The sequence below is a fragment of the Sphaerisporangium sp. NPDC005288 genome (assembly GCF_040607475.1).
GTDB lineage: Bacteria > Actinomycetota > Actinomycetes > Streptosporangiales > Streptosporangiaceae > Sphaerisporangium > Sphaerisporangium rhizosphaerae.
Window position 1 is genome coordinate 115,343 of the sequence record NZ_JBEXGT010000018.1, and the last position, 55,725, is coordinate 171,067.

51 protein-coding genes, 4 tRNA genes and 2 pseudogenes (2 of these 57 only partly in view) are annotated in these 55,725 nt (G+C 73.4%); 28 read left to right on the plus strand and 29 right to left on the minus strand.

Annotated features, from left to right (window positions below; all coding sequences use genetic code 11):
- Positions 1–659 carry the 5' portion of a siderophore-interacting protein gene (locus ABZU32_RS18760; RefSeq protein WP_354923752.1) on the minus strand. 403 nt of this gene lie to the left of the window's left edge, so 659 of the gene's 1,062 nt are visible here — the first part of the coding sequence; its start codon is at positions 657–659; its stop codon lies off the left edge, out of view.
- Between the two features lie 243 nt (positions 660–902).
- Here ABZU32_RS18760 and ABZU32_RS18765 point away from each other — a divergent pair, with 243 nt between their 5' ends.
- Together ABZU32_RS18765 and ABZU32_RS18770 are read left to right on the plus strand one after the other, a co-directional pair.
- On the plus strand, positions 903–1,568 hold the full coding sequence (locus ABZU32_RS18765; RefSeq protein WP_354923754.1) for a helix-turn-helix domain-containing protein: 666 nt from the start codon (positions 903–905) through the stop codon (positions 1,566–1,568).
- 253 nt (positions 1,569–1,821) lie between these two features.
- Positions 1,822–3,468: an FAD-dependent monooxygenase gene (locus tag ABZU32_RS18770; protein WP_354923756.1), complete on the plus strand. Its 1,647-nt coding sequence runs from the start codon at positions 1,822–1,824 to the stop codon at positions 3,466–3,468.
- Between the two features lie 72 nt (positions 3,469–3,540).
- On the opposite strand, the gene ABZU32_RS18775 is transcribed toward ABZU32_RS18770, so the two are convergent.
- A complete protein-coding gene (locus tag ABZU32_RS18775; protein WP_354923757.1) occupies positions 3,541–4,497 on the minus strand; it encodes a helix-turn-helix transcriptional regulator in 957 nt (318 codons plus the stop codon).
- 295 nt (positions 4,498–4,792) lie between these two features.
- On the opposite strand from ABZU32_RS18775, the gene ABZU32_RS18780 reads away from it, so the two are divergent.
- Positions 4,793–5,101, plus strand: coding sequence for a hypothetical protein (locus ABZU32_RS18780; protein WP_354847677.1), 309 nt, complete (start codon positions 4,793–4,795; stop codon positions 5,099–5,101).
- A gap of 91 nt (positions 5,102–5,192) precedes the next feature.
- Here ABZU32_RS18780 and ABZU32_RS18785 read toward each other — a convergent pair whose 3' ends face one another.
- Positions 5,193–5,672, minus strand: coding sequence for a DoxX family protein (locus tag ABZU32_RS18785; protein ID WP_354923758.1), 480 nt, complete (start codon positions 5,670–5,672; stop codon positions 5,193–5,195).
- A gap of 528 nt (positions 5,673–6,200) precedes the next feature.
- Positions 6,201–7,046, minus strand: coding sequence for a cellulose binding domain-containing protein (locus tag ABZU32_RS18790; RefSeq protein ID WP_354923760.1), 846 nt, complete (start codon positions 7,044–7,046; stop codon positions 6,201–6,203).
- 303 nt (positions 7,047–7,349) lie between these two features.
- On the opposite strand from ABZU32_RS18790, the gene ABZU32_RS18795 reads away from it, so the two are divergent.
- Positions 7,350–8,609 carry a PHB depolymerase family esterase gene (locus ABZU32_RS18795; protein WP_354923762.1) on the plus strand — a complete coding sequence of 420 codons (1,260 nt, stop codon included), beginning with the start codon at positions 7,350–7,352 and terminating at the stop codon, positions 8,607–8,609.
- 45 nt (positions 8,610–8,654) lie between these two features.
- On the opposite strand, the gene ABZU32_RS18800 is transcribed toward ABZU32_RS18795, so the two are convergent.
- Positions 8,655–9,605 (minus strand): hypothetical protein, encoded by a 951-nt coding sequence (locus ABZU32_RS18800; protein ID WP_354923764.1) that lies wholly within the window; start codon positions 9,603–9,605, stop codon positions 8,655–8,657.
- A 261-nt stretch (positions 9,606–9,866) separates the two neighbouring features.
- Positions 9,867–9,941: transfer RNA gene (locus ABZU32_RS18805), tRNA-Val, on the minus strand.
- A 445-nt stretch (positions 9,942–10,386) separates the two neighbouring features.
- Here ABZU32_RS18805 and ABZU32_RS18810 point away from each other — a divergent pair.
- Entirely contained in the window at positions 10,387–10,800 is a 414-nt protein-coding gene (locus tag ABZU32_RS18810; RefSeq protein WP_248960202.1) for an SsgA family sporulation/cell division regulator, read from the plus strand.
- Between the two features lie 40 nt (positions 10,801–10,840).
- On the opposite strand, the gene ABZU32_RS18815 is transcribed toward ABZU32_RS18810, so the two are convergent.
- The gene (locus ABZU32_RS18815) at positions 10,841–11,473 is read right to left on the minus strand and encodes a DUF305 domain-containing protein (RefSeq protein WP_354847663.1); all 633 of its coding nucleotides are present in this window, start codon (positions 11,471–11,473) and stop codon (positions 10,841–10,843) included.
- Between the two features lie 116 nt (positions 11,474–11,589).
- Here ABZU32_RS18815 and ABZU32_RS18820 point away from each other — a divergent pair, with 116 nt between their 5' ends.
- Complete coding sequence (locus tag ABZU32_RS18820) at positions 11,590–13,008, plus strand: hypothetical protein (protein WP_354923766.1); 1,419 nt, start codon at positions 11,590–11,592, stop codon at positions 13,006–13,008.
- Positions 13,009–13,098: 90 nt separating this feature from the next.
- Here ABZU32_RS18820 and ABZU32_RS18825 read toward each other — a convergent pair whose 3' ends face one another.
- From ABZU32_RS18825 to ABZU32_RS18840, 4 genes are read right to left on the minus strand one after another with little or no spacing between them, the layout of a single operon-like run.
- Positions 13,099–13,929 (minus strand): aminotransferase class IV, encoded by an 831-nt coding sequence (locus ABZU32_RS18825; protein WP_354847658.1) that lies wholly within the window; start codon positions 13,927–13,929, stop codon positions 13,099–13,101.
- A 25-nt stretch (positions 13,930–13,954) separates the two neighbouring features.
- The gene (locus tag ABZU32_RS18830; protein WP_354847655.1) at positions 13,955–14,941 is read right to left on the minus strand and encodes a chorismate-binding protein; all 987 of its coding nucleotides are present in this window, start codon (positions 14,939–14,941) and stop codon (positions 13,955–13,957) included.
- Between the two features lie 43 nt (positions 14,942–14,984).
- Positions 14,985–16,532, minus strand: a complete 1,548-nt coding sequence (gene hutH, locus ABZU32_RS18835; protein ID WP_354923767.1) for a histidine ammonia-lyase — start codon at positions 16,530–16,532, stop codon at positions 14,985–14,987.
- Between the two features lie 16 nt (positions 16,533–16,548).
- Positions 16,549–17,271, minus strand: coding sequence for a winged helix-turn-helix domain-containing protein (locus ABZU32_RS18840; RefSeq protein WP_354847649.1), 723 nt, complete (start codon positions 17,269–17,271; stop codon positions 16,549–16,551).
- A gap of 42 nt (positions 17,272–17,313) precedes the next feature.
- On the opposite strand from ABZU32_RS18840, the gene ABZU32_RS18845 reads away from it, so the two are divergent.
- The 6 genes from ABZU32_RS18845 (at position 17,314) to ABZU32_RS18870 (ending at position 20,134) form a co-directional block, all read left to right on the plus strand.
- Entirely contained in the window at positions 17,314–17,889 is a 576-nt protein-coding gene (locus ABZU32_RS18845; protein WP_354923769.1) for a hypothetical protein, read from the plus strand.
- Positions 17,890–17,956: 67 nt separating this feature from the next.
- A tRNA-Gly gene (locus ABZU32_RS18850) sits at positions 17,957–18,029 on the plus strand.
- A 32-nt stretch (positions 18,030–18,061) separates the two neighbouring features.
- Positions 18,062–18,132 (plus strand) — tRNA-Cys (locus tag ABZU32_RS18855).
- Between the two features lie 22 nt (positions 18,133–18,154).
- Positions 18,155–18,229 (plus strand) — tRNA-Val (locus ABZU32_RS18860).
- Between the two features lie 55 nt (positions 18,230–18,284).
- Positions 18,285–19,262, plus strand: a complete 978-nt coding sequence (locus ABZU32_RS18865) for a threo-3-hydroxy-L-aspartate ammonia-lyase (RefSeq protein WP_354923771.1) — start codon at positions 18,285–18,287, stop codon at positions 19,260–19,262.
- A 176-nt stretch (positions 19,263–19,438) separates the two neighbouring features.
- Positions 19,439–20,134, plus strand: coding sequence for a neutral zinc metallopeptidase (locus tag ABZU32_RS18870; RefSeq protein ID WP_354923773.1), 696 nt, complete (start codon positions 19,439–19,441; stop codon positions 20,132–20,134).
- Positions 20,135–20,292: 158 nt separating this feature from the next.
- On the opposite strand, the gene ABZU32_RS18875 is transcribed toward ABZU32_RS18870, so the two are convergent.
- The 4 genes from ABZU32_RS18875 to ABZU32_RS18890 all read right to left on the minus strand — a co-directional run bounded on the left by ABZU32_RS18875 (position 20,293) and on the right by ABZU32_RS18890 (position 26,288).
- On the minus strand, positions 20,293–22,173 hold the full coding sequence (locus tag ABZU32_RS18875) for a PQQ-binding-like beta-propeller repeat protein (protein ID WP_354923775.1): 1,881 nt from the start codon (positions 22,171–22,173) through the stop codon (positions 20,293–20,295).
- Positions 22,167–22,988 (minus strand): hypothetical protein, encoded by an 822-nt coding sequence (locus ABZU32_RS18880; protein ID WP_354923776.1) that lies wholly within the window; start codon positions 22,986–22,988, stop codon positions 22,167–22,169. The genes ABZU32_RS18875 and ABZU32_RS18880 overlap by 7 nt, the downstream gene beginning before the upstream one ends.
- 187 nt (positions 22,989–23,175) lie before the next feature.
- Positions 23,176–24,633 (minus strand): ATP-binding protein, encoded by a 1,458-nt coding sequence (locus ABZU32_RS18885; protein ID WP_354923777.1) that lies wholly within the window; start codon positions 24,631–24,633, stop codon positions 23,176–23,178.
- Positions 24,630–26,288 carry an FAD-dependent oxidoreductase gene (locus tag ABZU32_RS18890; RefSeq protein WP_354847631.1) on the minus strand — a complete coding sequence of 553 codons (1,659 nt, stop codon included), beginning with the start codon at positions 26,286–26,288 and terminating at the stop codon, positions 24,630–24,632. The genes ABZU32_RS18885 and ABZU32_RS18890 overlap by 4 nt, the downstream gene beginning before the upstream one ends.
- Positions 26,289–26,457: 169 nt before the next feature.
- Here ABZU32_RS18890 and ABZU32_RS18895 point away from each other — a divergent pair, with 169 nt between their 5' ends.
- The gene (locus ABZU32_RS18895) at positions 26,458–27,018 is read left to right on the plus strand and encodes a hypothetical protein (protein ID WP_354923779.1); all 561 of its coding nucleotides are present in this window, start codon (positions 26,458–26,460) and stop codon (positions 27,016–27,018) included.
- Between the two features lie 147 nt (positions 27,019–27,165).
- Positions 27,166–28,011, plus strand: a complete 846-nt coding sequence (locus tag ABZU32_RS18900) for an SAM-dependent methyltransferase (protein WP_354923780.1) — start codon at positions 27,166–27,168, stop codon at positions 28,009–28,011.
- 75 nt (positions 28,012–28,086) lie between these two features.
- On the opposite strand, the gene ABZU32_RS18905 is transcribed toward ABZU32_RS18900, so the two are convergent.
- Positions 28,087–28,944 (minus strand): helix-turn-helix domain-containing protein, encoded by an 858-nt coding sequence (locus tag ABZU32_RS18905; protein WP_354923781.1) that lies wholly within the window; start codon positions 28,942–28,944, stop codon positions 28,087–28,089.
- Positions 28,945–29,021: 77 nt separating this feature from the next.
- Here ABZU32_RS18905 and ABZU32_RS18910 point away from each other — a divergent pair, with 77 nt between their 5' ends.
- The 6 genes from ABZU32_RS18910 to ABZU32_RS18935 all read left to right on the plus strand — a co-directional run bounded on the left by ABZU32_RS18910 (position 29,022) and on the right by ABZU32_RS18935 (position 33,506).
- Positions 29,022–29,900: an alpha/beta fold hydrolase gene (locus ABZU32_RS18910; RefSeq protein WP_354923783.1), complete on the plus strand. Its 879-nt coding sequence runs from the start codon at positions 29,022–29,024 to the stop codon at positions 29,898–29,900.
- 238 nt (positions 29,901–30,138) lie between these two features.
- Positions 30,139–30,549, plus strand: a complete 411-nt coding sequence (locus ABZU32_RS18915) for a helix-turn-helix transcriptional regulator (RefSeq protein ID WP_354847616.1) — start codon at positions 30,139–30,141, stop codon at positions 30,547–30,549.
- Between the two features lie 11 nt (positions 30,550–30,560).
- On the plus strand, positions 30,561–31,367 hold the full coding sequence (modA, locus tag ABZU32_RS18920; protein ID WP_354923785.1) for a molybdate ABC transporter substrate-binding protein: 807 nt from the start codon (positions 30,561–30,563) through the stop codon (positions 31,365–31,367).
- Between the two features lie 5 nt (positions 31,368–31,372).
- Positions 31,373–32,221: an ABC transporter permease gene (locus ABZU32_RS18925; RefSeq protein WP_354923787.1), complete on the plus strand. Its 849-nt coding sequence runs from the start codon at positions 31,373–31,375 to the stop codon at positions 32,219–32,221.
- A complete protein-coding gene (locus tag ABZU32_RS18930) occupies positions 32,218–33,249 on the plus strand; it encodes an ABC transporter ATP-binding protein (protein WP_354923789.1) in 1,032 nt (343 codons plus the stop codon). The genes ABZU32_RS18925 and ABZU32_RS18930 overlap by 4 nt, the downstream gene beginning before the upstream one ends.
- On the plus strand, positions 33,246–33,506 hold the full coding sequence (locus tag ABZU32_RS18935) for a hypothetical protein (protein WP_354923791.1): 261 nt from the start codon (positions 33,246–33,248) through the stop codon (positions 33,504–33,506). The genes ABZU32_RS18930 and ABZU32_RS18935 overlap by 4 nt, the downstream gene beginning before the upstream one ends.
- Before the next feature lie 82 nt (positions 33,507–33,588).
- Here ABZU32_RS18935 and ABZU32_RS18940 read toward each other — a convergent pair whose 3' ends face one another.
- Positions 33,589–34,209: a hypothetical protein gene (locus ABZU32_RS18940; RefSeq protein ID WP_354923793.1), complete on the minus strand. Its 621-nt coding sequence runs from the start codon at positions 34,207–34,209 to the stop codon at positions 33,589–33,591.
- Between the two features lie 288 nt (positions 34,210–34,497).
- Here ABZU32_RS18940 and ABZU32_RS18945 point away from each other — a divergent pair, with 288 nt between their 5' ends.
- Complete coding sequence (locus tag ABZU32_RS18945) at positions 34,498–35,751, plus strand: BadF/BadG/BcrA/BcrD ATPase family protein (RefSeq protein WP_354923795.1); 1,254 nt, start codon at positions 34,498–34,500, stop codon at positions 35,749–35,751.
- A gap of 119 nt (positions 35,752–35,870) precedes the next feature.
- On the opposite strand, the gene ABZU32_RS18950 is transcribed toward ABZU32_RS18945, so the two are convergent.
- Complete coding sequence (locus ABZU32_RS18950) at positions 35,871–37,604, minus strand: family 10 glycosylhydrolase (protein ID WP_354923797.1); 1,734 nt, start codon at positions 37,602–37,604, stop codon at positions 35,871–35,873.
- Between the two features lie 318 nt (positions 37,605–37,922).
- On the opposite strand from ABZU32_RS18950, the gene ABZU32_RS18955 reads away from it, so the two are divergent.
- Positions 37,923–39,434, plus strand: a complete 1,512-nt coding sequence (locus tag ABZU32_RS18955) for a glycoside hydrolase family 3 N-terminal domain-containing protein (protein ID WP_354923798.1) — start codon at positions 37,923–37,925, stop codon at positions 39,432–39,434.
- A gap of 138 nt (positions 39,435–39,572) precedes the next feature.
- On the plus strand, positions 39,573–40,478 hold the full coding sequence (locus tag ABZU32_RS18960; protein ID WP_354923800.1) for a MurR/RpiR family transcriptional regulator: 906 nt from the start codon (positions 39,573–39,575) through the stop codon (positions 40,476–40,478).
- 322 nt (positions 40,479–40,800) lie between these two features.
- Here ABZU32_RS18960 and ABZU32_RS18965 read toward each other — a convergent pair whose 3' ends face one another.
- The 6 genes from ABZU32_RS18965 to ABZU32_RS18990 all read right to left on the minus strand — a co-directional run bounded on the left by ABZU32_RS18965 (position 40,801) and on the right by ABZU32_RS18990 (position 46,906).
- Complete coding sequence (locus ABZU32_RS18965) at positions 40,801–40,968, minus strand: hypothetical protein (protein ID WP_354847591.1); 168 nt, start codon at positions 40,966–40,968, stop codon at positions 40,801–40,803.
- Positions 40,969–41,218: 250 nt separating this feature from the next.
- Positions 41,219–41,932: a hypothetical protein gene (locus ABZU32_RS18970; RefSeq protein WP_354847588.1), complete on the minus strand. Its 714-nt coding sequence runs from the start codon at positions 41,930–41,932 to the stop codon at positions 41,219–41,221.
- Between the two features lie 280 nt (positions 41,933–42,212).
- Positions 42,213–43,274, minus strand: a complete 1,062-nt coding sequence (locus ABZU32_RS18975) for a hypothetical protein (RefSeq protein WP_354923802.1) — start codon at positions 43,272–43,274, stop codon at positions 42,213–42,215.
- Between the two features lie 142 nt (positions 43,275–43,416).
- Positions 43,417–43,779, minus strand: coding sequence for a hypothetical protein (locus ABZU32_RS18980; protein ID WP_354923804.1), 363 nt, complete (start codon positions 43,777–43,779; stop codon positions 43,417–43,419).
- Positions 43,780–43,905: 126 nt separating this feature from the next.
- Positions 43,906–45,294 (minus strand): cellulose binding domain-containing protein, encoded by a 1,389-nt coding sequence (locus ABZU32_RS18985; protein WP_354923805.1) that lies wholly within the window; start codon positions 45,292–45,294, stop codon positions 43,906–43,908.
- Between the two features lie 82 nt (positions 45,295–45,376).
- Positions 45,377–46,906, minus strand: a complete 1,530-nt coding sequence (locus ABZU32_RS18990) for an SDR family oxidoreductase (protein WP_354923806.1) — start codon at positions 46,904–46,906, stop codon at positions 45,377–45,379.
- A gap of 163 nt (positions 46,907–47,069) precedes the next feature.
- Between ABZU32_RS18990 and ABZU32_RS18995 the strand changes: the two genes are divergently transcribed.
- Both ABZU32_RS18995 and ABZU32_RS19000 read left to right on the plus strand, forming a co-directional pair.
- Complete coding sequence (locus ABZU32_RS18995; protein ID WP_354847578.1) at positions 47,070–47,480, plus strand: nitroreductase family deazaflavin-dependent oxidoreductase; 411 nt, start codon at positions 47,070–47,072, stop codon at positions 47,478–47,480.
- A gap of 309 nt (positions 47,481–47,789) precedes the next feature.
- Positions 47,790–48,551, plus strand: a complete 762-nt coding sequence (locus tag ABZU32_RS19000; RefSeq protein ID WP_354923808.1) for a rhomboid family intramembrane serine protease — start codon at positions 47,790–47,792, stop codon at positions 48,549–48,551.
- A gap of 91 nt (positions 48,552–48,642) precedes the next feature.
- Here ABZU32_RS19000 and ABZU32_RS19005 read toward each other — a convergent pair whose 3' ends face one another.
- Positions 48,643–49,041, minus strand: coding sequence for a VOC family protein (locus tag ABZU32_RS19005; protein WP_354923810.1), 399 nt, complete (start codon positions 49,039–49,041; stop codon positions 48,643–48,645).
- A gap of 57 nt (positions 49,042–49,098) precedes the next feature.
- Between ABZU32_RS19005 and ABZU32_RS19010 the strand changes: the two genes are divergently transcribed.
- Complete coding sequence (locus ABZU32_RS19010) at positions 49,099–49,614, plus strand: MarR family winged helix-turn-helix transcriptional regulator (protein ID WP_354847570.1); 516 nt, start codon at positions 49,099–49,101, stop codon at positions 49,612–49,614.
- A complete protein-coding gene (locus tag ABZU32_RS19015) occupies positions 49,611–49,880 on the plus strand; it encodes a DUF4031 domain-containing protein (protein WP_354847567.1) in 270 nt (89 codons plus the stop codon). Before ABZU32_RS19010 ends, ABZU32_RS19015 begins: the two co-directional genes overlap by 4 nt.
- 191 nt (positions 49,881–50,071) lie before the next feature.
- Here ABZU32_RS19015 and ABZU32_RS19020 read toward each other — a convergent pair.
- From ABZU32_RS19020 to ABZU32_RS19030, 3 genes and pseudogenes are all read right to left on the minus strand, one after another.
- Positions 50,072–50,386, minus strand: a pseudogene (locus ABZU32_RS19020) (metal-dependent phosphohydrolase); the annotation flags it as partial.
- A 222-nt stretch (positions 50,387–50,608) separates the two neighbouring features.
- Positions 50,609–50,809, minus strand: a pseudogene (locus tag ABZU32_RS19025) (metal-dependent phosphohydrolase); the annotation flags it as partial.
- A 520-nt stretch (positions 50,810–51,329) separates the two neighbouring features.
- Entirely contained in the window at positions 51,330–52,079 is a 750-nt protein-coding gene (locus tag ABZU32_RS19030) for a hypothetical protein (RefSeq protein ID WP_354923812.1), read from the minus strand.
- 585 nt (positions 52,080–52,664) lie between these two features.
- Between ABZU32_RS19030 and ABZU32_RS19035 the strand changes: the two genes are divergently transcribed.
- On the plus strand, positions 52,665–55,157 hold the full coding sequence (locus ABZU32_RS19035; RefSeq protein WP_354923824.1) for a DUF3516 domain-containing protein: 2,493 nt from the start codon (positions 52,665–52,667) through the stop codon (positions 55,155–55,157).
- A 468-nt stretch (positions 55,158–55,625) separates the two neighbouring features.
- Here the strand turns inward: ABZU32_RS19035 and dusB are convergent, their stop codons facing one another.
- A protein-coding gene (gene dusB, locus ABZU32_RS19040; RefSeq protein ID WP_354923814.1) for a tRNA dihydrouridine synthase DusB crosses the window boundary here: on the minus strand, positions 55,626–55,725 show its end. The gene runs 1,013 nt beyond the window's last position; 100 of the gene's 1,113 nt are visible here — the last part of the coding sequence; its start codon lies beyond the right edge, outside the window — the gene reads right to left on this strand; it ends in the stop codon at positions 55,626–55,628.

Below are 55,725 nucleotides of genomic sequence, written 5' to 3' on the forward strand. Positions count from 1 at the left end.
CCCGCCTCCGCGCCGCCGCGGGGCAGCCAGGTGACGCGGACGCCGGGCGGCACGAACAGGACCCGGGTGTCCGCCGGGTCGGGCACCTCGAGGATGACCTCGGCGTGCACGTGGCCGGGCAGGGACTCGGCGATGGCGGCGATGGCCGGGACGGCGGTCTCGTCGCCCGCGATCAGCAGGCGTGTCGCGTCCGGCGGCGGAGCCCATTCGCGGCCGGTGGCCGGGCCGCGATGGCGCGCGTCCGGGCCGACCACCACCAGCGGGTCGCCGGGCCGGGCCGAACAGGCCCACCGGGAGGCCGGGCCGGCGGCCCCGTGCAGCACGAAGTCGATGTCGAGCTCGCGGGCGCCGGGGCGCACCGCGCCCGCGGTGTAGGTGCGGATGGGGTTGCGGTGCTCCGGCGGCAGCATCCGCCACCGCCGGTACCAGTCGCCGCCCTCCGGCAGGTGCGGGTAGCCGCGACCCGGGATCGGGAACAGCAGGTTGATCCGCTGGTCGAGCCCGTGTCCGGCGAACAGGTCCAGGTCGTCGCCGGTGAAGGTGACGCGCGTGAAGCTCGGCCCAAGCCCGGTCACGCGGGTCACCCGCACGCGGAACACCCGGTACGCGGAGACCTCCTCGGCCTCCGGACCCGCGGTCTCCTCGGTGCCGACGGCCATGGGCTGCCTCCTTCCAGGTCGCGACTTCCGCTTTAACTTAGCTTTGCCTAACCTAAGAACTCAACCCGGAGCCACCCCGGCTTCAGCGCACGGGTCTCCGCCGGCGCCGTCGCGGCCTCCGACCGGCGCCGGGACGCGCGATTCCGGGCTGGCCGACGCTGCCGCTCGACGACCCGGCGCCCATGCAAAAATTGCGGATCCCGCATCTTTTCTGATCACGCACTTATTGCTAGAGTCGATGGCGTGGACATCGGACAGGACGGCGCGGGGCTGAGAGAACGCAAGAAGCAGCAGACCCGCATCGCCCTGAGCTGGGCGGCCATCCGGCTCACCGTCGAGCGCGGCTGGGACAACGTCCGGGTGGAGGACATCGCCGCCGAAGTCGGGGTCTCTCCGCGCACGTTCAACAACTACTTCTCCAGCAAGGCCGAGGCGATCGCCTCACGGCACCTCGACCGCGCCCGACTGATCGCGGAGGAGCTCCGCGCCCGGCCGGCGTCCGAGCCCATCTGGGAGGCCGTCGTCAACGCGGTGACGGCCCGCTTCGACATGCGGGAGGACGGCGACAGGGCGAAGGACGACACCGGCGCCCTACCGAACGTGTCCCGCGACCAGTGGGCCGCCGGGCTTCGCGTCATGCTCGCCGAACCGGCGATGCACGGCGAGTTCCTCAAGGCCGGCGCGATCGCCGAGGCCGAGTTGGCCGCGGCGGTCGCCGAGCGCACCGGCACCGACGTCGTCCGCGATCTCTACCCGCGCCTGGTGGCGGCGGCGGTCGGTGCCGCGCTCGGCGTGGTCATGGACCACTGGGTACGCACCAACGGCTCGGCCCCGCTGATGTCGCTGCTGCACGACGCTCTGGGCAGGATCTCCGCGGGCCTGCCCGATCCGAGGACTCCACCCGCCTGATCCAACAGCTTCACCCGCCTGATCCAAGAGCTCCACCCGCCTGATCCGAGAACTCCACACCCGTCAGAGCTCCACACCGCTGTCCGGTGATCCGGCCGGTGCACCGGCCTCACACCGCCGGCCGCCCCGGGCCGGCCGTCCAACGGCTGTCGCCGACGCCCCCCTTCGGCCGCGACCGCTGCCCGCACGCCCATCGACAGGCCGGCGCCGCCGGCCCTGTTCGCCATGCCATCCGAACGCGAGGAGAACCCCCATGTCCGAATCCGAGTCCCGGTCCGCGGCCGTGTCCGCCGACGTCGTCATCGCCGGGGCCGGGCCCAACGGGCTCATGCTGGCCTGCGAGCTGAGCCTGGCCGGGGTGCGGCCGCTGGTGCTGGAGCGGCTGACCGAACGCGCCCAGGAGGGCAAGGCCAACGGCCTGGTCGGCCAGGTGGTGCGCATGCTCGACCGCCGCGGCCTGTACGAGCGGCTCGGCGGCTCTCCCCCGCCGAAGCCGCAGCCGGGCTTCGTGTTCGGCGCGATGCCACTGCACCTGCACCTGCTGGCCGAGCGCGACAACCCGCTGTACATCCTGCAGGTGCCGCAACGCGAGGCCGAGCGCGTCCTGGAGGAGCGCGCCACCGAACTCGGCGTCGAGATCCGCCGGGGCCACGAGCTGACCGGGGTGTCGCAGGACGACGACGGGGTCACCGTCGAGATCTCCGGACCGGACGGCGCCTACCGCCTCACCGCGCGGTACCTGGTGGGGGCGGACGGCGGGCGCAGCGCGGTGCGCAAGCTGTCGGGCATCGGCTTCCCCGGTGTCACCAAGGACGACACCACCTCCCGCACCGCGCACGTCAGCGTCCCGGAGACCATCATCGACCGGGCCACGGGCGGGCTGGACCTTCCCGGCTACGGGGCCGTCATCCCGCCGTTCATGCACCACCGCACCGAGCGCGGGATGTTCGCGTACGCCCCGTTCCCGACCGGGACGATAATGACGACCGCCGAGTGGGAGCCGGAGGCGCGGGAGGACGCCACCGCCCCGCTCACCCTGGAGGAGCTGCGCGCGAGCCTGCGGCGCGTGCTCGGCGTGGATGTGCCGTTCGGCCCGCCGCGAGGCGAGGGACCGCACATGCTGCGCCGGCTGACCGGCGGGAACACCCGCCTGGCCGACCGCTTCCGCGACCGCCGCGTGCTGCTGGCCGGGGACGCCGCCCACGTGCACAGCGCGATCGGCGGCCCCGGCCTCAACCTCGGCCTGCAGGACACGATCAACCTGGGATGGAAACTCGCCGCCGAGATCCAGGGCTGGGCGCCGCCTGGGCTGCTGGACAGCTACGAGGCCGAGCGGCGACCGGCGGCCGAGCGGGTGATCATGCACACCCGGGCGCAGTCCGCGCTGATCGCCCCGGGCGGCGATGTCACTTCGCTTCGCGAGCTGTTCGGCGAGCTGCTGCGCGACCCGGGCGCCGTCCGGCACATCGCCGCCACGATGGCGGGTGCGGACGTCCGGTACGACATGGGCGGGGAGGGTGAGGCCCATCCGCTGGTCGGAGGATGGGCTCCGGACCTGACGCTGGACACCGGGGCGGGCCCGGTCCGGCTCGCCGAGCTCACCGCGAGCGCCCGGCCGCTGCTGCTGGACCTGACCGAGGACGGCTCACTGGCGGCGGAGCTGTCCGGCTGGCGTGACCGGGTGGACGCCGTCGCCGGCCGCCCGGCCGGCCCACCCGAGGGGGACGCGGGCGCGACCGCGCCGGTCACCGCGTTGCTGCTGCGGCCGGACTGCTACGTGGCCTGGGCCACCGGCGCCGCCCGTCCGGGCGACCAGGACCGGCGGGCGCTCAGAGCGGCGCTGTCGCGCTGGTTCGGCGCACCGGTGAACTCCGTGCGGGACGCCCCGTCCCTGCGCTGATCAGCGCGGACCGGCCCAGCGCGTGCGTGACCACCCGCCCGGCCGCCGGCCGACGCCGGCCATACGGGGTCCTCACCAGCGGGTCCGCCAGGTCGCGGAGGGCACGCCGATGTGGCCTCCCGTGGCCGGCCCGCGGGGCAGGGCCAGGGCGGCCTCGGGTTCGGGGGCCGTGCGCGGCTCCACGGAAGCGCCGCTACGGGCGATATCGCGGGCGACCAGGCCGGCGAGCAGGCTGAGGGCGTGCTCGGAGGGGCTGCCCGGTTCGGCCTGCAGGATGACCAGCTGCTGCCCGGGCGCGCTGTTGACGGAGAACGACTCGTAGGCCAGCTGGAGCTCGCCGACCTCGCGGTGGTGGAAGTGCTTCCACTCCTGGCCGGTGCTGCGCACGTCGTGGCGCGCCCACAGGCGGCGGAACTCGTCGCTGTGGGCGGACAGCTCCTCCACCAGCTTGGGCAGGAACGGGTCGTCGGGATCGGTGCCCGCGGCGGCGCGCAGCATCGCGGCCTTGTTGTAGGCGGTCTGCTCCCAGTCGAAGAAGAACTCGCGCGCCGCGGGGTCCAGGAAGGTCATCCGCATGAGGTTGTCGCGGTGGCCGAGCCCCGCGTAGAGCGCGTCGGCCATCGGGTTGGCGGCGAGGATGTCCATGTAGCGTCCGTGGACGAACGCCGGGGTGGCCTGCCAGCTGTGCAGGAGGCGCACCAGGTGCGGGCTGGCCTCCTCGTGGCGGGCGGCGGCGGCCTGGCGGCGCCGCACCCTGGGGCGCGCGAGCTCGAACAGGTGCTCGGTGGCGTCGGCGTCCAGGTCCAGGACGCGGGCGAGGGCCTCGAGCACGTGCTCGGACGGGCGGCGCTCGCGTCCCTGCTCCAGCCGGATGTAGTAGTCGGTGCTGACCCCGGCCAGCATCGCCACCTCCTCGCGGCGCAGTCCCGGAGTCCGTCGGCGGCCTACTCGCCTGATCCCGACCTCCTCGACGGCCTTGGCTTCGCGCCGGGCCCGGAGGAAGTCACCAAGGAGACGCTCACTGTCCATTTCGTCACGTTACGACACATCTACGGCTTTAGGGTGGGAGTGTTACACCCAGCTTAAATTCTCCCGGGTAGAACGCGTCCTGGCAGGTCAAGCCAGAGTGAAGCACGATGGACGCATGCCTCTCACCGTCACGGAACACAGAGCCACGGCGTCCCCTGATCGCTTCGCACCGAAGCGACGGACGAGCGCCGAGGCGCCCGTGGCCTGACCTTGTCCCCATGGGCCGTGCGTCCCTCGCCACCGGCTCGCGCCACGGCCCACCGCGTCACAACGCGTGCCGAGAGAAGAGAAGATCATGCAGATGTACCTGTACGGTTTCGCACTGAGCAACTCCGAGATGCTGCTCGCCACCTTCAGCTTCGTCCTGCTCTGCGGAGCGGTGATCGGCGGGGTCAAGGTCATACTGCACGACCCGCTCGACGACCTGCTCCCCCGCGGGCGCTCCTGCGAGGAGGACATGCTGTTCCGCAGGTTCGCCGACGGCGAGATCGACGACGACGAGTACCGCCACCACCGCGAGGCCCTGCGCGGCTCGCCAGGGGCCAGGACGCCATGCGGCGCCGGCGCCGGGAAGGTGAAGCAGTCCGCCGGCCGTCGTCCATGAGGCCGCGCCGGCCGAGAACGGGCCGGCCGGATCCCCCGGTTCCACCGGCGGTACGCGATCGCGTACCGCCGGTGGCTCATGTGCGGACCGGTCACCTCGTCCGGGGCTGGACCGCCGCGGCGGCCCCGCGGGCGAAGCCCCACCTGGCGGGGACGCCACCCGGCTCGGTGGCGCGGGAGCGCTGCAGGACGGTGTCCAGCGCCCACACACCCGGGCCCAGCACCGCGATGAGCAGGAAGGCCCAGCAGAACATCGCCGCCGCCTCACCGCCGTTGTTCAGCGGCAGCAGGGCCTGCGGCTGGTGCACCGTGAAGTAGGCGTAGGCCATGGAACCCGACGCCAGCACGGCGCTGACGCGGGTGAACAGTCCGACGAGGACGAGCGCGCCGAAGACCAGTTGGATCGCCGCGGCCCACCAGCCGGGCCAGGTGCCGAAGGGGATGGCATGGCCCGAGCCGCGGTTGCCGCCGAGGACGCCGAAGACGGACGACAGCCCATGGCACAGGAACAGCAGGCCTGTCACGAAGCGGAACAGCGAGAGCACCGGTCCGGAGAACCTGTCGACGTTCATGAGTCACCTCTTGGTCTGTGTGGCCGCCGCGCATGGCCCCGGCACGGCATGAGGCCATGCGGGACCGCGGCCGGACGGCCGGGGGTGGGAACCGTCCTCGCGGTCTGCCTCGGGACGGCTCCCGCCGCGCGCGTACGCGCACCGGGTTCCGCCCGCCCGCGAGATACGGGAAGTTCAGGGCGCAGGCGTCGGCGCCTGCCTTTCCGCTGGTCCTCGTCATCCCGTCCATGGACCTCGAGGTCGTCTCGCCCGGCGCCGTCCACATGTGGCCGGACCGGTGAGCGCCCACCCCAGAATCAAGTGCGGGCCACCCCTAGTCAACGCCCCGCGGGCTCGGGTGGACGCCCGCTCCAGGCCGCCTCAAGGCCGCTTCGAGGTCACCGGCCCTGAGCTGCGCATCTTCGCCCCACCCGGCCGGGGCGGCGCGTGACCCGTGTCACACGCCGGTGAAAGTTTCCGTTGGGATATTCCACTTGCGCGGTAAATCCGCTCCCCGGCGCGGGCGGCGAGGCCGTTCTCCGGCGCCGGTCAGGCCGGGAAGGTCACCGTGCAGGGCACGCCGTTGAGCAGGAAGCCGGTCGGCCGGTCGTTGACGCCGCTGTAGGAGGCGTTGAAGCCGAAGGAGTAGGTCTGGCCCGCGTCGATCGCCTGCTGCCAGGCCGGGGCGGTGAAGGTGACCCAGGGCGGCGCCTGGGTGGCGGTCGCGTTCCAGACGACGGTGACCGCCTGGTTCCCCGAGAAGGCCAGCCGCAGCGTCCAGTTCTTGATCGGGATGGGGCCGAGGTTGGTGACGCGCACGTTCGCCGACAGGCCGGTGCCCCAGTCGACGGCCGAGTAGGCCACCCGGCAGGCGGGGACGGGGACCGGCGTGGACGGGGTGGGCGTGGGGGTGGGGGTGGGCGTCGGCGAGGGGCTCGGGCTGGGCGGCGGCAGGCCCTGCTGGGCGCGGGCGGTGTAGAGCGCGGACGGGACGCTCTGGTTGCCCGCGGCGTCCCTGGCGATCACCCGGAAGCTGTAGAGCCGGCCCGGCACCAGGTTCGTCGCGGCGAAGTAGGGCCGGTCGGCGTTGGCGGAGGTCACCGTCACCGTGCCGATGCGGGAGAAGACGTCGCCCTGCAGCATGGAGACGTCGTAGGCGACGACCCCGACGTTGTCGGTGGAGGGCCGCCAGCAGAACGGCACCGCGCCGGTGTAGTCGGCCACGCACTCCCACAGCCCGGTCGGCTGGGACGGCGGCTCGGTGTCGGCGAGGGTCGGCGTGGGCCTCGGCGAGGGGGAGGGCGGCGGTACGGGCGCCGCCGCATGAGCGGGGGTGGCCAGCGCGGTGATCAGCGCCGCCGCCACGGCGACCGCCCAGCGTTTGCTCGAGCGCATGGGTCACCTTTCTCGGTCGGAGGTTCGCGGGTCGGCGGACCGGTGCGAGGGACCGCCGGCGGTCGCATCAACGCACCCGGGCCCGGAGGGGTCAACCCCCAGGGCGGGGGCGCGGACGGCGGCCATGCGTCCTGCGGGGAAGCCCCGCGCGCGAGGTGAAATTTTCAGCGCCGGCCGCCGCCCGGCCGTACGAGGGCCCATGACAGCACCACGGAAAGTGTGTTTCGCGGACATGTCGGAACGCGCACCGGAGATCTACCGTGCGCTGAAAGGCCGTGAGCCAGGTCACATTAGGAGCCCTCCATGGTCCCATCACCCCCCTCTCCCCCCACTCGCCGAGCCGGGCCCGCACGGGCCGCCTCCTTCCTGACGGCCGTCATCCTCGCGCTCGCCGGCCTGTTCGGCGCCACGCTGACCGCCCCGCCGGCGGGCGCCGCCTCGCTGGTCCAGGTGGGCTCGTTCGGCGCCAACCCCGGCGCCCTCGCCATGTACGCCTACCGGCCGGACGGGCTGGCGAGCGACCGTCCGCTGGTGGTGCTCCTGCACGGCTGCACCCAGAACGCGAGCGGCTACTTCGCCAACTCCGGCTGGCGCAAGTACGCCGACCAGTGGGGCTTCACGCTCGTGCTGCCGCAGACCGGCAGCGCCAACAACTCCTCCAGTTGCTTCAACTGGTTCCAGACCGGCGACACCGCCCGCGGACAGGGCGAGGCGGCCTCGATCCGCGCCATGGTGGCCTACGCGGTCGCCACCTACGGCTCCGACCCGGCCCGGGTGTACGTCAGCGGCCTGTCGGCCGGCGGCGCCATGTCGGCGGTCATGCTGGCCAACTATCCCGACGTCTTCGCCGCGGGGTCGATCGGGGCCGGGCTGGCCTACCGCTGCGCGACCAGCCTGACCGAGGCGTCCGGCTGCCAGTACGGCGCGACGTCCAAGACCCCGCAGCAGTGGGGCGCCCTGGTGCGCGGCGCCTATCCCGGCTACTCCGGGCCGTACCCGCGCGTCGCGATCTGGCAGGGCCAGTCGGACTACACCGTCACCCCGGCGAACGGCACGCAACTGCGCGACCAGTGGACCAACGTCCGTGGGGTGTCCCAGACCGCGACCTCGACGCGGTCGCTCACCGGCGGCACGACGCTGCGGGTGTACGGAGCCGACGACGTGCGGCTCTACGAGATCGCCGGGATGGGCCACGGCCTGCCGGTCGACCCCGGAAGCGCGGCCGACCAGTGCGGCGCCACGGCGGCCTACTTCCTGGACACGATCTGCTCGGCCTACCACGACGCGCTGTTCTTCCGCCTGGACGGCGGGGCCCAGCCGACCCCGACGCCGACGGTCACCCCGACGCCCACCCCGACCCCGACGCCCACTCCGACCGTGCCGGGGACGTGCGTGCGGGCGAGCAACCACGCCCACACCTCCGCGGGGCGGGCGCACCAGTCGGGCGGCTACACCTACGCCAACGGCTCCAACGACGCCATGGGCCTGTGGAACACCTTCACCGTCCACGCGCTCAGGCAGACCGGCCCGGACTACTGGGTGCTGGCCGACGGCCAGTGCTGAACCCCGGCCACCGGCGCGGGGCGCCGGCGGCCCGGCCCGAGCCCTTCAGCGGTACTCCTCCTGCTTGTCCACGATGTCGCGCGTGTCCAGGACGGCGTGGACCTCGACCGCGCCCGGCCAGGCCGAGCCGGACACCCGCCACACCTCCTCGCGCCCGTGCGGCCGGACCTGCAGGTCGCCGCCGAGGAACACGACGATGCCGGCGGCGGCGAGCGCGCCGAGCTCCACCAGCTCGGCGGCCGGCGGCCCCTCGGCGAGGAAGCGGGTGAGGCCGTCGAGCCAGGGGTCGGCGTGCCGCGTTCCGGCCAGCCCGTCCCGGGCCCGGCGGAGCGCGCGCGCCAGGGCGAGGTCGGCGCTGAAAGAGGGGTCGGCGCGCCTGGCCAGGTCGGCGCGCAGGTAGCCGCGCATCCAGCGCTGCAGCCCGGCGCGGTCGCCGAATCGGATGCCGGCGAGCGGGCGATCGAGCCGGTCCAGGTCCAGCCGGTCGGCGAAGCGCGGCACGGCGTGCCTGATCAGCGCGCGCACCGCCCTGCTCCCCCACTCCTCGGCGGCGTAGGCGGGGGCGAAGTCCTCCCAGGTCGTCCGGACCCGCCCGGGGTGGGCGGTGATCAGTTCGTGGTAGTAGGCGTAGCCGAGGTCCTTGGCCACCAGCGGCCACACCTCGCGCCGGAAGTGCGCCGGGCCGCGCGGCAGCGCCTCCGGCGCGGCGAACCGGGGCTCGGGCGCCGAAGCTCCGCTCGCCCGGTAGGCGATCGCGGCGTGGCAGGGCACCCCCCTGGCCGAGCCCAGGTAGAGCACGGGCTCGCCGCCCGACGGCAGGTAGACCACCTCCCCGCGGCGGTCGCGGGAGAATCGGCCGCCGCGCCCCTCCGTGAGCGGCGCGAGGACCCCGGCGAGCCCGGGCCCCATTCCGCGGACGAGCACGGGGAGGCCCGCGGGCGGACCCCCCGCCGTGAGATCGGGCATCGGCCGTTCGGCCACCGTCACCGCGTTCACGGTCCACCTCCAATATACCTACAAAAAAGGTAGGTAAACCATGAAGTAATGTCAACGCGAGTGACGGAACCCTTCCCGTGCGTCACCTTCCCCCGCCGCCCCGCCGCGGCACCGCGAACCGGCATCCGCTCGGCGAAGTCGGGACTTCGCGCCCCCCGGCCGCGGACAGGCCGCGGGCGACCGGGCGGCACGCGGAGGCCGGCCACGGTCGCCCGGAAGACGACGAAGGCCGCTTCCCCGAAAGGGAAGCGGCCTGTGACGTGGTGGGCGATACTGGGATCGAACCAGTGACCTCTTCGGTGTGAACGAAGCGCTCTCCCGCTGAGCTAATCGCCCTTCGCCGTGGCCTGCGCCCCGCTCGGAGTGCCTGCCAACGGGGAAAACCATACCTCACTCAGGAGGGTCCTGGCGAAGCGAGGCGAAGATCCAGTGGGGAAGGTTCCCGGGAGTCCGGCGGCGTGGCGCCCTGTTGTCATAGCATCGTCATGCCCCATACTCATCCGAATCGCACCACTTATGATCTTTACTCCGACACACCCGCAGATGCCCTGTAGGACGGTAGGACGACAGCTAAAACCCTTGCAAACACGCACCTCTAAGCGATGTTTGACCAGGTAGAGGCGCAAATGTCGGGCTGTGATATGCGTTACAGAAGGGCCCAGGAGCGGAATCTCTCCTCCAGGTCTCTTCGTTTCGCAGACACAGCTCCGAGCGAAGTCCTTCAGAGCACCGCAACCCAGGCCCCGCGCAGGGGACCCACCGACGAAAGGTTTGGCTGACGATGAACGCCACCGTCTCTGCCGAGCTAGGCCTTCGACTTGTGGTCCCCGACCGTACGACCGTCCCCCTGCTCGCCGGACTGAGCTACACCGCCGACGACCCGTACGCCATCAGGATGGCCTTCCACGTGGGGAACGACGAACCGGTCGAGTGGATCTTCGCCCGCGAGCTGCTCACCGTCGGCATCGTCAGGCGGGTGGGCGACGGAGACGTGCAGGTGTGGCCGGCCAGGGCCGACGGCGAGCGGACGCTGAACATCAGCCTCACCTCCCCCTTCGGCCAGGCCCTGTTCGAGGTGCCGCTGCCGCCGCTGACCGAGTTCCTGCACCGCACCTACGAGCTGGTGTCCGCCGGTCGCGAGACCGACTTCATGGACCTGGACGAGGAGCTGACCAACATGCTGTGGAGCTCCTGACCCGCCCAGCCGGCCCGCCCTCTCGGCCGCCCCGCCCCGCTTAGCGCATCAGCGCGCGCATCCTGCCGATCTCCACGCGCTGCCCGGACGCCATGTCCTGGGCCATCTTCCGCATGATCTGGTCGGCGCCGCCCGCCAGTTCCTCCCCCGCCATCTTGAGCGCCCCCTCGTGGTGCCTGATCATCAGGCGCAGGAACAGCGCGTCGAAGGCCGCGCCCCGCGAGGCGCGCAGCCGGTTCATCTCCCCAAGGCTCGCCATGCCGTACGCGTCGGGGCCCGGTGAGGCCCCGTGACCGTCGTGACCCTCGGCGGCCTGGCGGCCGAGCGCCCGCAGCCAGCGCGTCATCACGTCGATCTCGGGCCGCTGGCCGGCCGAGATGCGCCCGGCCAGGCGTCGTACCCCCGGCCCGGCGGCCCGTGAGGGGGCCAGGTCGGCCATCTCCAGGGCCTGGCGATGGTGCGGGACCATGCGCTCGGCGAAGCGGACGTCGGCGGCGGACGGCCCCCGGCCCGCGGTGCCGACCCGCTCGCCCGGCGCGGCGGTGCGTCCCCGGTCCCCCGGGGCGCCCGGGACGATCACCGGGGCGCCGGTCCCGGCGACGACGGGCTCGCCCGTCCGCGGGCTGCGGCTCGTGCAGGCGGTGATGGTGGAAGCCAGCCCGGATGCCAGCACAACCGTTACACAAACCCCGCACACGCGGCTCCGGATCGACATAGCTTCCATACTGCGACAGATTCCCATATGGGGTACGAGGCACGGGGGGCATTGTGGGCAGGCGGCGGATCGGCGTGTTCGCGTCCGCGGTGGGCGCGGTCCTGCTGCTCGGGGCATGCGCCGCCGATCCGGGGCAAGCGTCCCCGTCCGCCCCGGCGCCGTCCACCGGCGCCGCCGCGGCGGCCTCGCCGGGTTCCTCCGCCGCCCCCGAGGCCGAGCGGCGCAGCGCCAACGCCAGGGTCGTGGCCCGGGTCCCGCTGTCGGCGCCGTTCGACGGCCATGAGGCGTGGGGCACCGACCTGGCCTTCCAGGGCGACTACGCCTACGTCGGCAACTACGAGGGCTTCACCGTCCACGACATCAGCGACCCCACCAAGCCCAAGGTGGTGACGCGGGTGGTGTGCCCCGGCGGGCAGAACGACATCTCGGTCACCGGGAACCTGCTGTTCCTGTCGGTGGACGACCCGCGGGACGGCGACACGTGCGACAGCTCCCCCGGCGACCCGCTCGGCGGCTGGGAGGGCGTGCGGATCTTCGACATCTCCGACAAGGCCCATCCGCGCTACGTCAAGTCCCTGGCCACGGCGTGCGGCTCGCACACCCACACGCTGGTGCCCGCCAAGGACGACCCCGGCAAGGTCTACCTGTACGTGTCCTCGTTCGGGCCGGACGAGAACTCCTCGACCTGCAAGCCGCCGCACGACTCGATCGCCATCGTCGAGGTGCCGGTGGCCGCGCCCGCGCAGGCGAAGATCGTCGCCCAGCCGCTGCTGTTCACCGACGGGGGCGCCGACGACGACACCCGGCCGGGCGCGACCAGCGGCTGCCACGACATCACGGTCTACCCCGAGAAGGACCTGGCCGCGGGCGCGTGCATCGGCAACGGCATCCTGATGGACATCTCCGACCGGGTGCGGCCGAAGGTGCTCCAGCAGATCACCGACACCGAGAACTTCTCCATCTGGCACTCGGCGACCTTCAGCAACGACGGCAAGCGGGTGATCTTCTCCGACGAGCTGGGCGGCGGCGTCGCCCCGGCGTGCGACGCCAAGACCGGGCCGGACAAGGGCGCCGACGCGGTCTACGACATCACCGGCGACCGCAAGCTGGAGCGCAGGGCGTACTACAAGCTTCCCCGCTACCAGACCGCGACGGAGAACTGCGTGGCGCACAACGGCTCGCTGCTCCCCGTCCCCGGCAAGACGATCATGGTGCAGGCCTGGTACCAGGGCGGTGTGTCGGTGGTCGACTTCACCGACCCCGACCACCCCAAGGAGATCGCCTACGTCGACCCGGCGCCGCTCAGCGCCTCCGGCGACGAGCCGCAGCTCGGCGGGTCGTGGTCGGCGTACTACTACAACGGCTACATCTACTCCAGCGACATCACCAAGGGCCTGGACGTGATCGCGGTCGACGATCCGCTCACCGACCCGGCCAAGAAGGTGACGACGGCCGAGCTGAACGCCCAGACCCAGGTGGCCTACCCCGAGTGACCCCCGGCGCGCGCAGGGCCATGCCGGTCTTCTGATCACCGGGGCCGCCGCCGGCCCCGGTGATCAGAAGACGATGACGACTCGGGATGCTCAGGGGTCGATGTCGGCCGCGCTGCGCTCGGCGAACACCCGCATCGCCTTGGCGGTGATCGGGCCGGGCGCGGCGGGGAGCACGGTGTCGTCCACCAGGCGGATGGGCTGGACGTCGCGGGTGGTGGAGGTCAGGAACGCCTCCTCCGCCTCGTACAGGGCCGAGATCGGCACGTCGGTCTCCTCGCCGCCGTGCCACTCCAGCACCAGCGCGCGGGTCACGCCGGCCAGGCAGCCGGAGGCGATGGTCGGGGTGACCAGGGTGCCGTCGCGGACGATGAAGATGTTGCTGCCGGTGCCCTCGCACAGGTCGCCCGCGAGGTTGGCGAAGATGGCCTCCTGGCCGCCGCGCTCCTTGGCGTAGGCCAGCGCCTTGGCGTTGTCGCCGTAGGAGGTGCTCTTGATCCCGGCGAGCGCGCCGCGCTCGTTGCGCGGCCACGGCACCACGGTGACGGCGGCGCTCTCGGGGAACGGGGCCTGGGCGCCCACGATCACCACGGCGGTGGTGCCCTGGTTGCCGCGGTCGGAGCCGAGAGGGCCGTTGCCGCTGGTGTAGGTGATGCGGATGCGGCCGAGCGGCCACGGCGGGGCCGCGGCCAGGCAGGCGCGCACGCCGTCCGCGATCGCGTCCAGGTCGGGCTCGGGCAGGCCCAGGCGCTCGGCCGAGAGCTTCAGGCGGTCCAGGTGCCGCGTGAGCGCGAACGACCCGCCGTTCATGCACTTGATCGTCTCGAACACGCCGTCGCCGACCATCAGCCCGTGGTCGAAGACCGAGACGCTGGCCTGCGCGGGGTCGAGCAGCTCGCCGTTGACCCAGACCGGAACGTTCATCTGTCCAATCTCCATTCTTGCTTCGTCAGCCCCTCCCGGAGGCGAGCGCGACGAGACGGGAAGCCTTGAGCTCGGTCTCCCGCCACTCGCGCCGCGGATCGGAGCCCCAGGTGATGCCGGCTCCGGTGCCGAATCGGATGAGGTCGTGCTCGACCCAGAAGGTGCGGATGCCCACGGCCAGCGCGGCCCGCCGCCGGTCGGCGTCGACCCAGCCCACCGCCCCACAGTACGGCCCCCGTGGCTCAGGTTCGAGTTCATTGATGATACGAACCGCGGAGGACTTCGGGGCGCCGCTCACCGAGCCGGGCGGGAAGGTGGCGGCGAACAGCTCCGGCCACCCCTGGCCGTCGGCGAGTTCGGCCCGGACGGTGGAGACCAGGTGGACCAGCCCGGGGTGCTGCTCGATCTCGCAGAGGGCGGGGACTGTGACCGACCCCACTCGGGCGACCCGGCCGAGGTCGTTGCGCACCAGGTCGACGATCATGACGTTCTCGGCGCGGTCCTTCTCCAGCAGGTCGCCGGCGGTGACCCCTGTCCCCTTGATCGGCCGGGACTCCACCACGTCGCCGTCGCGGGACAGGTAAAGCTCGGGTGAGGCCGACACGACGGCCATCCCCGGCACGCGGACGACGGCCGCGTACGGGGCGGGGTTGCCGCGCGCCAGCCGGGCGGCCAGCACCAGCGGGTCGGATTCCGGCGGCAGCCCGGCGGTCAGCACGCGGCAGAGGTTGGCCTGGTAGACCTCGCCCTGCTCGATGTAGGCGCGGATGCGCCGCACGCCGTCCTCGTACCCCTGCCGGTCCAGCGAGGTGGTCCACGCGAGGGACGCCGGCCACGGCCCGGACGGCGGGGGCAGCGGCGCCCGCTCGACCCGGTCGAAACGCGCGCAGGTGACCTTGCCTTCGTAGGTGACCACGACGGCCCACCAGCCGGTCCCGTCCAGGACTCCGAGATCGGTGGTCACCTCGCGCAGCCCGGTGGCCAGTCGACCGCCGACGTGGGCGAAATACACGGTTTCATTCTCTCGCGCGGGCCGGGCCCCGGACCCCGGGGCGTCAGGCGAGCGGGCCGGTGACCGACTCGGCAGCCGCGACGACGCCGCCGCCGGCCACCAGGCGGGTCACCGACTCGATCTCCGGGGCGAGGAACCGGTCGGGCCCGGGGCCGGCCACCTCCTGGCGCAGGGCGGCGACCACGGCGCCGGTGGCGGGAGCGGGCTCGAGCGGCCGGCGCAGATCGATGGCGCGGGCGGCGGTGAGCACCTCGACGGCGAGCACCCGGGTGAGCCCGTCGACGGCGCGGCGCAGCTTGCGGGCCGCCGACCAGCCCATGGAGACGTGGTCCTCCTGCATCGCCGAGCTGGGGATGGAGTCGACGCTGGCGGGCACGGCCAGTCGCTTGAGCTCCGAGACGATCGCCGCCTGCGTGTACTGGGCGATCATGTGCCCGGAGTCGACGCCCGGGTCGTCGGCCAGGAAGGCGGGCAGGCCGTGGCTGCGGGCGACGTCCAGCATGCGGTCGGTGCGCCGCTCTGCCATCGAGGCGACGTCGGCGACGGCGATCGCCAGGAAGTCCAGGACGTAGCCGACCGGGGCGCCGTGGAAGTTGCCGTTGGACTCCACCCTGCCGTCGGCGAGCACCACGGGGTTGTCGACGGCCGAGGCCAGTTCGCGGCCGGCGACGGTGGCGGCGTGGTCGAGGGTGTCGCGGGCGGCGCCGGCGACCTGCGGGGCGCAGCGCAGCGAGTAGGCGTCCTGGACGCGGGTGCAGGAGTCGTCGCGATGGGAGGCCATGATCCCGGAGTCGCGCAGCAGGGCGCGCAGGTTGGCGGCCGAGGCGGCCTGGCCGGGGTGGGGGCGCAGCGCCTGCAGTTCGGGGGCGAAGACCCGGTCGGTGCCGAGCAGGGCCTCCACGCTCATGGCCGCGCTCACATCGGCGGTCTTGAGCAGCCGGGTGAGGTCGTGCAGGGCGAGCACGAGCATGCCGAGCATGCCGTCGGTGCCGTTGACCAGGGCGAGGCCCTCCTTGGCTGCCAGCTCGACCGGCTCGAGGCCGGCCCGCTTCAGCGCCTCGGCGGCGGTGGTGTGCTCGCCGTCGCGATCGCGTACGGGCCCCTCCCCCATCAGGGCGAGGGCGACGTGGGAGAGCGGGGCAAGGTCACCCGAGCAGCCGAGGCTGCCGTACTCGTGGACCACGGGGGTGATTCCGGCGCCCAGCATCCCGGCCAGGGTCAGGGCGGTGGCCGGCCGCACCCCGGTGTGCCCGGTGGCCAGGGTGTGCAGGCGCAGCAGCATCATGGCCCGGACGACCTCGGTCTCGACCTCGGGCCCCGACCCCGCGGCGTGCGAGCGGATCAGGGACCGCTGCAGCTGGGCGCGCAGCGCGGGGTCGATGTGCCGGGTGGCCAGGGCGCCGAACCCGGTCGAGACACCATAGGCGGGGACGGGGCTCTCGGCGAGCTCCTCGACGCGCGCCCGGGAGGCGGCGATGGCCGCGACCGCCTCGTCGGTGAGGCGGACGGCGGCGCCGCCGCGGGCGACCTCGATGACGTCGGCGAAGCTCAGCGGCTCGGGACCGATCTCCACGACCTCGTTGTCGCGCATGGTGTCACTCTCTCGCTTAGGTAACTGGCGTATTGGATGTTAGCCCCTTACAGGAGAACATCGCGGCCAGCCCCTCGCCACCCAGGTCGGTCAGCTCCAGCAGGCGCGGCGCGGGCCCCGGGCGGTACCACCCGCGCTCCAGCAGCGACCGGGTGATCGCCGCGCCGAGCGCGCCCGCCAGGTGGGGACGGCGCTCGGTCCAGTCCATGCAGGCGGGCGCGAAGCGGCGGCGGACGGCTCGCACGGCGTCGACGTCGACGCCCAGCTCCGCCAGGGCCCGCCCGCCGTGCGCGGTGAGCTCGTAGGAGTCGCGGCCGGCCAGGTGCCCGGCCGCCAGCATGGCCTCCAGCAGCTTCACCCCGGCCCGTCCGGCCAGGTGGTCGTAGCAGGTGCGCGCCTCGCGCAGCATGCGGGCCTGCCGCGACTGGCGCAGCGACCGCACCTGCGGGCGGGGGCTCACCCGGGCCAGCACCTCCAGCACCTCGGCCACCTCGGGGCCGGACAGCCGGTAGTAGCGGTGGCGGCCCTGGCTGACCACGGTGACCAGCCCGCCCGCCAGCAGCCGGGCGAGGTGCGCGCTGGCCGTGGCCGCGCTCACCCCGGCCAGCCGGGCCAGCTCGCCGGCGGCCAGCGCCCGGCCGTCCAGCAGGGCGGTCAGCACGGCGGCCCGGGTGGGGTCGGCGATCAGCGAGGCGACCGCCGCGATGTCGGCGTCGTACGCCACGTACTCGGCAACCATGTTTCGACCGTAGCCCAACCATGCTTCCACCAGCATCGAAGCATGACCGCACCGCAGGCGCCCGCCGCCAGCATCACGACCCCCTCCCCCACCATGGACGTCGCCATCTCCCCTCCCGTCGGCGACGTCCCTCCCAGCACCGGCGACGTCATCCCCGCCCCTGTGGCGGAGGCGGACGGCAACCCGGGGGCGCTCGTCGTGGCGGCCGTCGAGCGCTGCCTGGCCCTGGCCGCGACCTGGCATGCCTGGGACGGCCGTCCCATCGTGACCGACGGGGAGAACGTCTGGACTCCGGCCAAGGCGGCCAGGCGGATCCAGGACCACCTGGTCGACCACCTCGCCGAGGTGGAGGCGCTGCTCGCCGGGACACCGTCCCAGCCCGATGGCTGGCACGGGCGCGCGGTGACACTGGAGGCGGACTGGGCGCGCCTCACCGAGCTGGACCTGGCCGAGGCCCGTTCGCGGTGGACGCGACTCGGGGCCTGCTACCTGCACCGTTACGCGACCGCCGGCCCGGCGGAGTGGGATCTTCCCCGGGACCCGAACTGGACGCTGCGCCGGATCGCCGAGCACGTGGCCGGAATCACCTGGTACGCGGAGCAGGTCGGCGCGCTCTGAGTTTGGGGAGTCGGCCGGGATTCGCTAGAGTTCTCTGCGTGAGGCCGGGTGTTCACCGGCCGATCACGCGGACGTGGCTCAGCTGGTAGAGCATCACCTTGCCAAGGTGAGGGTCGCGGGTTCGAATCCCGTCGTCCGCTCGGAGAGGCCTTGCCGCGACGAGGCCTCGCCCGGTGGAGTGGCCGAGAGGCGAGGCAGCGGCCTGCAAAGCCGCGTACACGGGTTCAAATCCCGTCTCCACCTCCGCGCGACGATCGACGCACGAGGGCGATTAGCTCAGTGGGAGAGCGCTACCTTGACACGGTAGAGGCCACTGGTTCAATCCCAGTATCGCCCACCACGCTCCACGGCGTCCCAGGCCCGGCCTGGGACGCCGTTTTTCTGGAGGATCGAGTATGACCACCCCCCTTCCGGTCACGTTGGACGACATCCGTGACGCGGCGGCCAGGCTGAAGGGGGTCGCGCACCGCACCCCCGTCCTGCGCTCGCGCACCCTGGACGCCCTGGCCGGGGCCGAGGTCTTCCTCAAGTGCGAGAACTTCCAGCGCGTCGGCGCGTTCAAGTTCCGCGGCGCGTACAACGCCGTCTCGCGGCTGTCGCCGGCGCAGCGGGCCAGGGGCATCGCCGCGTACTCCTCGGGCAACCACGCCCAGGCCGTCGCCCTGGCCGCCCGGGAGCTGGGCGGCACGGCGGTGATCCTCATGCCGGAGGACACGCCCAGGTCCAAGATGGACGCCGCCGCCGGGTACGGGGCGGAGATCGTCACCTACGACCGCTACACCGGCGACCGGGTGGCGATCGGCGAGGCGCTCGCGGCCGATCGCGGACTGGCGCTGATCCCGCCGTACGAGCACCCGCACGTGATCGCCGGTCAGGGCACGGCCGCGCTCGAACTCATGGAGGAGGTCGGCGAGCTGGACGCGCTGGTGGTCCCGGTCGGCGGCGGCGGGCTGATCGCCGGCAGCGCCACGGCGGCCAAGGGGCTGCACCGCCGCCTCCGCGTGGTGGGCGTGGAGCCCGAGGCGGGCGACGACACCAGGCGGTCGCTGGGCGCCGGCGAGCGGGTGTCCATCCCCGTCCCGCGCACCATCGCCGACGGCCTGGCCGCCGACGTCCCCGGCGAGCTGACCTTCTCGGTCAACAGGCGGCTGGTCGACGAGATCGCGCTGGTCACCGACGACGACATCCGCGCGGCGATGCGGCTGGCCTTCGAACGGATGAAGATCGTCATGGAGCCGAGCGGCGCCTGCGGGCTGGCCGCCCTGCTGGCCGGGCGGCTCGAACACGTCCCGAGGCGCGTCGGCGTGATCGTCTCCGGCGGGAACATCGACGCGGGCCGCTTCGCCGAACTCATCGCGGGCGTTCCGGCCTGACCACCTGAAGGCCCCATTGCGGGCGCCGCGGCCTTTTAATTTCCCTGGCGGCGCCGATCTCATTTCCTGACGGCGCCCGGCCCGGGGATTTGACATAACTGTAAGCGTTCCCCCGGACGCGGAACGCATTTACCCTCCTCGTGGGGCCCGGAATCCAAGGGGAGGGGATCGCGGTAATGCATCGACGAATGCCGGGGCGGGCGGCGCTCGCCGTTCTGCTCGTCGCCACGATGCTCGCCGGCGGCGGCACGGCGTACGCGTCCACGGCGGGGAGGTCGCAGTCGGGGGCGGCCGTGGCGCAGGCCCGCGGAATGGACGGCATGAAGTCCGATATCGCCACGGCGCTGTACGTCGTGGACCGTTTCTGGGCGAGCCACTGGTCGCGGTACTTCGCCGGTCGTTATTATCGGCCGAACATTTTCGGCGGATACTCGCGGGGCGGCAGACCCGCGCCGTTCTGCGGTGGCAGGCGCCTGACCTACGACAATGCCCACTACTGCCCGAACGGCCACTACATCGCCTGGGACACCGACCTCATGAAGCAGGGATACCGCTCCGGGGACGCCTGGGTGTACGACGTCATCGCCCACGAATGGGGGCACGCCGTGCAGGCACACCCGGGCTTTCCGCAGAGGTCGCCGGCCGCCGAGTTGCAGGCCGACTGCCTGGCGGGCGCGGCGCTGTACGGGGCCGCCGCGGACGGCACACTGCGCTTCGAGGAGGGCGACGTGCGAGAGATCGCCGCCGCCCTGCGGGCCATGGCCGACAAGACGCGGTGGACCAGGCCCGGCGACCACGGCAGCGCCTCACAGCGCATCGCCGCCTTCGACCGCGGCGCCGCCTACGGGGTGCCCGGCTGCATGGGCATGTAGACGACGAGACGAACGGACATGACCGCGCCGGGAAGACCAAGGTCCCCCGGGGGATGCTCCGCGTCCGGCACGTCAGCGGCCGCCGGCACGATCGTCCGCGGGTCGTCTCGGCCACGGCGCCGTGGCCGGGCGGCCCGCCGGCGCGACGGGCCGTCCGCTCACGGGCGCAGGCGTGCCCGCATGTTCGCCAGGACGATGGGGGCGATCTTCTTCATCCCGGGCACGTCACCGTGGACGGTCAGCCGGGCGATGACCGGGCCCCACCGAATGAGCGCGGTGTCCGGGGTCAGTTGGATGGACGGCCCGGCAACCTGGTAGAGGCCCGGCGCGAGCCGCTTCACCGGCCACTGGTCCGCGCGCTGCCCGGCCAGCGCGTCGTCGAACAGCGTCATCGCCTCCCGCACGGACGCGGCCACCCACTGGACGCTCAGCGACACCGGGGGCCGCCGGTCGGTGGGCGCGACCAGGTCGCAGACCACCGGGTGGGGGAAGACGACCTCGCCCAGGCGGCGTTCGCGCGGGTAGGCCCGGTATCCCCGGCCCAGCGCCGTGAGGTCGCCCGGTGAGACCAGCGAGCACGCGTCCGGCCAGGACGACGGGGAGACCCCGCCCAGTTCGGCCGGTCCCGGCGCGGACGCGGGGACCTCCCCCCGGCCGGGGTGTGACGGCGCGGACGCGGAGACTCCCGCTCGGCCAGGAGGTGACGGCGCGGACGCGGGGACCTCCGCCGGGCCTGGGAGTGATGGGGCCGGGTCGGGGCGGTAGGCGGTGACCCGGGGGCCGGTGGGAGTCTCGTGGCGGACGAACAGGACGTCGCCGGACAGGCCGATCAGCTCCGTGCCGTTGTCGCCGGCGGGCACGGGCAGGCTGCGGGTGGTCCCGTCGCGTGGATCGACCACCGTGACGAAGTACGGCAGGGGCCAGCCGCCGGGGACACGGGGCCAGTTCGTCTGGCCGGCGAACAGACCCTCTCCGGCCAGCATGACGTCACGGTAGCCGAGGTTGAAGGCGGGAGTGTCTCGTCTGGTCCACAGGACCTTCCCGCTCGCGCGGCCGATGCCTCGCAGCACGGCCACCGCCCGCTCCCCGCGGCCCTCGGTGGAGCCCACGGCGACCACGTCCCCGTACGCGCCGAACGTGCTGGTCGTCTCGGCGTGCAACTCGCCCGACCAGCGCCCGTCGGGCGCGGCGAAGAAGGAGGAGCCGTTCGCGGCCACGAACATCGTCCCGTCGGCGGCCGTGACCAGCGAGCTTCCCTCCGAGCCGCCGCCCCGGGGGACCTCGCGCCGCCAGAGGGTCAGTCCGGTGGCCGGGTCCAGGGCGGTCACCTCGGCGGGCTTCCCGTCGCAGCCGCGCATGATCGCCACGACGGCGCCGGAGTCGATCTGGGCCGAGCACCCGGGCTCCAGCGGACGCCGCCACAGGCTCCGGCCGGTCGAGGAGGCGAACCCCGTGAGGTCACGGCGGTCGGTGGACAGCACGACCACCGCGCCCGGCGTGATCATCGTCGTGGCGCCGGACACACTGGCGTGGGGAGCGCCCGCCGGCGAGGCGGGGATCGCGGTCCGCCACCGTGGTGCGCCGGTGCGCGGGTCGTATCCGGCGATGAAGCGGTCGCCCCGCCGGCCGGCGGCCTGGTGGCCGAGGATCAGCAGGCCCGCCGAGAAGCCGACGTCGGTGATCACGTACCCGGGGAGTGCGGGGACGGCGCCCCTGACCGCCCCGGTCCGCGGGTCGTGCAGTTCCACGCCGCTTCCCCCTGCGCCGGGCAGGACCGCGGTGTCGCCGGTGAAGGCGTACGGTCCGGTCTGGTACACCTCGGGATGCACGTCGGCGGGGGCCGACCACACGGCGGCGAGCCGGGCGGGCAGCGCCGTCCCCGCCTTCCCGCCGGGACGGAGCGGGCCGGCGGGCCCGGCGCCGCCCGTGGTCAGGGCCAGCAGCGCCGAGACGGCGAACCCGGTGAGCACGGCGCGCACCGTCCGGCGTTCTTTCGCACGAGCGGCGGGGTGGCGGGCGGGGGCCGCGCGGGTCAACATCCCTTGGAGCGGGGGAAGATTTCGCATTTCGCCGCGCGACCGGCGAGGTGCCAGGTGGACGTGCCGCCGGTGTAGATCCGCCGGTAGGCGCGGTGGTCGGCGGCCGCGCCGGTGACGCGGAACATCCCGCCGTCCGGCCGCCGGATGACCTGCTGGTAGGTGCGGCCGTCGGCGACGACGGTGGCCAGCAGGTCGAACTCGTAGGCGGCGTCCCGTGCGGTGAAGCTCAGGCGGAGCGTCTCCTGCTCGCCGCGTTTCAGCTCGATCTGCTTGCCGGTGAAGTAGAGGGTCCCGGCCTTGCCGGGGACGCGCGGCCGCCGGTCGGCGGCGTCGAGGTCGGAGACGACGTGGATGACCTCCGGCTCGCCGCCGCTGTCCGGCCGGAGGTAGGAGCCGGTGAGCACGGGGAGGGTCCGCGCGACGCGGGGCCTGATGTCGACCACGCGCACCAGCCCCCGGCCGCCCTCGGCGACCAGGACGACGTCCAGCCGCCCGACCGGCCCGCCACCGTACTCGTGGACCAGGGCGGGCAGCTTCTCGGGTTCGGTGAGCAGCGTGGCGCGGTCCTCGGGATCCTCGACCGGCCGTTCGAGCGCGATGTCGCCTTGCTGGTCCTCCTCGACGTAGGGCAGGCGCAGCGGGTCCGATGCGGTGACGCGGTCGACCAGGTCGTGGCCGCCTCCGGGGAGCCAGGCGATGAGCAGCGCTCCGGCGACGGCGCCGAGCACGCCGGCGCTCCAGGTCAGCGGGCTGCGGACGAGCCGGCTCAGCCGGCTCGGAGACGGTTCGGTCGCGGAGGTCGCGGGGGTGGACACCGTCGATGGGTCGGAGCGGTTCACAGCGTGTGGCCCGGCCTTCTTCTCGAGTGGTGCTCGCAGTATCGTGCGTCGCCGGACCGCTCGCCACGACGAAAGCGATGACAGAATGTCAGGAACCGGTCACCATGGTGACCGGTTCCTGGAGGTGTCCTCGCGTTGGCGCGGCTCAGACAGGGGTGATGGCTCAGGCGGGGGTGATGGGGAGCAGCACGCGAAAGCGCGTGTCGCCGGGGTGGGACTCCACCTTGATGTCCCCGTGGTGCTTGTTGACGATGATGCGGTAGGAGATGTCCAAGCCGAGACCGGTGCCCTCGCCGACCGGCTTGGTGGTGAAGAACGGCTCGAAGATGCGCGGCCGGATCTCGGCGGGGATGCCCGGCCCGCTGTCGCCGATCTCGACGAAGACCCGCTCCGTGTCGTGCCCGGTTCGCACCGTGAGGGTGCCGCCCTCCTCCCTCATCGCCGAGAACGCGTTGTCGATGAGGTTGGTCCACACCTGGTTGAGCTCGGCGGCGTAGGCGGGGATGAGCGGGACGGTGCGGTCGTACTCCTTGACGACGCGGACGCCTTCGGGGATCTTCGCCTGCATCATGGTCAGCGTCGCGCCGAGCAGGTCGTGCACGTCGACCGTCTGGTAGGGGGCCCGGTCGAGCTGGGAGTACTGCTTGGCGGCGGCGACCAGCGTGGACATGCGGGTCACCGCCTCGGCGATCTCGCACATCAGCTGCTCGGTCTCGACCGTGTAGGTCAGCCACCGGACGGCGGCCTCGAGGTTCTCCCCGCCGACGGCGCCGCTGATGCGCTCGAGCCACTCCGCGTCGATGCCGCCGGCCACCAGCGTCGAGGCCAGCTCCCAGCCTCCGGCGATGTCGTGGTCGTCGAGCCAGTCGCTCAGCTCGTCCTCGGCGTCGGCGGTGGCCATCGCCGACAGCGGCGCCGCGCCCGCGGCGCGCTTGACGGCCTCCTCCTGCAGCTCGACGAGCTCGTGCAGGCGGCTGCCGTCCAGCCGGCCGTCGGCGATCATGGCGAGCTTGTGGCGCATGTGGGCGACCCGCTCGCGCAGCACCGCGGTGGCCCGCACCGCCGCGGCGGCCGGGTTGTTCAGCTCGTGGGTCAGCCCGGCCGACAGCGAGCCCAGCGCCAGCAGCCGCTCGCGCTCGCCGACGATGGTCTGGCTGGCGCGCAGGCCGAGGAACATGCCCTCCAGCAGGTGCGTCGCCATCGGGAACCACTCGCGCAGCGCGGTGGCCAGCACGTCGGCGGGCAGCGAGAACATCTCGACGTCGCTGATGGCGAGCATGCTGTGGGGGTACACCTGCCCCTCGCGCTCGGCCAGGTAGGCCTGGGTGGCGCCCGCGTAGACGCCCCGCTGCTCGGTGCGGTTGAGCTCGACCTCGTCGCCCTGGACGCGGCGCGACAGCGCGATCGTGCCGCTGAGCAGGACGTAGAAGCAGGTCGCCGGGCTGCCCTCCTCGTAGACCCGGGCGGCGGCCGGGTAGCGCTCCACCCGGCCGTGCTCGGCGAACCGGGCGAGCTGGGCCTCGTCCAGCGATTCGAACAGGAACAGGGTGCGTAGTTCGCCGGGGGTCAGGCGCTCGTCGCCCCTGACGCCGCATCCGGTCTCCGTGGCCGGTTCGCTCATTGGGTCTCCAGGTAGCGGTGGATCAGTGACACCGCCATGGCGCCCTCGCCCACGGCGGAGGCGACGCGCTTGACCGAGTCGGCGCGCACGTCTCCCGCGGCGAAGACGCCCGGCATGCTGGTCTCCAGGTGGTAGGGGTCGCGGGGCAGCGTCCAGCCGGGCGGCCTGTGGCCGTCGGCGAGCAGGTCGGTACCGGTGACCACGAAGCCCCGCTCGTCACGGACGACCGACTTGTCCAGCCAGTCGGTGCGCGGCTCGGCGCCGATGAAGACGAACAGCCACGAGGTGTCGAACGTCCGGTCCTGCCCCGAGCGCGGGTCGCAGACGATCAGCCGCTCCAGGTGCTCGCGGCCCTCGCCGCCGATCACCTGGCAGTGCGGGTGCACCTCGATGTTGTCGATCTCGGCGATCTGGTCGATCAGGTACTGCGACATCGACCGCCGCAGGTCGCCGGACCTGATCAGCATGTGCACGCGCTTGGCGTACCGGGAGAAGTGCACGGCGGCCTGGCCGGCGGAGTTGGCGCCGCCGACGATGTAGATCTCCTGGCCGGAGCAGCTCGGGGCCTCGGTGGCGGCCGAGCCGTAGAAGACGCCCCGGCCGGTCAGCTCGGCCAGGCCGGGCGCGTCCAGCAGGCGGTAGGACACCCCGGTGGCCAGGACGACCGTGTGGGCGGCGATGAGGCTGCCGTCGCCGAAGCGCAGCAGCTTGGTCGTGCCGCCGGCCTCCAGGCCGACGACCTCGCGGGTGGTCAGGATCTCGGCGCCGAAGCGCTGCGCCTGCCGCCTGGCGCGGTCGGTGAGCTGGGCGCCCGACACCCCGTCGGGGAAGCCCAGGTAGTTCTCGATGCGGCTGCTCTGCCCCGCCTGCCCGCCGGTGGCGCGCTGCTCCAGCAGAAGGGTGCGCAGCCCCTCGGAGGCGCCGTACACCGCCGCGCCGAGCCCGGCGGGGCCGGCGCCGACGACGACCAGGTCGTAGAAGTCCTCGGTGGGCGTGGTGGTGAGCCCGACGTGGGCCGCCAGGTCGGCCTCGCTGGGCTTGACCAGCGAGGTGCCGTCCGGGGTGACCACCAGCGGCACGTCGTCGCCGGTCAGCCCGGCCGCCGACAGCAGCCGGCAGCCCTCGGGCTCGTCGGACTGCAGCCAGCGGTAGGGCACCAGGTTGCGGGCGAGGAAGTCGCGGACCGCGAAGGACGGCGCCGACCACCGGTGCCCGACGACGCGGGTCTCGGTGATCGTCTCGTCCGGCGCGGCGAGCCAGGCGTCCAGGAGCGCGTCCACCACCGGGTAGAGCTTCTCCTCCGGTGGGTTCCACGGCTTGAGCAGGTAGTGGTCCAGGTCGACGATGTTGATCGCGTCGATCGCCGCGTCGGTGTCGGCGTAGGCGGTGAGCAGGACACGCCGGGCGCGCGGGAAGATGTCCATCGCGGCCTCGAGGAACTGGATGCCGTTCATCTGCGGCATCCGGTAGTCCGCGAGCATGACGGCGACCTGTTCGCCGCGCAGCTTGATCTCGCGGAGCGCCTCCAGGGCCGCCTGGCCGGAGTCGGCGCGCACGACGCGGTAGCGGTCGCCGTAGCGGCGGCGGACGTCTCGGGCCACCGACCGGGAGACGCCCGGATCGTCATCGACGGTCAGAATCGCCGGGTTTGACATGAATCAATAAAAGCATGTCCCCGGAGGCGGTGCCTCCACCCGGGGTTCGCGCCGCGCGCCGCGTGAAACGCACCCCCACCAGGGGCCACGCCCGCCTCCTGGCACGCCGTCACGCCGAACCCGGCCGTCCGGGACCACGCGCCGGAACGGCTCGGTAGAGTCACGGGAGATGACCACGCATACGATCACCGCACAGTGGGACGAGATCCCCGAGAACGCCGACGATCGCGCCCTGGTCGAGGGGCGCGCCTTCCGCACGTTCCGATGCTCGTGCGGCACTCCCCTGCCCAACCGGGCGGCCGCCGAACTGCACGCCTCGGAGACCGGCCAGTGCACGGTGTGCCTGGGCTCGGCCGACGAGGAGATCGTGCCCGGTTTCGTGCGGCGCTGCGCCGCCTGCGCCGCCACCGGCCGCCGCAACGTCCAGCTCGTGTGGGAGGTCGCGCACGGCGAGGCCGAGCAGGTGATCACGCTGGACCTGGTCCGCGGGCTGGTCGACGGCTTCCCCGGCCCGTTCCGGCTCTCGGAGGTGGCGGACGCCACGCGTCTCACGCTCGGCCTGCCCCTCGGCCGCCTGCCCGTCGGCCCGCGCGTGCGCGACCTGCTGCGCGAGATGGAGGCGGCGGGCGAGCTGGTCATGCTGTCCGCGCCGGACGAGATGCTGCGCGGGCCGTCCGTGGTGCTGTACCGGGACCCGCAGTGGCAGCGCGTCTCCCCCGCCTCACCCTGACCGGCTCTTCGCGGTCCGCTCCCGGCCTGGTTTCGGCCCGGTATCGGCGATATGAACAGTGTCCGAATTCTCACTTGGCCGGCAATACGGACGCTACGCTGGCGAGGTGAAGATCGGTCCACGCCAGGTGGAGCAGGTGCGTTCCCCATGAGCGACGAAGCGTCCTCCCCTGACGAGGCGTCCTCCCCCGACAAGGCGCCGGTGCCGCACGCCAAGATCGACCCCACGGTGGCGCACTCCGCGCGCGTCTGGAACTACTGGCTGGGCGGCAAGGACAACTTCGCCGCCGACCGCCTGATGGGCGAGCAGATCCTCGCGGTGATGCCCGCCCTGGTGGACTCCGCGCGCGCCGACCGCGCCTTCCTCGGCAGGGCCGTGCGCCACCTGGTCGGCGAGGCCGGCATCCGCCAGTTCCTCGACATCGGCACCGGGCTGCCGACGGCCGACAACACCCACGAGGTCGCCCAGGCGATCGACCCCCGCTGCCGCGTCGTGTACGTCGACAACGACCCGATCGTGCTGACCCACGCCCGGGCGCTGCTCGTGGGCGCCCCTGAGGGGGCCACCGACTACCTCGAGGCCGACCTCAACGAGCCGGAGACGATCCTGGAGCGGGCCGCCGCCACCCTCGACCTCGCCCGTCCGGTCGCGCTGATGCTGCTGGGCAGCCTCAACTTCATCGTCGACACCGGGCAGGCCAGGTCGGTCGTGGACCGGCTGATGGCCGGCCTGGCGTCCGGCAGCCACCTGGTCATCGCCCATCCGACGGCGCGGGTGCACGGCGAGGCGATGATCGAGGCGGTGCGGCGCTGGAACGAGGGCGGCTCTGCGCCGATGACCCTGCGCGACCCGGAGGAGCTGGCCGGGTTCCTCGAAGGGCTGGAGGTGCTTTCGCCCGGCGTGGTCTCCTGCTCCCGGTGGCGCCCCGAGCCCGACGACTTCGACGCCCAGCAGGAGGTCTCCCAGTTCTGCGCCGTGGCCCGCAAGCCCTGACCGGCCATGCCGGCCATGCCCGCCATGCCGGGCGGGCCGGTGCCGGACGTGCCGGGCGGACTGGTGCCGGGCGGCTCAGCGGCGTGGGTCTGGCGCGGGCGTCGCACGGCCGGGCCAGGCGAGGTCGTCGACCGCGAGGAACCGCTCGCCGGCCACGGCCCCGGGCGTCACTCCGGTGAACGCCACGACGTCGCGATGCAGGTGCGACTGGTCGGTGTAGCCGCCGTCGGCCGCGACGCCGGCCGCGTCCTGTCCCGCGGCCAGGCGGTGGGCGGCGTGGTCGAAGCGGACCAGCTTCGCGGCGCGCTTGGGCGGCAGGCCGATCTGCGAGCGGAACCGGGACCACAGGCGCTTGCGGCTCCAGCCGAGCTCGGCCGCCAGCCCGTCGACCCGGACCAGGCCGCGGCCGGCGACGATGCGGCGCCAGGCCCAGGCCACCTCCGGGTCCACGGCCCGCCCCGCCGCACGCCGCCGGGCGAGCAGCGCCTCGGTCAGCGCGAAGCGATCCTCCCAGGAGGAGGCCTCGGCCAGCCGCTCACGCAGCCGTGCGGCCTCCCGGCCCCACAGGTCGCCCAGGGCCACCACAGCGCCGTCGAGGTCGGCGGGAGGGAGGCCCAGAACCGCGCGCGCGATCACCGGGGACAGGCGCACCTGCACGCACTCGAGGTTCACGCCCCGCGCCCAGACAGCGCCGCCGGACCCGAGCCCGGGCCCGGCGGCGACGCTTCCCCGCTCCCGCCGCCCGGCGGCGTAGTCCACGACGGGCGAACCGGCGCCGAACTCCACGAGCAGTGTCACGGCCGGGTGCGGGACCATCCGGAGCGCGTCCAGGTCACCGACGCGGAACCCGGCCATGGTGACACCGGCCACCCGGCTGGGACCCCGCGGGCACGCGACGTCCCACACAGCCGCACCGTGCACGAACGTCCGCACCGCCCCATGCTATGGCCGGACGGCCGAGGGGAACATTCGTCCAATCCACCGGCGCGCACCGGCGCGACGATCGCCTCATGACCATCTCTGACGGCGGACCGCACGCGAACGGCGGCGCCGAGACCACCGAGAGTTCAATCCTGTCCCTGGACGACGGCGACATCCACGTGTGCCAGGACGGCCCCCGCGACGCCCCCGCACTCCTGCTCATCCACGGGTCGGCGTCCTCGACCCGCTCGTGGGACCCGCTGGTCCCGCTGCTGGCCGCATCCCATCGCGTCATCCGGATCGACCTGCTGGGGCACGGCCGGTCGGCCAAGCCGGCCGGCCCCGGCTACGCGCTCCCGGACCAGGCCCACCGGGTGGGCGTGGCGATGGACCGGCTCGGCGCCGGGCGCGTCGTGGTCATCGGCCACTCCAGCGGCGGCGCGGTGGCCACCGCTCTCGCCGAACAGCGACCCGGCCTGGTGGACGCGCTCGCGCTCATCAACACCGGACCGAGCCTGGACGCCTTCATCGCGTCGGAGTCCGCCGCGATCAGCCCCTCGCAGTGGCCGCCCACCGACGAGCTGATCCGCCGGTTCGCGAGCACCGGCTTCAGCCGCCCGGGCTACCGGATCCCCCAGGAGCTGCTGGACGAGGTGCGCTTCATGACCTACCACACGCTCACCGCGACGATGCAAGGCACTCGCGACTACCTGGAGCAGCGGGCGCTCCCCGACCGGCTGGCGCCCCTCGGCAAGCCACTGCTGGTGATCTTCGGTGCGGACGACCGCCGATGGCGGTCGTCCTCCGCGGCCGGCTACCACGCCGTTCCGGGGGCGGAGGTCGTGTTGCTGCCCGGCCTTGGGCACTCCCCGAACCTGGAGGACCCGCCGCGGACCGCCACCCTCCTCCTGGCCTTCGCCGCGATCCACGCCACCCCTCCGGCGGACCACCCGGCGGAGGCCGGGTGATCCCGGAGCAGCCCAGGTGATCCCGGAGCAGCCCGGGTGATCCAGGCGGAGCCCGGGTGATCCAGGCGGAGGCGATCGCCGGCCCCGGCCGGACCCGATCCGGCCGGGGCCGGCGCGTGGAGCCGGGCACGACTCCGATCCCCTTCGTGGATGCCATGACAATGCCGTGCATCAGGCCGCGATTGCGGTAGAAGATGGGCATTGGCGGTGGAATGTGCGAGGGGTAGGGTGAGGGTCTGTGACGACGTTCCGGATCAGCGAGGCCGCCGCGTTGCTCGGGGTCAGCTCCGACACCGTCCGCCGATGGGTGGACGCGGGCCGGCTGAGAGCCGAGCGGGACGAGAACGGCCACCGGCGGCTGAACGGCGCCGACCTGGCCGAGTTCGCCCGCACCCAGGTCGAGACGGTCGACGGCGGCCGTTCCTCGGCGCGTAATCGCTTCCGCGGCATCGTGACCGAGGTGATCAAGGACGCGGTGATGGCGCAGGTCGAGATCGCCGCGGGGCCGTTCCGGGTGGTGTCGCTGATGAGCCGCCAGGCCGCCGACGAGCTCGGCCTGGCGGTGGGGGTGGTGGCGGTCGCCGTGATCAAGTCCACCAACGTCGTCGTGGAGATCCCCGGCCACGAGCGTGTCGCCGGCAGCCTGTGAGGAGCGCCCCTTTGGTGTTCAGTCGTCTTGCCCCGTGGGCCGTGGCCCTGCCGGTCGCGCTCGCACTCGGGCTGTTGGGGTGCGGTGCCGGCGAACCGGCCGCCTCCACGACGCCGGCCGCCGGGCCGGCCTCCGCGGCCGGTGCGGCCACCGAGGTGACGGTGTTCGCGGCGGCCTCGCTGACCGGCACGTTCACCGAGCTGGGCAAGGCCTTCGAGGCCGCCCACCCCGGGACGAGCGTGAGGTTCAACTTCGGCTCCAGCGCGACCCTGGCCCAGCAGATCACCCAGGGCGCCCCGGCCGACGTGTTCGCCGCGGCGAGCCCGGCCACGATGAAGACCGTCACCGACGCCTCGCTCGCGAGCTCCCCGACGACGTTCGCGCGCAACAAGCTGCAGATCGCCGTGCCCGCCGCCAACCCGGCCAAGGTGGAAGGGCTGAAGGACCTCACCGACCCCAAGGTGAAGGTCGCGCTGTGCGCCGAGCAGGTGCCGTGCGGCGCCGCGGCGGCCAAGGCACTGGAGGCCGCCGGGCTCACGGTCAAACCCGTCACGCTGGAGCAGGACGTCAAGGCCACGCTGACCAAGGTCGAACTGGGCGAGGTGGACGCGGCGCTGGTCTACCGCACCGACGTGATCGCCTCGGCGGGCAAGGTGAACGGCATCGAGTTCCCGGAGGCGGACAAGGCGATCAACGACTATCCGATCGCCACCCTCGCCAAGGCTCCGGCCGGTGACCTGGCCGGGCAGTTCGTGGACCTGGTGCTGTCGCCGCAGGGCAAGGACGTGCTGACCAAGGCCGGCTTCGAGGCGCCCTGACCCGCATGAGCACCTCCCCTCGAAGCCGCCTGAGCCGCCGAAGCCACCGGAGCGGCCGAAGCCGTCAGGGCATCGCCGGCCGCCTGCCGTGGGTGCTGGTGGCGCCCGCGCTGGCCGGGCTGGCGTTCCTGGTGCTGCCGCTCGCCGGGCTGCTGGTGCGGGCTCCGTGGGCCACGCTGCCGCGACGGCTGGGCGAGCCGAACGTGCTGGAGGCGCTGCGGCTGTCGCTGGTGACCGCCACGATCGCGACCGCGGGGTGCCTGCTGCTCGGCGTGCCGCTGGCCTGGCTGCTGGCCCGCGTGGACTTCCCCGGCCGGCGCGTGGTCCGTGCCCTGGTCACCGTGCCGCTGGTGCTGCCGCCGGTCGTCGGCGGCGTGGCGCTGCTGCTGGTGCTGGGGCGGCGCGGGCTGGTCGGGCAGTGGCTGGAGGCGAGCTTCGGGATCACGCTGCCGTTCACCACCGCGGGAGTGGTCGTGGCCGAGGCGTTCGTCGCGATGCCCTTCCTGGTCATCAGCGTCGAGGGCGCGCTGCGCGCCGCCGACCTGCGGTTCGAGGAGGCCGCCGCCACGCTGGGCGCCTCGCGGTGGAGGGTGTTCCGCCGGGTCACGCTGCCGCTCATCATGCCCGGCGTGGTGGCGGGGGCGGTGCTGTGCTGGGCGCGGGCGCTGGGCGAGTTCGGGGCGACGATCACCTTCGCGGGCAACTTCCCCGGGACGACGCGGACGATGCCGCTGGCCGTCTACCTGGCGCTGGAGACCGAGCCGCAGGCGGCGATCGTGCTCAGCCTGGTCCTGCTGGCCGTCTCGGTCGTCATCCTGGCGAGCCTGCGCGACCGGTGGGTGAGCGCGCCATGACGCTGGAAGCCCGTCTCGTGGTCGCCAGGACCGCGTTCACGCTGGACATCGAGGTGAAGGTCGCGCCGGGAGAGGTCGTCGCGCTGCTCGGCCCGAACGGCGCGGGCAAGACCACCGCCCTGCGCGCCCTGGCGGGGCTGATCGCCCTGACCGGCGGCCGTATCCTGCTGGACGGCGCCCCGGTGCAGGCGCTGCCCCCCGACCAGCGGCCGATCGGCATGGTCTTCCAGGACTACCTGCTCTTCCCGCACCTGTCGGCCCTGGACAACGTCGCCTTCGGGCCGCGCTGCCAGGGCGCCTCCAAGGCCGAGTCCCGCCGGGTGGCCGCGGAGCTGCTGGAACGCGTCGGTCTCGCCGACCGGGCCGCCGCCCGGCCCCGTCAGTTGTCCGGCGGCCAGGCCCAGCGGGTGGCGCTGGCCCGCGCGCTCGCCGTCCGGCCGCGGCTGCTCCTGCTGGACGAGCCCCTGGCCGCGCTCGACGCCCACACCCGGCTGGAGATCCGCTCCCGGCTCCGCCGCCACCTGGCCGACTTCGACGGCGCCACCGTCCTTGTCACCCACGACCCGCTTGAGGCGATGGTGCTGGCCGACCGACTGATCGTCATCGAGGACGGCGCGGTCGTCCAGCAGGGAACCCCGGCCGAGGTCGCCCGCCGCCCGCGCACCGGTTACGTCGCCCGGCTGGTCGGGCTCAACCTGCATCGCGGTGTGGCCGACGGCGCCCGGGTCATGGTCGGCGCGTTGCCGTTCAGCACCTCGGAACGGCTGGAGGGGCCCGTGTTCGTGGCCTTCCCGCCGGCGGCCGTCGCGCTCTACCGCTCCCGGCCCGACGGCAGCCCGCGCAACCTGTGGGAGGGGCGCATCGAAGGCATCGAACGGCACGGCGACAACGTCCGCGTCCACCTCCAGGGGCCGGTCGCCGCCTTCGCCGACATCACGCCCGCCGCCCTCGCCGAGCTCGACCTGGCCCCGGGGCAGCGGGTCTGGGCGTCGGTGAAGGCCACCGAGACCCACGCGTACCCGGCATGAGCGCCGAGCGGAGGGACCGCGACCACGACTGCAACGCCATCTGCCTCGGCGGTCCGTGCCACGGCCTGCTCACCCACATCGACCAGGACATCGGCGTGCTGTTCGTCCCCATGCCGCGCCGCTCGCCCGAAGAGCCCGAGACGTGCGCGCGCTACCGCGTCACCCGCGAACGGGTCCGCTACTGCGGCCGGGCCGAGCCGTACATCGCCCTGCACTGGGCCGATCCCCCCGACCCCGCGTGCTCCTGCGGCGGTTGACCTCACAACCGCTGCCCGCGCACACCCTTGAGGTCACAACCGCTGCCTGCGCACACCCTGAGATCAGCGGTCCGCCGCCCTCTCAGACGCCGAACAGGGCGAGGACGGCCGCCGATGAGGCGGCTCCGGCCAGGGCGCCCGCGGCCACCTGGGGGACGGTGTGGTGGGCCAGTCGCACACGGGCCCAGCACACCACCGCGACGACCGCCGCGCCGGCCGCGAGCGTGGGCGCCGCCGGCAGGACGCGGGCGAGCACGAGCACGGTGCCCGCCGAGACGGCGGCGTGGAAGGAGATCTTCCAGCGCAACGTCACCGGCACCGTCACCGCGAGGCCGGCCAGCATCGCGCCCACCGTGGCCACCAGCAGGCGCGGAGCGCCCAGGACGGCCAGCAGCACCAGCGTCGCCAGCACCGCGCCGACGGCGACCAGCAACGGCACCGTCCGGCGCGAGCGGTCCACGATGTGCCGGGAGTCCAGCCGCCCGGCGCGGACGCCGAGCGCGATCACCGACGCGGGGACGCCTCCGCACAGCAGCGAGGCGACCAGGCCCCACCAGAACCCGGGGCGCCCGTCGGACACCAGCCCGACCACCGGCGGCAGCGCGATCACCAGCACCTGCGGAGCGAAGATCTCGGTGACCCACCGCGCGGCGCGCCCGGAGACCCCGGCCGTCCTGCTCGCCTCTTCCTCGGTCCCGACCACGCGCCGCCCCATCCCGCTCCCCCGAAGACGCTCCCTGGGCTACGCAGCCTGCCACATCCGGGCCGCCGCCAAGGCCCGCCACAGACGAGTCCCGGCCGCGACCACGCAAGTCGAAGCCCGCGCCCCGCGTGCCGCCACATCCCACCCCGCACCACAGCCCCCGGGAACGCCCAAAGCCCGGAACGGGATCTCGGGAGCATGGTGCCTGACGGGGGCCCTGCACCCGCGGGCCGGATCGGCCGAGGTGGGGCGCCTATACTGCCGGGGAGATCGTCATCGGGGAGGCGTATGCGATCGGCGGAGCCGCTGGTGGTCGGCGTCGACGGCGGTGGGACGAGCACGCGCTGCCTGGTCGCCACGTTCAGCGGCGAGATCGTGGGCCGGGGCCGCGCCGGCGGGGCCAATCCGCGCTCCGCCCGCGACCCGGGCGGCAACCTCGCGCGCGCCCTCACCGAGGCCCTGTCCCAGATCGGCCCGCGGTTCGGCCCGGGCGACGTCGCCGGCGGGGTGTTCGGGCTCGCCGGGGCGAGCGAGGCGGGCCGCAGGCAGGCGGACGCCATCAGCCAGGACGCCTGGCACGGGGCCGGGCTGCCCGGCCGGCCGGTCATCGTCCCGGACATCCTGGTGGCCTTCGCCGGCGCGACCCCGGCGCCCAGCGGCAACGTGATCATCGCGGGCACGGGGGCGGTGGCGGCCCACGTCGAGGACCGCCGGATGGTCCGCCGGTGCGACGGCTACGGCTGGCTGCTCGGCGACGAGGGGTCGGGGGTCTGGATCGGCCGCCGCGCCGTGCAGGCCGCCCTGGCCGCCATCGACGGCCGCGGCCGCCCCACGGTGCTCACCTCGCTGATCGTCCCGACCCTCCGGGAACCGCTGCCGGCCTCCGGGGTGACCCCGCACGCGGACGCCGCCACGGCCCGACCGGCCGGCCCCGGAGCGCCGGCTTCCACCGGCGAAGCTTCCCCGGCCACGGCTCCTACCAGCGAGGCATCCCCGGCTCCGGCTCCAACCGGCGGATCATCCCCGGCTCCGTGCGCGGACGCTCCCCAAGCCGACGCCCTCCAAGCGGACGGCCTCCACACGGACGGCCTCCACACGGACGCCATCCAAGCGGACGGCCTCCGCGCGGACGGTCTCCAAGCGGACGCCCTGCGGAGGGAGGCCCTCACGCAGGCGATCATCGCGGTGGTGTACGACGGGGAGCCGGCCCGGCTGGGCAGGCTGAGCCCGGTCGTGGAGGCGGCGGCCCGGGAGGGCGACCAGGTGGCGCTGGCCATCGTGGACGACGCCGCCCGCCGCCTGGTCGCCACCCTGGCGGCGGTCGGCGAGGGCGATCCCGGCCTGCCCGTGGTGCTGGCCGGCTCGTTGCTGACCCATCCCACGCTGGTCGCCGAACGCGTCCGGCGGTCCCTGCTCGGCCGTCCGGTCGTCCTGGCCCGCGACGGCGCCGCCGGGGCGGCCGCGCTCGCGCTGCGCGCGGCCCTGCCCGCCGGCGCCGCCGCGCAGGCCGAAGCCGCGCACCGCCGCCTCCTCGCGGCCTGAACCACCACCGCGCAGGGCCGAGCCGAGCACCGCCGCCTCCCCGTGGCCTCAACCACCACCGCGCGGAGCCGAGGCCGTACGCCGCCGCCTCATGGCGGCCTGGCCCGTCGCGGCGCCGGTCAGAGGGCGCGGCGGGCGGGGCTGGGCGGGCTCTGGCGGTTGGCGCGGTCGAGAGCGGTGACGCGGTAGTGCGACCCGCGCCCGCCGGCGGGGTCGGTGTACTGGGCGCGGCGCCCGCCGGGCACCACCGCGACGAGATGCGCCGCCAGTTCCTCCGGGTCGCAGCCGTCACGGCCGCCATGACCGCCAACACCGGCATGGGCGGCGCCGCGCGTCGCGGGCGCGGGCGGGCTCCCGGCGGCGGTGGGCTCCGGGCCGCCCGTGGCCGTGGGCGCCGGGGCCGGGTCCTCCTCGTCGAAGCGGTAGACCGCGTACAGCCAGGGTTCGGGCCGGCCTGCGGCCTCGAAGGAAAGGGCGACGCCGCCGCCGGCGGCGGTGCGGGCCTGGGTGAGGACGGGCGTCCTGGGCCGGGGGCCGGAGGCGAGCCGCGGGAGCACCGGAAGCAGCGCCGGGCGCGCGTAGTGGTCGGCCACCAGCCGCGTGGTGGACCCGAGCCGGTCGGCGCGCAGGTCGCCCGCGCTGTAGTAGATGTCGCCGCCGATCTCGGGGTGGTCCAGGTTCAGGGTCAGGTGGCGCGACAGCTCCGCCGGGTCCTGCCAGGCGGCGGGCTGCCCGGCGACGCCCACCTTGTAGGCGGCCTGCCCCACCCACAGCTGTGTCCCGGTGCCGGAGACCACCTGCGACCACCACGGGGCGAGCACCGCGTAGTCGGCCACCGGCAGGCCGATGTTCCAGTAGATCTGCGGGGCGACGTAGTCCAGCCAGCCCCGCTTCACCCACAGGCGGGTGTCGGCGTGCTGGCTGTCGTAGGACTGGGACCCGGAGGTCGCCGAGCCGAGCGGGTCGGTCGTGGCGTTGCGCCAGATGCCGAAGGGGCTCACCCCCCACTGCACCTCCGGCTTGGCCTCCCGGACGCGCTCGCTCATCTCCTCGATCAGCAGGTTGACGTTGTGCCGCCGCCAGGCCGCCTTGTCGGGGAAGCCGGTCCCGTGGTCGGCGTAGGCCTCGGCGTCGTCGAACTCCTGGCCGGCGACGGGGTAGGGGTAGAAGTAGTCGTCGAAGTGGACCCCGTCGATGTCGTACCGCTCGACCGCGTCCATGATGGCGTCCTGCACGAACGCGCGGACCTCCGGCAGTCCGGGGTTGTAGTACAGCTTGCCGCCGTAGGCGACGGGCCAGGCGGGGTTCTGCCGCGCCGGGTGGTCGGGCACGAGCTGTTCGAGGTCGGCCTGCATCGAGACGCGGTAGGGGTTGAACCACGCGTGGAAGGCGAGCCCGCGCTCGTGGGCGGCTTGGACCATGAAGCGGAGCGGGTCGTAGCCCGGGTCCTGACCCTGGACGCCGGTGAGGTACTGCGACCACGGCTCGTACCGGGAGGGCCAGAACGCGTCGGCGGTCGGCCGCACCTGCACGAACACCGCATTGAGCCGCCGCGAGCGCGCGAAGTCCAGCCAGGAGACGAACTCGCTCTTCTGCTGCTCCACGGTCAGCCCTGTGCGGGAGGGCCAGTTGATGTTGACGACCGAGGCGATCCACATGCCGCGCATCCGGCGCGCGGAGGGACCGTCCACCGCGCCGCCGGGCGAAGCGTGCGCGGCGCCGGAGCCGCGCGGTCCGGTGAGCGGGACGGCGCCGGCGGCCCGCGCCTGGGCCTGGCCGAGGGCGACGGGGCTCAACGCGGCCGCGGCGAGGCCGCCGAGTACGGCCCTGCGGGTCAGCGGACGGCTGTTCATGCGGCCTCCTGTCGGCGTGGCGACGCCGCCCTCCCGGACGACGGAGGGGCGGACCTCGCTCCCTGAGGTGCTCCCTGAGGTGCTCTCTGGCGTACTCCGGTGGTGAGGCCGCGCGGACGACCATGACATGCCCGCCCACCGCGGCCTCGGGCGCGAAGATGACAGATAACTTCCCGAGGATCAATGGATCTGAAGAAAGTTGTCATCAGGCCGTGACCTAACCAGGAGCCAATGAAGGAAATCTTCCTAGAAGATACGCGCAAAGCCGTCCATCGCCACAACCGTGGCGGAGCAGGTCCCCGACCACCGGAAGCCCGCATGCCGCACAGTTCCGATCTCGACCGCCTCGCCGCCACGGTGCTCCAGCCCGGGTTCGACGGCACGACCCCGCCCGGCTGGCTGCTCGGCCACCTCGCCGGCGGGCTCGGCGGCGTGGTGCTGTTCGCCCGCAACATCTCCGAGGACACCCCCAGGCTAGTCCGGCGGCTGCGCGAGGAGAATCCGCAGGTCGTCGTGGCCGTGGACGAGGAAGGCGGCACGGTGACCCGCCTCGAGGCCGCCACCGGCAGCTCCTGGCCCGGCAACGCCGCCCTCGGCGTCCTGGACGACCCCGCCACCACCGAGGCGACCGGGCGGGAGATCGGCCTGCTGCTCGCCGAGGCCGGGATCACCCTGGACTACGCCCCGGACGTGGACGTCAACGCCGATCCCGCCAACCCCGTCATCGGCATCCGCTCCTTCGGCGCCGACGCCGGCCTGGTCGCCCGGCACTCGGCCGCCTGGGTCAGCGGGCTGCAGAGCACGGGCGTCGCGGCCTGCGCCAAGCACTTCCCCGGGCACGGCGACACCGTGACCGACTCCCATCTCGCGCTGCCCACCGTGCACGCCTCCCGCGACCTGCTGGAGCGCCGCGACCTGCCGCCCTTCCGCGCCGCCATCGCCGCCGGGGTGCGCGCCGTGATGTGCGGCCATCTCATGGTCCCCGCCCTGGACCCCGCCCTGCCCGCCACGCTGAGCCGCCGCGTCCTGACCGGTCTGCTGCGCCTGGAACTGGGGTTCACGGGGGTGACGGTGACCGACGCGATCGAGATGAAGGCCGTCGCCGCCCTCCTTCCCCCGCCGGAGATCGCCGTGCGCGCGCTCGCCGCGGGCGCCGACGCGATCTGCGTGGGCGCCTCCACCCCCGGCGGCGAGAACGTCACCGCCCTCCGCGAGGGCATCGTCCGCGCGGTCCACGAGGGCGCCCTGCCCGAGTCACGGCTGGCGGAGGCGGCCGGCCGCGTGCGCGCCCTCGCCGCCTGGCACGCCTCCCACGCCTCCCACGGCGCACCGGCCCAGCCGGGGACGATCGGGCGCGACCCTCACTACGGGGTGTCCGCGCTCGGCCTGGACGCCGCCCGGCGGGCGCTGCGGGTCACGATCCCCGCCGGGGACGCCTCGCCGGACCGGCCCGTCCTCACCCGGCCGCCACAGGTGGTCGAGATGACCGCCCGCCCCCACCAGGCGATCGGCGGCGTCCTGCCGTACGGGCCGGGCGAGGCGCTGGCCGCGCTGCTGCCCGGCACCGAGCGCGCCGTCCTGACGCCCGGCCGGGATGCGGTTCCCCCGCTGCGCGAGCCCGAGCAGGCCCCTGTGGTGGTGGTCACGCACGACGCCCACCGGCACGCGTGGATGCGCGACCGCCTGGCGGAGATCCTGCGGCGCCGCCCGGACGCCGTCGTGGTCGAGACGGGCCTGCCCGGCCACCCGGCGGGAGCGGTCTACCTGGCCACCAACGGCAACTCCCGCGTCTCGTCGCTGGCCGCCGCGGAATGGCTCACCGGCCGCTGAAGCCCGGAACGACACAGAACCACGCCGTCGCACGGTTCGCCACGGCCGGCGAAGAGTGGAACGACACAAAACGGCGCCAACTTGGGGGTTCGCCACGACCAGGATTGAGTAATGTGTCGGTAACAGAAAAGGAACCGCATGATCGACCCGCAGCGCTCGACCCCGGAGAACCTGGTCGCCCGGGTGCGGGCCGTGCTCCCCTCGCTGACCCCCTCCGCGCAGATCATCGCGCGGCTCATCCTCGACGATCCGGCGACGGTCGCCCGCAGCACGATCACCGAGCTCAGCGCGGCCTCCTCGACCAGCGAGGCGACCATCGTGCGCACCGCCCGGGTGCTGGGCTTCTCGGGGTACGCCCAGCTCAGGCTGGCGCTGGCCGCGGCCGCCGCCACCCGTCACGGCCCCGACCGGCTCGTTCCCGGCGACCTCGCCCCCGACGACCCGCTTTCCGACGTGATCGCCAAGGTCGCCCGGGCAGAACGCGAGGCCATCGAGGACACCGCGGCCCAGCTGTCCCCCGAACGGCTCGGCGAGGTGGTCGACGCCATCATCGGCGCGCGCCGCGTCGACGTCTACGGGGTGGCCGCCTCGGGGCTGGTCGCGACCGACATGGCGCAGAAACTGCTGCGCATCGGCCTGTCCTCCCACGCCTTCACCGACGCCCACCTGGCGCTGACCAGCGCGGTCCTGCTCAGGGCCGGCGACGTCGCGGTCGGGGTGAGCTGCACCGGCGAGACCCCCGACGTCCTGGAGCCGATGCGCCTGGCGCGCAAGGCGGGGGCGACCACGGTGGCCATCACCAACAACCCGCGCTCGTCGCTGGCCGAGGGGTGCGACCACGTGCTGATCTCGGCCGGCCGCGAGACGGCCTTCCGCCCCGGCGCGCTCGCCAGCAGGATCAGCCAGCTTCTGGTCGTCGACTACGTGTTCGTCGGCGTCGCCCAGCGCACCTCCGAGGTCTCCAACGAGGCCCTCCGCACCACCCGCGACGCCGTGGACACCTTCCTCACAGATTCCCGCTCCCGCCCCCGCCGCCCGTCCTGACCGCTCACTGGCGCACGTGTCCGCGGCGGCGGTGATGCCCGAGAGGTCGCCAGGCAGGTATGACCACCGGGCGATCGGCGACGCGGGCCATGGTTCATGGGAGCGACGTCCGCCCCCCTCGTCATTTCTCGTTACTCGAGATGGCGGCCGTCATCGTGCCGGCCGTCCAGATCACGAGGTACGCCGACCTGCGGCCGCCCGCGGAGCGGTGAGCACCGGCCGGGCGCCCCCGTCCCTGGCCCGCCCTGCGGACGACGCACCGCCCGGGCCGTGCGTCCGCGCGCGGGCCGTGTGTGCGTGAGGCCGGGACGTCCGTGCGGGGTCAGGCCGAGTGGCGGGAGTGGAGGAGGCGGGAGACGGCCATGTAGGCGAGGACGACCACGCCGATGATGAGCGCCCACTTGAGGATGCCCGCGACCAGGCTGATCACGGTGCCGAGCAGCATGAAGCCGATGATGACGGCGGCGATGAGGAGAAGGATTCGAGCCATGACCCCAGGCTAGATCTCCGCGCACCGCCGCGGGACCCCGCGGCGGGTGGTTCAGGGACGAGTCAGGGTCGCCCCTCAGGGTGCGGCCGGGGTTCGCGCTACGCCCCGGCCCCAGGGTGCGGCCGGGGTCGCGCTTCGCCCCATACCCCAGGGCGCCGCCGGGGTCGCGCTTCGCCCCGACCGCAGGGGCGGCCGGGGTTCGCGCTTCGCTTCGGGGCTCGCACGATCAGACTGCGCATCGGAGGCGGGGTCACAGGACGGCGCAGCCGATCGTGACGGGGACGCGGGGGGACCAGCGGCCGGACAGGACGTCGTAGGCCTGGGCGTAGCCGTTGGCGGCCTTGCCGGCGCGCGAGCAGTCGAAGGCGCCGGTCTTCTTGCCGAAGCTGCCGCCCGCGAAGCCGCCGTGGGAGCTCGCGGTCACGGTGCCGCTCCAGAAGGTGCGTCCCGTGTTGTAGCGCAGGTAGAGGCGCACCTGGCCGAAGTTGTAGTGGTCGCCGCTGATCTTGATGCGCGGGATGTCGTCGACCGAGGTGGAGGTCGAGGTGCCGTCGCCGTTGTCGCGCGGCGGCACGGTGTACCGGTTGATCCACAGGCGGGCCGAGACCTTGCGATCGGCGGCCTGCCCGTTGTCCAGGGCGGCCTGACGGCGCACCGCCGGGGTGACGCACACGTCGTCGCCGCTGAACGCCTCCCGCCAGACGTACCCGTCGACGCAGGTGTGCGCGCCGAAGGCGCCGGAGGTCCAGCGCCCGGCGGCGGCGGCGTTGTCCGAGCGGGTCTGGGTGCGGATGCCTCCGGTGACGCAGACGTGGTCCGCGGGGCGGGCCTCGCGCCAGACGAAGCCCTCGCGGCAGGTGTCGGGGCCGAAGTCGCCGGTGGCGGCGGAGGCCGAGGTCGCGGGGACGGTGACCGACAGGCCCGCGACGGCGGCGACGGCGAGTCCGAGGAGGGTGCGCTTCATCGTTGTCTCCTTGAGTGTGAGGGTCCCGCCGCCCCGGCCGGCTCGCCCGGGGCGTCTTTCGCACTCAAGAGATACGGCCGGTCACCTGCAGTCCCATTGACCACCGCTTGACGCCGGCCCGGCAAGCGGGTTGAAAGCGCCGCAAGGGCCGGCGAGCCCACGTCCGATGGGTGCGGACGAGCGCATCGCGGTCGCAGCCGGCGGATCCGGTCGAGGGCTCCAGGTCAGCCGGACGTCGGACGCAGAGCCCGCCGGGAGGCGCCGTCCTCCACCGGCACCGTCAGAAGGGGACGCCGAACAGCACGCGGCGGCCGCGGAACTCGGTGAGGCTCCAGAGCTGGTCCTTCTCGTTCCAGCAGGTGAGGTCCTCCGGGCCGATCGGGAACTTGCGGACCTGCGCCGGCTGCCCGTCCGCGACCACCAGCAGCGAGCCGTTCTTGACCGAGGAGGCCGCCTGGCTGAGGTACCAGCGTCCCTGGCGGGACAGCGCGCCCTGGATCTTGGCCGCCGGGAGGGTGAAGGCGTGCGCGGCGGGCACGAGCCCGTCCGGCCCGGCCTCCAGACCGGCGCCGGCGTCCAGCTCCCAGCGCGCCACCCGTCCGGTCGTGCCGGGCTCCTGCGCGGGGTCCACATACTCGCCGGAGACGAGCAGGTGCGGGCTCGCGCTCCGGTCGACGGCGGCGAAGGAGAACCGGGCGGAGCCGGTGCCGCTCCAGGCGTCCACCTGCGGCATCACGTACCGGTAGCCGAAGGCGTGGTACGCGCCGCCACGCTTGCCGATCTTGTCGTCGTCGCCCTGCACCTCGTAGATGTGCCGGGTGTCGAAGACCCGGATCCCGCGGCCGGTGTCGGCGACGTAGAGCAGGTCGCCGTACCAGGCCATGCCGCCCGCGTGGATGTTGATCGCCTTGTAGTCGGCCCCTCTGACGGGCTCCACGAGCAGGACGTGCCGGTACTTGCGGGTGGCGGTGCTGAGGAAGGAGACGCGCACCCCGCGCTCGGCCGCCTTGCCGTCGGGCTTCCAGTACCAGCTCACCGCGAACACCTGGGCGTCCTTGCGGCCCGCCTCCGAACTGCCGGTGATCCCCTGCGGGTACCAGTCGAGGGTGTCGTTGTCGCCCTGCTCGAAGCAGTACCAGTCGGCGGGCTTGGGCGACATCGACCCGAACGCCGTCGTGGCCCCCTTGCGGACGGCGGTGCGGTTGGCGGCGGCGAGCACGGCCGCGAGGCTCCGTACCGGCAGCGCCCCGGCCAGCGCCGCGACCGCCTGCGGCAGCTCGCGGGTGTCGCGCCGCAGTCTGAACGGCCCCGGGTCCGTCCCGGTCATGAGGCTCGGGCTCATGGGATGCCCCCCGGCTGAACACGTCAGGAGCGGACCGTCGCGGCCACGCCGGCCGCTCCCGCTCGGCCAATGATCAATCACGACAGTCTCCCGCAGGAGCGATATATCCGTCTACGTAATGACGCATCGCCTCGATTTCCGTCTACGTGATGACGCATCCGCTCGCACGACCTGGCATGGCGGCGGCCTTGCCGACCTCCTCCGCAGAAGGCGCGTCCTTGGGATGGCGGGTGAAGTGTGACACGACCTCCGCACCGGCCCGGGTCAGATGGCCCGCCGAAGGCGGAACGCCGTTCAGCTCGATGCTCAGGGGAGCATCGGATTCATAGACCCGCCCGCTCTCCGCCTTCTGCATGAGGGGCAGCACGTGCGGGTTGAGCTCCGAGAGCGAGACGGATGTGTCCTCGCCGCGTTCGGGAGACCACCCGGACGGGTCGTACTGCCGCCAGTGCGACAGCAGGTACGCATCGCCGCCGGCCGCCGGGACCGGCTCGGGCGCGGGCATGGAAAGGGCCGGGTACGGGCGCGCGTACCCGGCCCTTCTCCCGCCACCGCGGGCGGGCGGATCGCCACCGCGGGATGCGGGATCACCACCGCGGGGAGGTCGGGTCACCCCGCCGCGGACCGCTGATCAGCCGGTCGTGCAGGCGGTGCCGTTCAGGGTGAAGGAGGTCGGCGAGGCGTCGCTGGAGGACCAGGTGCCCTGGAACCCGAAGGACGCGGTGCCGTTCGCCGGGATCGACCCGTTGTGGTCCACGTTCCTGGCGGTCACCGACGAGCCGCTCTGCGAGACGGTGGCGTTCCAGGCGTTGGTGACCCTCTGGTCGCCCGGGAAGGTGAAGGCGAGCGTCCAGCCGTTGACGGCGCTCGCGCTGCCGACGGTGATGTTGGCGGTGAATCCGCCGGCCCACTCGCTCTTGGTGTAGGTGACCCGGCAGGAGCCGCCGGGGTTGCCGCCGCCGGAGGTGGTGGTCACCGAGACGGTGTTGGAGGCCTGGGAGGTATTGCCCGCGGCGTCACGCGCCCGCACCGAGAAGGAGTACGCCGTCGAGGCGGACAGCCCGCTGACGTTGTAGGAGGTGCCGCTCGTGGTGCCGACGAGGGTGGAGCCGCGGTAGACGTCGTACCCGGTCACGCCGACGTTGTCGCTGGAGCCGTTCCAGGCCAGGCTCACGCCGCTGGAGGTGACGTTCGAGGCCCGCAGGTTGGACGGCGCGGAGGGCGCCTGGGTGTCGCCCCCGTTGTTGCCGCCGCCGACGGTGTAGGAGAAGTTGTTGACGGCCAGGCCGGTGCCGCCGACCCAGGGCTCGAAGCCGGCCTGCACGCTGGTCATGTACCAGGAGTTCTGCACGTAGCCGCGGCTGAGCATGTCGTTGTAGAACGTGCTGATGTTGAAGCTGATCGAGCTGGTCGGCGAGGTGCGCACGTAGGAGATGACGTTCCAGCCGCTGTTGCCGTACCAGACGTCCCAGGTGCCGCCGGCCAGGTTGACGGTGGCCACCCGGGAGCCCACCGGCTGCACCGACCCGGTGTGGTTGAGCCAGACCATCAGCTCGGCCCCGGTGTTCTGGCCGTCGGTGCGGGCCGTCGGGTCGAACCAGACGTCGTAGGCCGCGTCGTACACGCTGCCGTTGGACGGGTAGGTCATGCTGACGCTGGTCTGGATGCCGGCGAACCGGCTGTCGGTGACGCGCATCGGCAGGCTGCTGCCCGTGCTGCAGTTGGCGTAGTGGCAGCCGGCGTAGACGGCGGGGTAGGAGCCCGGTGCGCCGTTCTGCGGCTTGTTGTGGTTGCCCTGGGTGACGGCGAACCCGCTCGAGGTGACGTTGATGCACTGCTGGGTGTCGTCGCCCCAGTTGTTGTTGATCACGACGTACTTGCCGCCGGCGATGGTGGTGGCGCCGTACTTCTCGCAGATCTGGACGTCCGCGCGGGCGGGACCCGCGACCACCGACATCATGAGGATCGAGCCCACGGCGGCGAGGACGGCCGTCAGGGCTCTCAGTGCTCGGCGTTTCATCTTGCCTCCGGGGGGTGGGATGTGGGAGCGCTCCCAATCTGTCGCGACCCTAGGTTGGCTCACCGCCACCGAACAGGACCCGTTAGCGCGGACGGCCGCGTTCGCCCGGTTGAGCAGGCACGACCCCCGATTGTGCGCTGAAAGTTTCAGTGCCGCCCCCGCCGGCCTCGGCCGCGCGCGCCACGTTGCCGGGCATCCGCCCGAAGATCAGCCCGTGGAACGGGTAGGCCGCCCACCAGTACAGGTGGCCCAGCAGCCCGCGCGGGTGGAAGATCGCCCGCTGGCCGTAGACGGTCGCGCCGTCCTCACGGCGGCAGCACAGTTCCAGCCAGGCGAGCCCTGGCAGGCGCATCTCCGCGCGCAGCCGCAGCAGGCGGCCCGGCTCGATCTCCTCCACCCGCCAGAAGTCCAGGGCGTCGCCGACGCGCAGCCGGGCCGGGTCGCGCCTGCCCCGGCGTAGTCCCACCCCGCCGACGGCCCGGTCGGCGAGGCCGCGCACCCACCAGGCGACCGGCAGGGAGTACCAGCCGTTGCCGCCCCCGATGCCCTCGATGACCCGCCACAGCGCCTCCGGGGAGGCCCGCACCGCCCTGGACCGCTCGTCGATGTACAGGCTGCCGCCCGCCCAGTCGGGGTCGGTCGGCAGCGGGTCGCTGGGCGCGCCGGGCGTCGAGGCCGAGGACCAGCGCGTCGCCACGTCGGCCTCCTTGATGCGCAGCAGGGCGAGCCGCACCGCCTGCCCGAAGGAGGTAAGGCCCTCCGGCGGGTCGGGGATGTACCGGGCGATGTCGTGCTCACGGCAGACCGCCTCGTTACGCAGCGACTCGACCAGCGGCCGCGCCACGCCCGCCGGGACGGGGGTGACCAGCCCGACCCAGTGACTGGAAAGGCTCGGCGTGAGCAGCGGCACCGGGATGATCAGCCGTGGCGGGAGCCCGGCGGCCTCGGCGTAGCCCCGCATCATCTGCGCGTAGGTCAGCACGTCGGGGCCGCCGATGTCGTAAGCCCGCTCGGCGCCCGGCGGAATGTCCAGCGCGCGGACCAGGTAGCGCAGCACGTCCCTGATCGCGATGGGCTGCGTCCGGGTGCGCACCCAGCGGGGCGTGGTCATGACCGGCAGCCGCTCGGTCAGATACCGCAGCATCTCGAAGGACACCGACCCCGAGCCGATGATCACCGACGCCCGGTACGCGACCGTGGGCACTCCCGAGCAGCGCAGGATGGCCTCCACCTCGGCGCGCGAGCGCATGTGCGGGGAGGGCCGCTCGGCGGGGGTGAGGCCGCCGAGGTACACGATGCGGCGCACCCCCGCCTCCCTGGCCGCCACCGCGAAGGTCCGCGCCGCGGCGCGGTCGCGCTCGGCGAAGTCGCGGCCGGCGGCCATGGTGTGGATCAGGTAGAAGGCGACGTCCACCTCTTCCAGGGCCGCTCTGGTCGCCGCCAGGTCGGTGGCGTCCGCCTCGGCGACCTCCACCCGGTCGCGCCACACCTGGCCGCGCAGGCGCGCCGACGAGCGGGCCATGCAGCGCACGGCGTGACCGGCCTCCAGCAACTCGGGCACCAGCCGGCCGCCGATGTAGCCGGTCGCGCCCGTCACCAGGCATCGCGCCATCTCGCCACCCCCTCGACTCCCCTAGCTGATTCGTGCCCCCGGCCCGGGCCGGTTGCGCCACGTGCCCGGCGGGCCCGAGAGGACGGTCTCGTCGTGGAGGCGGATCATCTCCGGGATACCGGGTAGACCCCGGGACATCCACCTATGAAAGAGGGCAATCGACATGCTTTACGGCAAAGAGCACGTTGAGCGGTATCGCGCCACAGATGGCAAGGAAGGCCACGACTGGAACGGCACGACCACGCTGCTCCTCACCACCAAGGGCCGCACGAGCGGCAAGGATCGCGTCAACCCGCTGATCTACCAGCGGCACGGCGACGACTACGTCATCGTCGCCTCCAAGGGCGGCGACCCCAAGTCGCCGGACTGGTACCTGAACCTGCAGGCCCACCCCGAGGTGGAGGTGCAGGTCATGGGCGACCGTTTCCGGGCGAGGGCCCGCACGGCGACGCCGCAGGAGAAGCCTGAGCTGTGGCGGCTGATGACGGCGACCTGGCCGCAGTACGACGAGTACCAGACCAAGACCAACCGCGAGATCCCCGTCGTGGTCCTGGAGCGCACCGGCGACCTGTGATCTCGCCCGCCCCCTTCCCACCGCCGTCCGCGGCGCGCGGGCGGCAGGCGACGGGTCACGGGCGGCGGGCGACGGGCGGCGGCGTGATGGCGTGATGGCCCGCGGTCGGTGGCCTGCGGCCGAGGACGGCGGCGGCCGGTGTCCTTCTTGGAGGACGTCGGCCGCTCCCCGGTGACCGGTGGCCCTGACGGCACGGGATTTGCGAAGATGTCGGGGCGGAACCACAGGGGGAGGCCCGGACGAGGTCCGGCCATGGCGGCCTGCCGGTCGTGAGGGTCCCGCGCGGACGCAGGACCAGGGAGGCACGCGATGGGCAGCGAGAATCAGACGGCCGAAATCATGATCGCCGAGGCGCGGAAGGCGTTCTGGGTCATGGTCGGGTTCCTGGCGCTGATCTGGGTCCTGCAGATCCTGAACGCGATCACCGCCTACTCCCTGAGCCAGTCGTTCGGCATCGTCGCCCGCGACCCCGCCCGGCTGCCCGACATCGTCACCGCGCCGTTCCTGCACTGGAGCTGGGCCCACATCGAGGGCAACTCCGGCCCGCTGTTCGTCTTCGGCTTCCTGGCCGCCTACCGGGGAGTGGTGAAGTTCCTCGGGGTGACCGCGCTGATCGCGGTCGCCAGCGGGCTCGGCGTCTGGTTCGTCGCCGGGCCGAACAGCGTCACGGCGGGCGCGAGCGGCGTCGTGTTCGGGTACTTCGGCTACATCCTGGTCCGGGGTCTGTTCGACCGGCACCGCATCGACATCGTCGTCGGCCTGGTCATGGGCCTCTGCTTCGCCTACCAGTTCACCGGCCTGCTGCCGACCGACGAGTTCAGCTGGCAGGGCCACCTGTTCGGCTTCGCCGGCGGCATCCTCGGCGGCTGGCTGTTCCGCGACCGCCGCCCGCGCGCCGCTTCCGCGCTTCCTGGCGCCGGCGCCGCCGCCGCACGGCCGCTGGGGAGCGCCACCGCGCCCGGCCTGGGGCGGCCCGTTCCCGGCATGCCGGGGGCGAGCCGGCCGGCCCCCACGAGCACCGACTCCTCCCGCGCCGCCCTGATGAAGGAACTCGACGACCTGGGACTGTGACCGCCGGGTTCTCCGAGGGTCTACCACGCGCGTTCGCCGTCCCCCCGATGGCCTTCTTGACGGTGACCGCGTCCGCGAGCCGCGGGGGGCTTCAGTAGGACTGGAACTCCAGCAGGTTGCCGTCGGGGTCGCGCAGGTGGGCGGTGCGCACGGTGGGTCCCCACTCGGGCCGGGCGGCCGGCGCGGCGACGACCCGGCCCCCGTGCCGCTCCCCGCAGGCCGCCGCGGCGTCGACGTCGCCGACGGTGAGCACCAGCATCGCGGCGTCCGACGGCGCCGGGGGTCGCAGGTCGCCCACGACGCCGGCCATCATGGCGCGGTCCAGCAGGGAGAGCAGGGACTGATCTCCCAGCCCCCAGTTGGCGTACGGTCCGGACGGCTCCCCCTTGGCGCGCGTGCCGCCGAGCGCCTCGGTCAGCACGCCGTCGTAGAAGCGGAAGCACTCGGGAAAACGCGACACGAGCAGGCGCGGGTACAGGGCGTCCATCATTGCCTTCCGTTAATCGTTGGTATACACCAATGATTGGTGGTGCCCTATCCTGCCGAGGTGACCGACGTTCCGCAACTGCCGCCCTCCCTGCTCGGCGTGACCGCCTTCGTCCTGTCCAAGACTGGCCTCGCGGGCAGGCGCGGCATGGGCGAGCGACTGGAGTCGATGGGGCTCGGGCTGTGGCACATGGCGGTGCTCGCCGCGCTCGCCGACTTCGGCCCCGCCTCCCAGCGCGATCTCGGCAGGCGGCTCGGCATCGACGCCAGCGACCTGGTCGCCGTGATGGACGCCCTGCTCCCCCGGCGTCTGGTCGACCGCGGGCGCGACCCCGCCGACCGCCGCCGCTACTCGGTGTCGATAACCGCCGAAGGACGCGCGGCTCTGGACGAGGCGCTGCGGCGCGCGGCGGAGGTGCACGACGACATCCTGCGCGCCCTCGACGCGCAGGAGCGGGAGACGCTGCACCGCCTGCTGCGCAAGGCCTACGCGAGCTTGGACCCGCGCGCCGCCCTCCTCCCCGGCGAGACCGACGTGCCAACGGAGCGGGAAACGCCGATATCGTCGCCTTCGTGACCGTGCTCATCGATCCGCCGAACTGGCCGGGGCCGCGCGACCTGCTGTGGTCCCACCTGGTCAGCGACATCTCGCTGGACGAGCTGCACGCCTTCGCCGCCGAGCTGGGCGTCCCGCCCAGGGCGTTCGACCGCGACCACTACGACGTGCCGGAGACGGTGTACGACCGCGCGGTCGCCCTCGGCGCCGAGCCGGTCTCCTCCCAGACGCTGGTGAAACGCCTCATCGCCGCCGGACTCCGCCGGCGCCGCCGCCTGGTCTCCTGACCGCCACGCCCCCCACGTCCCGGCCTCACGACCAGCACACCCGCCGCCCCACACGTCCCGGCCTCACGACCAGCACACCCGCCGCCCCACACGTCCCGGCCTCACGACCAGCACTCCCGCCGCCCCACTTGTCCCGGCCTCCTGAGCGCACGGCCGACGGCGGACGGCGGGCGGCGGACGGCGGCGGCGTCTCAGGGGCCGAGCAGCCGGGCGAGTTCGGCTCGCATGTTGCTCCGCGCCCCGGCCTCCCACAGCTCGCGGGCGAGCGGGGTCCGGTACAGCGTGGGCGCGGCCAGCAGGTCTCGGAGCACGCGCGCCCGGCCCGCCCTGAACGCCTCGTCCGGCACGTGGCGGTACTCCTCCCGCACCGCGCGGGCGTACGCCCCGTACCCTGGTGCGGCGAGCACGGCGAGGTCCGCGTCGCACAGGACCTCGCCGTCGCGGTCGCCCGGCGCGGGGTCGTGCCCGGCGGTCACCCGGACCAGCCGCGCCACCTCGGCGATCCGCCGCGCGTCGAGCCCACCGCCGAAACCACCGTTCAGCCCGCCGCCGAGACCACCGTCCGGCCCACCGTCGAGACCACCGTGCGGCCAACCGTTGAGTCCACCGTCCGGCCCATCGTCGAAACCGCCGTCGAGCGGGCCGTCGAAGCCTCCGGTCGCGCCGGGGCGTCCGGCCGGGGAAGGTGACGGGACGGGCGGAGGGGCGAGCCTGGTGAGCCGCGCCGTGGCGAGCTGAGCACTGCGCTCCTCGTCCCACCCCGGCCGCCCGTCGTACACCGCGTCGTGGAACCAGGCGGCCAGCCGGACCGCCACCGGGTCGGCGGCGAACCCGGCGAGGGGCTCGATCGCGGCGAGCACGGCACGCAGGTGGGCGGGCGTGTGGTAGCGCCGGTGCGGCTCCGACCAGCGCGCGATCAGCTCGGCCATGACGGCGCGGGCCGCCGCCGAGTCTCCGGCGACGGCCGCCCACGCCACCACGAGATCGCCAGCTCCTCCGAGCCCCCCGGCCGGTTCCCCATCCCGGCCGTCCACCCCGGCCGACGCGCGAGCCGCCGCGAGATCGCCGGCGCCTCGGGGCTCGCCCAGTTCCCCACCCCGGCCGTTCGTCCCGGCCGTCGCGCGATCGGTCATCCCCCTATCGTGCCGGGCCGTCCGGCGGTCCGCCACGGCAGGGCTCGACCCAGTCGTCCGGCGGTCCCCCACGGCGGGCTCGACCCGGCCGTCCGACGGTCCCCCACAGCGGGCCCCACAGCGGGGCTCGACTCAGTCGTCCGGCATGGGCAGGTCCCACAGACGGACCGGCAGGGCAAGGCTCAGCCTGACGGCACGGCACGGCACGGCACGGCACGGCACGGCACGGGTCGGGTCGGCTTGGTGGGACGGATGGGACGGCATGGCCTTGGTCGGCTTGGCCCGCCGGTGGGCGGGCCGTGCGGTGCGCCGGGGTTCAGTCGGCGATGTAGGTGATCGAGCGGATCTCGTAGCCTCTGGTCGCGCTGCCGCGGGCGTGCATCAGCATGGCGCCGCCCTCGTACGAGTAGGCGCAGCTCGTGCCGCCGGTCTCCCGGCTGCACCCTTGGTAGATGTAGCCCACGCCGCCGAGCCGGGCGCGGAACAGCTTCTTCACCGCGCCGGCCGAGGCGACCTCCAGGCCCCGGTTCCGATCGCCCGCCTTCCAGGCGCCGAACAGGTGCTTGGCGGCCTTGCCCGCCGTGGTGAGGTGGCGTGACTCGTACACCTTCGTGACGGTGCCCCCCGAGACGATCATCAGGATGCCGTTGAGGGCGCCGGGCACGCGGACGCTGGTGTGGACGAACCTGCACGCTCCGCCCACGCAGCCGGCGAACTCGTCCGGCGCGCGGTAGACGTAGGCGAACAGCGTCTTGACCGCCGCCGGGGTCGCCACGGCGCCGGCCGCCTTCCTGTCGCCGCGCAGCCAGGCGCGGAACAGCCTGTTCGCGACCTTCCCCGGCGCCGGAGCCGCGCCCACCGCGCCCACCGCGCCGACCGCACCCGCCGGCGCCGCGGCCGCCGCCGCCCCACTCGCCGTGGCCGCCGTCACCCCGGCCGGCACCACGGTGCCCGCGTACGCCGGGGCGCTCGCGCGGGCCGTTCCCGCCTCCGCCGTGCCGGCGCCGAACGCCAACGCCGCCGCCGTCATCGCCGCCATGATCACGGCCGTCGTGGATCCACGCATCGCCACTCCCTCTCCCCCGGGGCCTGCCGGCCCCCCGCAGAAGACGCGGCACCGGCCGCACGGGTTCACCGGAGCCTCACCGAACCGGCGACCATCGGCCGGGCGGGCGCGAACCCGGACGCAAAACCGGGCCAGGGCGGGTACGGACACCGAGCCGGACCGGAGCGGAGGGGGTACGGACGCCGAGCCGAGCCGGACCGGAGCGGGTACGGGGCGGGCCAGAACGGGGCGGGGCGGGTACGGACGCCGAGCCGAGCCGGACCGGAGCGGGTACGGGGCGGGCCAGAACGGGGCGGGGCGGGTACGGACGCCGGGTCAGGGCGGGCCGTGCGGGCGCCGGGGCGGGCATGGGCGGGTGTGGACGCCGGGTCAGGGCGGACGGGTGCGGACACCGGACCGGGGCCGGCGCGGACGCCGAACCCGGGCCGGCGCGGACGCCGAACCCGGGCCGGCGCGGAACGGGTGTGGACGCCGGGTCAGGCCGGGCGGGTGTGGGCGCCGGGGTGGGCATGGGCGGGTGTGGGCGTCGGGCGGGGTGGAGTTCTCACCTTGTGGTGGATCGACCATGGCGTGGGCTTCGGCAGTATTGACGGTGTGAGCCTCCTCGAGCACCTTCCCCAGGACACCGGCCCGGACGCCCTCTTCGAAGCGTTCGTCGAGTGGAACACCCAGCGCGGGCTGACGCTGTATCCGGCGCAGGAGGAGGCGCTGATCGAGATCCTCTACGGCAACAACGTGATCCTGGCCACGCCGACCGGCTCGGGCAAGAGCCTGGTGGCGGCAGGAGCGCACTTCGCCGCCCTGGCCGCGGGCGAGCGCACCTTCTACACCGCGCCGATCAAGGCCCTGGTGTCGGAGAAGTTCTTCGACCTGTGCGCGGTGTTCGGCACCGAGAACGTCGGCATGATGACCGGCGACGCCGCCGTGAACGCCTCGGCGCCGATCATCTGCTGCACCGCCGAGATCCTGGCCAACATCGCGCTGCGTGACGGCGCGCGGGCCGACATCGGCCAGGTCGTGATGGACGAGTTCCACTTCTACGCCGAGCCCGACCGGGGCTGGGCGTGGCAGGTGCCGCTGCTTGAGCTGCCGCAGGTGCAGTTCGTCCTGATGTCGGCGACGCTGGGGGACGTCACCCGGTTCGAGACCGACCTGACCCGGCGCACGGGCCGCGAGACGTCGCTGGTGCGCTCGGCGACCCGCCCGGTGCCGCTGTACTACAGCTACCGCACCACGCCGCTGCACGAGACGCTGGAGGAGCTGCTGTCCACGCAGTCGGCCCCGGTCTACGTCGTGCACTTCACGCAGGCGGCGGCGATGGAGCGGGCGCAGGCGCTGATGAGCGTCAACATGTCGACCAAGGCCGAGAAGGACGCCATCGCCGCGCTCATCGGCCGCTTCCGGTTCACGACCAAGTTCGGCCGGGCGCTGTCGCGGCTGGTGCGCCACGGCATCGGCGTCCACCACGCCGGCATGCTGCCCAAGTACCGCCGTCTGGTCGAGCGCCTGGCGCAGGCGGGCCTGCTCAAGGTCATCTGTGGCACCGACACGCTGGGCGTCGGGGTCAACGTCCCGATCCGCACGGTCCTGTTCACGGCGCTCAGCAAGTACGACGGCAACCGCGTGCGGCTGCTGCGCGCCCGCGAGTTCCACCAGATCGCCGGCCGGGCAGGCCGCGCGGGCTTCGACACCCTCGGCTACGTCGTCTGCCAGGCGCCCGACCACGTCGTGGAGAACGAGAAGGCTCTGGCCAAGGCCGGGGACGACCCCAAGAAGCGGCGCCGGGTCGTCCGCAAGAAGGCCCCCGAGGGGTTCGTCAGCTGGAGCGAGGAGACCTTCGAGCGCCTGCAGAAGGCCGAGCCCGAGCCGCTGAACTCACGGTTCAAGGTCAGCAACGCCATGCTGCTCGCCGTGATCAACCGTCCCGGCGACTGCTTCGCGGCGATGAAGCACCTGCTGACCGACAACCACGAGGACCGCAAGGCGCAGCGCCGGCACATCAGCCACGCCATCGCGATCTACCGGTCCCTGCTGGCCGGCGGGGTGGTCGAGAAGCTGCGCGAGCCGGACGAGCAGGGCCGCATGGCCCGCCTCACCGTGGACCTCCAGGAGGACTTCGCGCTCAACCAGGCCCTGGCGACCTTCGCGCTGGCCGCCTTCGAGCTGCTGGACGCCGAGTCGCCGGTCTATCCGCTGGACATCGTCTCCATCGTGGAGTCCACGCTGGACGACCCGCGGCAGATCCTGCACGCCCAGCTCAACAAGGCCCGGGGCGAGGCCGTGGGGCAGATGAAGGCCGACGGCGTCGAGTACGAGGAGCGCATGGAGCTGCTCGCCGAGGTCACCTACCCGATGCCCCTGCAAGATCTGCTGCTCGGCGCGTACGAGACCTACCGGCGCGGGCACCCGTGGGTGGGCGACTACGCGGTCAGCCCCAAGTCGGTCGTGCGCGACATGTACGAGCGGGCGATGACCTTCACCGAGTACGTCCAGTTCTACGAGCTGGCCCGCTCCGAGGGCACGGTGCTGCGCTACCTGGCCGACGCCTACCGCACGCTCAGCCGCACCGTCCCCGACCACATGAAGACCGAGGACCTCCAGGATCTCATCGAGTGGCTGGGCGAGCTGGTCCGCCAGGTCGACTCCAGCCTGCTGGACGAGTGGGAGCAGCTGCAGAACCCGTCGGAGGAGGTCGAGCGGCCGGGGCTGGAGGAGAACACCCGGCCGGTCACCTCCAACCGGCGCGCGTTCCGCGTGCTGGTGCGCAACGCTATGTTCCGCATGGTGGAGCTCGCGGCGCTCGAACGGTACGAGGAGCTGCACGAGCTGGCCGACGTCGACTGGGAGTCCGCGCTCGACGACTACTTCGAGGAGCACGACGAGATCGGCACCGGGCCGGACGCCCGCGGGCCGGCGCTGCTGCTCATCGAGGAGGAGAAGGAGCTGTGGCGGGTGCGCCAGGTGTTCCACGACCCTGCGGGCGACCACGACTGGGGCATCAGCGCGCAGGTGGACCTGGCCGCCTCCGACGAGGAGGGCCGCGCCGTCGTCCACGTCACCACCGTCGACCGCCTCTGACGGCCGGCGCCTGAGGGCCGGAGCACGGTGGCCTCCGGCTCGCGCCCTGACGAGCCCCGCCTGCCGTGGCCACGAGGCGCTCGACGCGCACCCGCGCACGCTCGCCGGGCCGCCTGATCGGCGCACGGACCGTCCGGGCGCCGCCAGAGCGGTGGCCACACACCTGCACCGCGCGCGGCTCTCCACCCACCACATGCTGAAGGTGATCAGCGCGCGGACCGTCCCGACGGCGCCAGGCCGGTGACCACGCACCTGCACCGCGCGCGGCTCTCCACCCACCACATGCTGAAGGTGATCAGCGCGCGGACCGTCCCGACGGCGCCAGGCCAGTGACCACGTGCGTTCACCGGCGCGGCTCTCCACCCCGCCATGTGCTGGAGATGATCGGCGCCGGGTCGGCGGGTCGTGGTACGGCGATGCCGGCGCCTGCTACGGCGCCCGAGTCGGTGGACGCTCGTGGACGGCGCGCTAGCCGCCCGAGGTCTCCAGTTCGGCTTCTGGTGAGACCGTGCCGTCGCAGGGGTCGTCGAGCCAGCCGTCGGGCAGGTGGACGCGGTCGCGGGGGGTG

Bases quoted from the DNA above. Each gene is read 5' to 3' on its own strand.
- ABZU32_RS18770 (WP_354923756.1), top strand. From the start codon at position 1,822: ATGTCCGAATCCGAGTCCCGGTCCGCGGCCGTGTCCGCCGACGTCGTC.
- ABZU32_RS18775 (WP_354923757.1), bottom strand. From the start codon at position 4,497: ATGGACAGTGAGCGTCTCCTTGGTGACTTCCTCCGGGCCCGGCGCGAA.
- ABZU32_RS18780 (WP_354847677.1), top strand. From the start codon at position 4,793: ATGCAGATGTACCTGTACGGTTTCGCACTGAGCAACTCCGAGATGCTG.
- ABZU32_RS18785 (WP_354923758.1), bottom strand. From the start codon at position 5,672: ATGAACGTCGACAGGTTCTCCGGACCGGTGCTCTCGCTGTTCCGCTTC.
- ABZU32_RS18790 (WP_354923760.1), bottom strand. From the start codon at position 7,046: ATGCGCTCGAGCAAACGCTGGGCGGTCGCCGTGGCGGCGGCGCTGATC.
- ABZU32_RS18795 (WP_354923762.1), top strand. From the start codon at position 7,350: ATGGTCCCATCACCCCCCTCTCCCCCCACTCGCCGAGCCGGGCCCGCA.
- ABZU32_RS18810 (WP_248960202.1), top strand. From the start codon at position 10,387: ATGAACGCCACCGTCTCTGCCGAGCTAGGCCTTCGACTTGTGGTCCCC.
- ABZU32_RS18825 (WP_354847658.1), bottom strand. From the start codon at position 13,929: ATGAACGTTCCGGTCTGGGTCAACGGCGAGCTGCTCGACCCCGCGCAG.
- hutH (WP_354923767.1), bottom strand. From the start codon at position 16,532: ATGCGCGACAACGAGGTCGTGGAGATCGGTCCCGAGCCGCTGAGCTTC.
- ABZU32_RS18840 (WP_354847649.1), bottom strand. From the start codon at position 17,271: ATGGTTGCCGAGTACGTGGCGTACGACGCCGACATCGCGGCGGTCGCC.
- ABZU32_RS18845 (WP_354923769.1), top strand. From the start codon at position 17,314: ATGACCGCACCGCAGGCGCCCGCCGCCAGCATCACGACCCCCTCCCCC.
- ABZU32_RS18865 (WP_354923771.1), top strand. From the start codon at position 18,285: ATGACCACCCCCCTTCCGGTCACGTTGGACGACATCCGTGACGCGGCG.
- ABZU32_RS18870 (WP_354923773.1), top strand. From the start codon at position 19,439: ATGCATCGACGAATGCCGGGGCGGGCGGCGCTCGCCGTTCTGCTCGTC.
- ABZU32_RS18875 (WP_354923775.1), bottom strand. From the start codon at position 22,173: ATGTTGACCCGCGCGGCCCCCGCCCGCCACCCCGCCGCTCGTGCGAAA.
- ABZU32_RS18885 (WP_354923777.1), bottom strand. From the start codon at position 24,633: ATGAGCGAACCGGCCACGGAGACCGGATGCGGCGTCAGGGGCGACGAG.
- ABZU32_RS18890 (WP_354847631.1), bottom strand. From the start codon at position 26,288: ATGTCAAACCCGGCGATTCTGACCGTCGATGACGATCCGGGCGTCTCC.
- ABZU32_RS18895 (WP_354923779.1), top strand. From the start codon at position 26,458: ATGACCACGCATACGATCACCGCACAGTGGGACGAGATCCCCGAGAAC.
- ABZU32_RS18900 (WP_354923780.1), top strand. From the start codon at position 27,166: ATGAGCGACGAAGCGTCCTCCCCTGACGAGGCGTCCTCCCCCGACAAG.
- ABZU32_RS18910 (WP_354923783.1), top strand. From the start codon at position 29,022: ATGACCATCTCTGACGGCGGACCGCACGCGAACGGCGGCGCCGAGACC.
- ABZU32_RS18925 (WP_354923787.1), top strand. From the start codon at position 31,373: ATGAGCACCTCCCCTCGAAGCCGCCTGAGCCGCCGAAGCCACCGGAGC.
- ABZU32_RS18930 (WP_354923789.1), top strand. From the start codon at position 32,218: ATGACGCTGGAAGCCCGTCTCGTGGTCGCCAGGACCGCGTTCACGCTG.
- ABZU32_RS18935 (WP_354923791.1), top strand. From the start codon at position 33,246: ATGAGCGCCGAGCGGAGGGACCGCGACCACGACTGCAACGCCATCTGC.
- ABZU32_RS18945 (WP_354923795.1), top strand. From the start codon at position 34,498: ATGCGATCGGCGGAGCCGCTGGTGGTCGGCGTCGACGGCGGTGGGACG.
- ABZU32_RS18950 (WP_354923797.1), bottom strand. From the start codon at position 37,604: ATGAACAGCCGTCCGCTGACCCGCAGGGCCGTACTCGGCGGCCTCGCC.
- ABZU32_RS18955 (WP_354923798.1), top strand. From the start codon at position 37,923: ATGCCGCACAGTTCCGATCTCGACCGCCTCGCCGCCACGGTGCTCCAG.
- ABZU32_RS18960 (WP_354923800.1), top strand. From the start codon at position 39,573: ATGATCGACCCGCAGCGCTCGACCCCGGAGAACCTGGTCGCCCGGGTG.
- ABZU32_RS18965 (WP_354847591.1), bottom strand. From the start codon at position 40,968: ATGGCTCGAATCCTTCTCCTCATCGCCGCCGTCATCATCGGCTTCATG.
- ABZU32_RS18970 (WP_354847588.1), bottom strand. From the start codon at position 41,932: ATGAAGCGCACCCTCCTCGGACTCGCCGTCGCCGCCGTCGCGGGCCTG.
- ABZU32_RS18975 (WP_354923802.1), bottom strand. From the start codon at position 43,274: ATGAGCCCGAGCCTCATGACCGGGACGGACCCGGGGCCGTTCAGACTG.
- ABZU32_RS18980 (WP_354923804.1), bottom strand. From the start codon at position 43,779: ATGCCCGCGCCCGAGCCGGTCCCGGCGGCCGGCGGCGATGCGTACCTG.
- ABZU32_RS18985 (WP_354923805.1), bottom strand. From the start codon at position 45,294: ATGAAACGCCGAGCACTGAGAGCCCTGACGGCCGTCCTCGCCGCCGTG.
- ABZU32_RS18990 (WP_354923806.1), bottom strand. From the start codon at position 46,906: ATGGCGCGATGCCTGGTGACGGGCGCGACCGGCTACATCGGCGGCCGG.
- ABZU32_RS18995 (WP_354847578.1), top strand. From the start codon at position 47,070: ATGCTTTACGGCAAAGAGCACGTTGAGCGGTATCGCGCCACAGATGGC.
- ABZU32_RS19000 (WP_354923808.1), top strand. From the start codon at position 47,790: ATGGGCAGCGAGAATCAGACGGCCGAAATCATGATCGCCGAGGCGCGG.
- ABZU32_RS19005 (WP_354923810.1), bottom strand. From the start codon at position 49,041: ATGATGGACGCCCTGTACCCGCGCCTGCTCGTGTCGCGTTTTCCCGAG.
- ABZU32_RS19030 (WP_354923812.1), bottom strand. From the start codon at position 52,079: ATGCGTGGATCCACGACGGCCGTGATCATGGCGGCGATGACGGCGGCG.